Origin of the sequence: Psychrobacter aquaticus CMS 56 (genome assembly GCF_000471625.1) — a bacterium.
GTDB lineage: Bacteria > Pseudomonadota > Gammaproteobacteria > Pseudomonadales > Moraxellaceae > Psychrobacter > Psychrobacter aquaticus.
This window is the reverse complement of the sequence record NZ_AUSW01000016.1, coordinates 1-57671: the sequence shown is the minus strand read 5'-3', so window position 1 is coordinate 57671 and position 57671 is coordinate 1. Positions and strand designations below refer to the sequence as shown.

The 57671-nt window shown below is 42.9% G+C and carries 46 protein-coding genes and 2 pseudogenes; 25 read left to right on the top strand and 23 right to left on the bottom strand.

Features of this window, described 5'->3' with window-relative positions; translation table 11 throughout:
- The first annotated feature begins 50 nt into the window (after window positions 1–50).
- The 4 genes from M917_RS05210 (at window position 51) to minE (ending at window position 3608) form a co-directional block, all read left to right on the top strand.
- Complete coding sequence (locus M917_RS05210; RefSeq protein ID WP_021813734.1) at window positions 51–1145, top strand: hypothetical protein; 1095 nt, start codon at window positions 51–53, stop codon at window positions 1143–1145.
- 97 nt (window positions 1146–1242) lie between these two features.
- Entirely contained in the window at window positions 1243–2097 is an 855-nt protein-coding gene (minC, locus tag M917_RS05205; RefSeq protein WP_021813733.1) for a septum site-determining protein MinC, read from the top strand.
- A 405-nt stretch (window positions 2098–2502) separates the two neighbouring features.
- Window positions 2503–3315: a septum site-determining protein MinD gene (gene minD / locus M917_RS05200; protein WP_021813732.1), complete on the top strand. Its 813-nt coding sequence runs from the start codon at window positions 2503–2505 to the stop codon at window positions 3313–3315.
- A 2-nt stretch (window positions 3316–3317) separates the two neighbouring features.
- Window positions 3318–3608, top strand: coding sequence for a cell division topological specificity factor MinE (gene minE / locus M917_RS05195; RefSeq protein ID WP_040642038.1), 291 nt, complete (start codon window positions 3318–3320; stop codon window positions 3606–3608).
- Between the two features lie 163 nt (window positions 3609–3771).
- Here minE and M917_RS05190 read toward each other — a convergent pair whose 3' ends face one another.
- The 9 genes and pseudogenes from M917_RS05190 to pilG all read right to left on the bottom strand — a co-directional run bounded on the left by M917_RS05190 (window position 3772) and on the right by pilG (window position 17157).
- Window positions 3772–4299 carry a cytochrome b gene (locus tag M917_RS05190; RefSeq protein WP_021813730.1) on the bottom strand — a complete coding sequence of 176 codons (528 nt, stop codon included), beginning with the start codon at window positions 4297–4299 and terminating at the stop codon, window positions 3772–3774.
- 141 nt (window positions 4300–4440) lie between these two features.
- Window positions 4441–4938 carry a hypothetical protein gene (locus M917_RS05185; RefSeq protein WP_021813729.1) on the bottom strand — a complete coding sequence of 166 codons (498 nt, stop codon included), beginning with the start codon at window positions 4936–4938 and terminating at the stop codon, window positions 4441–4443.
- A gap of 17 nt (window positions 4939–4955) precedes the next feature.
- A complete protein-coding gene (locus M917_RS05180; RefSeq protein ID WP_040642029.1) occupies window positions 4956–5960 on the bottom strand; it encodes a chemotaxis protein CheB in 1005 nt (334 codons plus the stop codon).
- Window positions 5950–12879 carry an Hpt domain-containing protein gene (locus M917_RS05175; protein ID WP_021813727.1) on the bottom strand — a complete coding sequence of 2310 codons (6930 nt, stop codon included), beginning with the start codon at window positions 12877–12879 and terminating at the stop codon, window positions 5950–5952. The genes M917_RS05180 and M917_RS05175 overlap by 11 nt, the downstream gene beginning before the upstream one ends.
- A 30-nt stretch (window positions 12880–12909) precedes the next feature.
- On the bottom strand, window positions 12910–13893 hold the full coding sequence (locus M917_RS05170) for a CheR family methyltransferase (protein WP_021813726.1): 984 nt from the start codon (window positions 13891–13893) through the stop codon (window positions 12910–12912).
- Between the two features lie 115 nt (window positions 13894–14008).
- Window positions 14009–15433 (bottom strand): annotated as a pseudogene (locus M917_RS05165) (methyl-accepting chemotaxis protein); the annotation flags it as partial.
- A gap of 169 nt (window positions 15434–15602) precedes the next feature.
- Window positions 15603–16133: a chemotaxis protein CheW gene (locus M917_RS05160; protein ID WP_021813724.1), complete on the bottom strand. Its 531-nt coding sequence runs from the start codon at window positions 16131–16133 to the stop codon at window positions 15603–15605.
- A gap of 3 nt (window positions 16134–16136) precedes the next feature.
- Window positions 16137–16499, bottom strand: coding sequence for a response regulator (locus tag M917_RS05155; RefSeq protein ID WP_021813723.1), 363 nt, complete (start codon window positions 16497–16499; stop codon window positions 16137–16139).
- Between the two features lie 280 nt (window positions 16500–16779).
- Window positions 16780–17157 (bottom strand): twitching motility response regulator PilG, encoded by a 378-nt coding sequence (gene pilG / locus M917_RS05150; protein WP_021813722.1) that lies wholly within the window; start codon window positions 17155–17157, stop codon window positions 16780–16782.
- A gap of 690 nt (window positions 17158–17847) precedes the next feature.
- Between pilG and M917_RS05145 the strand changes: the two genes are divergently transcribed.
- The 7 genes from M917_RS05145 (at window position 17848) to M917_RS05115 (ending at window position 26468) form a co-directional block, all read left to right on the top strand.
- The gene (locus tag M917_RS05145; protein WP_040642036.1) at window positions 17848–19116 is read left to right on the top strand and encodes an efflux RND transporter periplasmic adaptor subunit; all 1269 of its coding nucleotides are present in this window, start codon (window positions 17848–17850) and stop codon (window positions 19114–19116) included.
- 274 nt (window positions 19117–19390) lie between these two features.
- A complete protein-coding gene (locus M917_RS05140) occupies window positions 19391–20113 on the top strand; it encodes a response regulator transcription factor (protein ID WP_021813719.1) in 723 nt (240 codons plus the stop codon).
- A gap of 65 nt (window positions 20114–20178) precedes the next feature.
- On the top strand, window positions 20179–22359 hold the full coding sequence (locus M917_RS05135; protein ID WP_021813718.1) for a sensor histidine kinase: 2181 nt from the start codon (window positions 20179–20181) through the stop codon (window positions 22357–22359).
- 254 nt (window positions 22360–22613) lie between these two features.
- Complete coding sequence (locus M917_RS05130) at window positions 22614–23384, top strand: methionine ABC transporter ATP-binding protein (protein WP_021813717.1); 771 nt, start codon at window positions 22614–22616, stop codon at window positions 23382–23384.
- Window positions 23385–23403: 19 nt separating this feature from the next.
- Complete coding sequence (locus M917_RS05125) at window positions 23404–24090, top strand: methionine ABC transporter permease (RefSeq protein ID WP_021813716.1); 687 nt, start codon at window positions 23404–23406, stop codon at window positions 24088–24090.
- 230 nt (window positions 24091–24320) lie between these two features.
- Window positions 24321–25280, top strand: coding sequence for a MetQ/NlpA family ABC transporter substrate-binding protein (locus M917_RS05120; protein WP_021813715.1), 960 nt, complete (start codon window positions 24321–24323; stop codon window positions 25278–25280).
- A 339-nt stretch (window positions 25281–25619) separates the two neighbouring features.
- Window positions 25620–26468: an aldo/keto reductase gene (locus M917_RS05115; protein ID WP_040642027.1), complete on the top strand. Its 849-nt coding sequence runs from the start codon at window positions 25620–25622 to the stop codon at window positions 26466–26468.
- 98 nt (window positions 26469–26566) lie between these two features.
- On the opposite strand, the gene ccmE is transcribed toward M917_RS05115, so the two are convergent.
- The 5 genes from ccmE to ccmA all read right to left on the bottom strand — a co-directional run bounded on the left by ccmE (window position 26567) and on the right by ccmA (window position 30108).
- Window positions 26567–27067 (bottom strand): cytochrome c maturation protein CcmE, encoded by a 501-nt coding sequence (gene ccmE, locus M917_RS05110; protein ID WP_021813713.1) that lies wholly within the window; start codon window positions 27065–27067, stop codon window positions 26567–26569.
- A 342-nt stretch (window positions 27068–27409) separates the two neighbouring features.
- Window positions 27410–27631 carry a heme exporter protein CcmD gene (gene ccmD / locus M917_RS05105; RefSeq protein ID WP_021813712.1) on the bottom strand — a complete coding sequence of 74 codons (222 nt, stop codon included), beginning with the start codon at window positions 27629–27631 and terminating at the stop codon, window positions 27410–27412.
- A 16-nt stretch (window positions 27632–27647) separates the two neighbouring features.
- Window positions 27648–28436: a heme ABC transporter permease CcmC gene (gene ccmC / locus M917_RS05100; RefSeq protein ID WP_021813711.1), complete on the bottom strand. Its 789-nt coding sequence runs from the start codon at window positions 28434–28436 to the stop codon at window positions 27648–27650.
- 199 nt (window positions 28437–28635) lie between these two features.
- Window positions 28636–29292 carry a heme exporter protein CcmB gene (locus tag M917_RS05095; RefSeq protein ID WP_040642035.1) on the bottom strand — a complete coding sequence of 219 codons (657 nt, stop codon included), beginning with the start codon at window positions 29290–29292 and terminating at the stop codon, window positions 28636–28638.
- A gap of 186 nt (window positions 29293–29478) precedes the next feature.
- A complete protein-coding gene (gene ccmA / locus M917_RS05090; protein ID WP_021813709.1) occupies window positions 29479–30108 on the bottom strand; it encodes a heme ABC exporter ATP-binding protein CcmA in 630 nt (209 codons plus the stop codon).
- Window positions 30109–30241: 133 nt separating this feature from the next.
- On the opposite strand from ccmA, the gene M917_RS05085 reads away from it, so the two are divergent.
- The 4 genes from M917_RS05085 to M917_RS05070 all read left to right on the top strand — a co-directional run bounded on the left by M917_RS05085 (window position 30242) and on the right by M917_RS05070 (window position 33503).
- Window positions 30242–31342 carry a hypothetical protein gene (locus M917_RS05085; protein ID WP_021813708.1) on the top strand — a complete coding sequence of 367 codons (1101 nt, stop codon included), beginning with the start codon at window positions 30242–30244 and terminating at the stop codon, window positions 31340–31342.
- A gap of 72 nt (window positions 31343–31414) precedes the next feature.
- Window positions 31415–32248, top strand: coding sequence for a type III secretion system chaperone family protein (locus tag M917_RS05080; protein ID WP_021813707.1), 834 nt, complete (start codon window positions 31415–31417; stop codon window positions 32246–32248).
- A gap of 74 nt (window positions 32249–32322) precedes the next feature.
- On the top strand, window positions 32323–33240 hold the full coding sequence (locus M917_RS05075) for a histone deacetylase family protein (RefSeq protein ID WP_021813706.1): 918 nt from the start codon (window positions 32323–32325) through the stop codon (window positions 33238–33240).
- Between the two features lie 56 nt (window positions 33241–33296).
- Window positions 33297–33503 carry a DUF2905 domain-containing protein gene (locus M917_RS05070; RefSeq protein ID WP_021813705.1) on the top strand — a complete coding sequence of 69 codons (207 nt, stop codon included), beginning with the start codon at window positions 33297–33299 and terminating at the stop codon, window positions 33501–33503.
- A gap of 11 nt (window positions 33504–33514) precedes the next feature.
- Here M917_RS05070 and M917_RS05065 read toward each other — a convergent pair whose 3' ends face one another.
- Window positions 33515–34297, bottom strand: coding sequence for a sulfite exporter TauE/SafE family protein (locus tag M917_RS05065; RefSeq protein ID WP_021813704.1), 783 nt, complete (start codon window positions 34295–34297; stop codon window positions 33515–33517).
- A gap of 48 nt (window positions 34298–34345) precedes the next feature.
- A pseudogene (gene coaBC, locus M917_RS05060) lies at window positions 34346–35714 on the bottom strand (bifunctional phosphopantothenoylcysteine decarboxylase/phosphopantothenate--cysteine ligase CoaBC).
- 128 nt (window positions 35715–35842) lie between these two features.
- Between coaBC and radC the strand changes: the two are divergent.
- The 3 genes from radC to M917_RS05045 all read left to right on the top strand — a co-directional run bounded on the left by radC (window position 35843) and on the right by M917_RS05045 (window position 41588).
- Window positions 35843–36526 (top strand): RadC family protein, encoded by a 684-nt coding sequence (gene radC, locus M917_RS05055; protein WP_021813701.1) that lies wholly within the window; start codon window positions 35843–35845, stop codon window positions 36524–36526.
- A gap of 367 nt (window positions 36527–36893) precedes the next feature.
- Complete coding sequence (locus M917_RS05050; RefSeq protein WP_021813700.1) at window positions 36894–39857, top strand: acyl-CoA dehydrogenase; 2964 nt, start codon at window positions 36894–36896, stop codon at window positions 39855–39857.
- Window positions 39858–40211: 354 nt separating this feature from the next.
- Complete coding sequence (locus M917_RS05045; protein WP_021813699.1) at window positions 40212–41588, top strand: dicarboxylate/amino acid:cation symporter; 1377 nt, start codon at window positions 40212–40214, stop codon at window positions 41586–41588.
- A 268-nt stretch (window positions 41589–41856) separates the two neighbouring features.
- Here the strand turns inward: M917_RS05045 and M917_RS05040 are convergent, their stop codons facing one another.
- Window positions 41857–42612: a TSUP family transporter gene (locus tag M917_RS05040; protein ID WP_021813697.1), complete on the bottom strand. Its 756-nt coding sequence runs from the start codon at window positions 42610–42612 to the stop codon at window positions 41857–41859.
- Window positions 42613–43205: 593 nt separating this feature from the next.
- Between M917_RS05040 and nhaA the strand changes: the two genes are divergently transcribed.
- Together nhaA and M917_RS05030 are read left to right on the top strand one after the other, a co-directional pair.
- Window positions 43206–44408 (top strand): Na+/H+ antiporter NhaA, encoded by a 1203-nt coding sequence (gene nhaA, locus M917_RS05035; RefSeq protein WP_021813696.1) that lies wholly within the window; start codon window positions 43206–43208, stop codon window positions 44406–44408.
- 112 nt (window positions 44409–44520) lie between these two features.
- Window positions 44521–45870, top strand: coding sequence for an oxygenase MpaB family protein (locus M917_RS05030; protein WP_021813695.1), 1350 nt, complete (start codon window positions 44521–44523; stop codon window positions 45868–45870).
- Window positions 45871–45907: 37 nt separating this feature from the next.
- Here M917_RS05030 and M917_RS05025 read toward each other — a convergent pair whose 3' ends face one another.
- On the bottom strand, window positions 45908–46645 hold the full coding sequence (locus M917_RS05025) for an NUDIX hydrolase (protein WP_021813694.1): 738 nt from the start codon (window positions 46643–46645) through the stop codon (window positions 45908–45910).
- A 337-nt stretch (window positions 46646–46982) separates the two neighbouring features.
- Between M917_RS05025 and M917_RS05020 the strand changes: the two genes are divergently transcribed.
- Complete coding sequence (locus tag M917_RS05020; RefSeq protein ID WP_021813693.1) at window positions 46983–47546, top strand: NUDIX hydrolase; 564 nt, start codon at window positions 46983–46985, stop codon at window positions 47544–47546.
- Between the two features lie 110 nt (window positions 47547–47656).
- Here M917_RS05020 and M917_RS05015 read toward each other — a convergent pair whose 3' ends face one another.
- Window positions 47657–50731 carry an insulinase family protein gene (locus M917_RS05015; RefSeq protein WP_021813692.1) on the bottom strand — a complete coding sequence of 1025 codons (3075 nt, stop codon included), beginning with the start codon at window positions 50729–50731 and terminating at the stop codon, window positions 47657–47659.
- 440 nt (window positions 50732–51171) lie between these two features.
- Here M917_RS05015 and M917_RS05010 point away from each other — a divergent pair, with 440 nt between their 5' ends.
- Window positions 51172–51633, top strand: coding sequence for a universal stress protein (locus M917_RS05010; protein WP_021813691.1), 462 nt, complete (start codon window positions 51172–51174; stop codon window positions 51631–51633).
- Between the two features lie 82 nt (window positions 51634–51715).
- On the opposite strand, the gene M917_RS05005 is transcribed toward M917_RS05010, so the two are convergent.
- On the bottom strand, window positions 51716–52651 hold the full coding sequence (locus M917_RS05005) for a LysR substrate-binding domain-containing protein (RefSeq protein WP_021813690.1): 936 nt from the start codon (window positions 52649–52651) through the stop codon (window positions 51716–51718).
- A gap of 150 nt (window positions 52652–52801) precedes the next feature.
- Here M917_RS05005 and M917_RS05000 point away from each other — a divergent pair, with 150 nt between their 5' ends.
- Window positions 52802–53884: a YeiH family protein gene (locus tag M917_RS05000; protein ID WP_021813689.1), complete on the top strand. Its 1083-nt coding sequence runs from the start codon at window positions 52802–52804 to the stop codon at window positions 53882–53884.
- 185 nt (window positions 53885–54069) lie between these two features.
- Here the strand turns inward: M917_RS05000 and M917_RS04995 are convergent, their stop codons facing one another.
- The gene (locus tag M917_RS04995) at window positions 54070–54279 is read right to left on the bottom strand and encodes a cold-shock protein (RefSeq protein ID WP_010201661.1); all 210 of its coding nucleotides are present in this window, start codon (window positions 54277–54279) and stop codon (window positions 54070–54072) included.
- A gap of 244 nt (window positions 54280–54523) precedes the next feature.
- Complete coding sequence (locus M917_RS04990) at window positions 54524–54946, bottom strand: YbaN family protein (RefSeq protein ID WP_021813688.1); 423 nt, start codon at window positions 54944–54946, stop codon at window positions 54524–54526.
- Between the two features lie 316 nt (window positions 54947–55262).
- Here M917_RS04990 and M917_RS04985 point away from each other — a divergent pair, with 316 nt between their 5' ends.
- Both M917_RS04985 and M917_RS04980 read left to right on the top strand, forming a co-directional pair.
- Window positions 55263–56102 (top strand): hypothetical protein, encoded by an 840-nt coding sequence (locus M917_RS04985; protein WP_021813687.1) that lies wholly within the window; start codon window positions 55263–55265, stop codon window positions 56100–56102.
- A gap of 332 nt (window positions 56103–56434) precedes the next feature.
- Window positions 56435–57331 (top strand): ABC transporter substrate-binding protein, encoded by an 897-nt coding sequence (locus M917_RS04980; RefSeq protein WP_021813686.1) that lies wholly within the window; start codon window positions 56435–56437, stop codon window positions 57329–57331.
- Between the two features lie 114 nt (window positions 57332–57445).
- Here M917_RS04980 and M917_RS14390 read toward each other — a convergent pair.
- On the bottom strand, window positions 57446–57671 hold a 226-nt coding region (locus M917_RS14390), incomplete at its 5' end, for a hypothetical protein (protein WP_040642025.1).

The window sequence follows — 57671 nt, the reverse complement described above, 5'->3', positions numbered from 1 at the left end:
TATCTAAACTGCTTCTTTTTTATGCCATTTATCGTTTATAAGGTTTGACTGTGTCCGCCTCCACTATTACTAGCTCGTCTCTAGACTCAGCACCCGTGCCAAATCAGTCGTCTCATCTATCGGACGATAAGCCGTTACGACCCAACCGTCCAAAGCCAAGTCGCTTAAAACTCACTTACGATATTGTGATGCTTATTGCCATCAGTATTGATCTATTATTGATTAGTATTGATGCTATCTTGATGAGTGACTTTATCCGTCATGTCGCAGGGTGGCTGACCATTAGCGACGCGCTTATCTGGTATCAAAACACCTTACACGATCCTTTACGTACAGCTGGCGGATTTTTTACCATCTTTTTAATTCTTGAACTATTGTTACGTTGGGCAGTTGCGATTAAACAAAAAATCTATTATCGCTGGTTCTTTTTTCCTTTTGTGCATTGGTACGAAGTGTTAGGCTGTTTTCCTCAACTGCGAGCATTGCGTTTGTTTCGAGCAGTTGTTATCGGGCGACGTTTATATCAACTTGGCTACCAAGTGCTGCCACAGCCGTGGATCAATCGGATTAAGTTCTATATTGACTTATTATTAGAAGAGTTATCCGACCGCGTCATACTGACAACCATCCAGAATTTTCGACAGCAGCTAACCAATCCTGCGACGCACAAATCCTTTATCGAATCCACGATTGCACGAAACCGTAATGAGATTGAGGCAGCACTGTTGTCTGTATTGCGTACAGAACTAGCCCCCAAATTACAGGAATTGACGGCATCATCAGGTGGCGGCAGTATATTAGCCAGCGAAATGGGCAATGCTATCGAAGAAGGATTGGCCAACACACCTGAGTTACGTCGATATTTGCGCATGATACCTATTGCTGGTAGCTTGATTGAATCGCAACTACAACACGTGGGACATAATATAGGTGAAAATATCGTTCATGCCTTGAATAAACGACTCCTCGATCCTGAGCGCCTCGACTCATTGATGGTGGCTGTTGCGAGCGGTATTGCAAAAATAGACACGGATAATAGTGCGCTAGACACTCTAATTTCTAGTATCATTGATGACAGTTTGACGGAATTTGAAGCCCAAGTAAAAGTGCAACAATGGAAGCATCAAGACATGCTCAATCTATGACCAATCATCCGACTTAACCATAAAATAAATAGCGCGACTCGATAATAAAAACAGTATCGCGAATACAGCGACAGAATTATCTTTTGAGGATTTATATATGACAGTTTTAGGCAACGACAATCAGGACTCGAGCGCCGTACCAGCATCACCAGCATTGGCGTTTTATGGCAAAATGCTGACCTTTTCACGTTTGCAGTTCAGTACAGATAATCTAGGCGTTATTGAAGCCCAGCTTGCTGAAACGCTAAGTAACAAATCCAGCAATATCCCAGTTCTCATTGATAGTGAAGTTGAGCAAGATCTATCAGCATTGGTAGAGTTATTGTGGTCATGGGGTTTACAGCCCATCGGTGTCGTAACAGGGATGCTCGATGCACAAGCACGCGCACAGCGATTGGCCATATTTCCCGCCGATGGCAAACGCATTGAGCGGATTTTGGCCAATAAAAAAACCGTTACTCAAATTAGCAAAGCTCCAGAGAATACAAGCGAATTACCAGAGGATAAAAGCGCAGACTTGGCTGGCAGTAGCGACACTGCTAGCATTGACAAGTCGGCGGCGGAATCAACAATAGCAGAGCTCACAGCAGAGACTTTATTGAGCGCTGAGCATATTACCAGCTTGATCTATGACCAAATGCTACGCTCAGGACAAAGCCTCAACCACGTCGGCGGCGACTTAATTTTGACTGATAGTGTCAATAGCGGCGCTGAAGCCATCACTGACAACAATCTGCATGTCTATGGTCGCGCCCAAGGTCGATTGGTTGCAGGAGCAACAGGCGACAAAGATGCCCGTATTTTCTGTCAGGTTTTTAATCCTTCACTGGTTTCGGTGGCGGGTACTTATTGTTTGCGAGACAACTTACCCAAACATGTGATCGACAAATCAGTACAAGTGAGGTTTATAGAAGGTGAAGGCTTGGTATTTACCGTTATGGATGATGCCTAATAACATGTTATTGAAAACCATAAACGTTCAAATGGTGGTTAGAAAAATTAAAAACTGAGCTAAGAAATTTTTCATAAAACCTCTGAGATAATTGGATTCATTATTAGCGTAAGTTTATTTAACAAAAATACCCTATGATGAATCTCTGGCTCTGCCACTATCTACCTTAATCGTGAGCGTTTATTCTATCATTCACAAAAGGCTGTAGTGGCTAAAAAACGTTAGGTAACCATGGCGAATGGCTTACTGATACGTTGTTTTGTGGCTTTAGCATTGACTTGCTATAAATTTTTGTTTATTTGTGCTAGGCTAGCTTCGCAGGTAGTGCATGCTTAGTATGTGAATAATATGTAATTGCGCTATTTATATAAAAGATATCCCATTGATTCATAGGAGTGTGCCATTGTGGCGAAGATAGTTGTAATCACTTCAGGTAAAGGCGGTGTGGGCAAAACCACGACAAGTGCCTCTTTTGCCGCCGGCTTAGCATTGCGTGGCTATAAAACAGTCGTTATCGATTTTGATGTGGGTCTACGTAATCTAGACTTGATCATGGGTTGTGAGAACCGGATTGTTTACGATTTTGTTGACGTCATCAACGGTAATGCTCGTTTGTCGCAAGCACTTGTCAAAGACAAACAACTCGAAAATTTGTACATCCTACCCGCCAGTCAAACGCGTGATAAAGACGCACTGACAGATGAAGGGGTGGCAGAGATTATGGCTGAGCTGTCTAAACAGTTTGATTATATTATCTGTGATTCACCTGCGGGTATCGAGCGCGGTGCGCAGTTGGCAATGTACCATGCTGATGAGGCGATTATTGTTACTAATCCTGAGATTTCTTCAGTACGTGACTCAGACCGTATTATTGGTATTTTGCAAAGCCAAACCAAAAAGGTTGAAGAAAACCAAGGTTCTGTACGTGAGCATCTGATTATTACTCGTTATAACGCCGAACGTGCAGCAGCCAACGAGATGATGGATATTGATACGATTTCTAACGATATCTTAAAAGTGCCCTTACTTGGGGTTGTTCCTGAAAGCCATTCGGTTCTTGAAGCATCGAACCATGGTGAGCCAGTTATTCATTATACCGACTCTATTGCTGGTCAATGTTATGATGACATTGTTGCCCGTTTCTTAGGCGAAGAACGTCCATTACGTCATATTGATGTGAAGAAAAAGAGTCTATTACAGCGCTGGTTTGGAGGTTAATGATGACGAAGAAAAAAGGATTTTGGAGTAGCCTATTTGGTACTGATGACAACAATAGTGGCGGTAGTGCTAATTTAGCGACTGAACGCCTTAAGGTCATCGTTGCTAGTGAAAATCGCTTAAACAACCGCCTAACTGTTGATCGTATCGAAAAAATGAAACGTGAGATATTAGAAGTGGTTAATAAGTATGTCAACGGTGTACAGATAGATGATGTCAATATCAATCATCGTTCTGAGGACAGCCTAGATGTACTAGAGATGAATATTAATTTACCTGAGCACAAAAAATAATACTCTTCTCAAAAAGATGATTTGCTGTATCAAACTTATTTAACTTACTAAATATCGTAATTGCACTCACAAAAAACCCTAAGTATTCGTACTTAGGGTTTTTTATATGCGTTTTTTAGGTAGAAAAAAATACTTTCATCGATAAAAAACCGCTTAAAGTCAATTATTTCATACGTGCCATTAAATTGTCTTTTTTCACAAACTGGTGATATAGAGCAGCGGCAATATGAATAAGCGTGAATGCAATAATTGTTGGCCAAATAATATCAGTATGCAAATCGTTGTAAAAACGGGCTAAATCTCGATCTGGAGTCACAAATACGGAAATTTGAAACAAGCCAAAAATATCAACGGGCCGACCACCATAGACAGACATCAATAAACCTGCCATTGGCATGGCAATTAATAGCGCATAAAGTCCAAAATGCGACAATTGTGATAATAACAGCTGCCACTTTGGCATGGATATCGGCGGCGGTGCTTTAGTCACTGCACGGTTAATTACCCGCGCTATCATCCAAAACAATAAGCTGATGCCAAAAGATTTATGCAATCCGATATAAAGGTTACTATCGAGATTGTCGTACAAAAATATCATTACCCATGTGACCAGTAATAAAACTGCACTAATCCAGTGAAAAATACGACTACTGACAGACCACTTTGATAAGTGTGAACTTGTATTACTCATGTGCTATCCCATTGTCCTTACCATTCGTTATTTGCAATCAATGCTATAGACAAAATAGCCACTCATCCAGCGATTAGAAATAAGTAAAACTTCTGGACTAATATCTTGATAGCCAAGATTCACTCAAATATAGACGAGCAATTACCTGTCTAAATCAATTAAGTGATGCGCAATTTTATCCAAATCTGGCACCAAATAAGTTTTGCCATCAATCGTAACAGTTTGAAAAAGGTAGGATAGCACAACGTTTTCATTAACAGGTACTACAGTTTTGTCGATATCTGTATGATTGAGTTGCTCAGGAGTATCGATATCTTTGACTTCAGAAATACGCACTTGTAATTGCTGTAGCTCGCCTGCCGTTTGCAATGCTAAGCGATGATCTGAGGTATTACCCTCTAATACCAGCATTTTCTCTGGTGACTGATCTTGTGGCAGCAGATGAAATACCACTACTGCTTGTTGCTGCCAATCATATGTTGAGACACGTTCCGCATAGTCATCCACACTCAAAATCAAGCTACTTGGAATAAGCCAGTCAGGTTGGTTAAAGGCAGGAACAATCGTAACATCAAGCATACCCTTACTAGTGGTCAGTAAGCTTACCGCTTCAAACGAGTGTTTCAAAATTTGTTTCATACATCGCTCACCATAAGTTAATGTGAAGAGGCTGTCACCGCTCTTTCACCAATATAATCTGTAAGTTTCTGCGCCAGATCCGCAGGACTACCAACAAAGTTGCAATATCCTGAATCGATGATCGCTTGAGGTTGACTTGGACAAGCACTTAAACTTGGATCTTGCGCCCACAACTGACTGTTGTTTTCTTGAATGACATCCAAATACTGCGAGCCATCGTTACCCATACCTGAAAATATGATATTGATAAGCTCACTACCATATACGTCGCTGGTATTTTTGAGGATTTGACCAATGGCAGGCTTATATTCACCACTCCATGCTTCATCTAACAATATCACACGACCTGTCGAGTCACAGACGATCTGCTTATCAATGGGTGCTATAAGGCAATGACCCGCTCGTAAGCGCTGTGAAGATGCAATCACCTGACAATGCCAGTTATTATGACGGTTGAGTATACGCGGCAAGGTGTCAATCATGGTTTTATTAAAATGATGTGCCAGTAAGATAGACACTGGTAGCATGGGTGACAAGTTGTCCAAAAACTCTTTAATCGCACTAGGTCCACCCATAGACGCGCCTAAAAACACCACATAACGCCAATCTGCTTCTGTATTATCCTTCTTATAAACGAAGTCATTTACCAAGACAGGTAACGCAAACATATGCGCAAGCTTACGCTTTAGTTTGCGCTGCCATTTGGCATATTGCGGCGCTTCATTAAGATAAGGTGCTTGACTAAAACCAACCAACACTGCGGCTGGTTTGGAAACAGTCGTGGCCGTCATAACATTGTCATCATAGTCGCTGTCTATCAGCCAAATATCGACTGCTAACTCAGACAGCTCAAAACTCTCTTGCAGTTGCGCCCGTGACATACAGCCAACGAGGATAAAATCACAGCTGCGTATGGTATCCGAAAAAGCCATACGCTGATGATGATCTTCTGCTACGACCATCACCCTAATCTCATTCTTGTTTTTTTTTCTTAGTGCCAAGATACGTGCATTATCCTTCATGAGTCAGGCTGACCTTTTTGCCCAGTATCCCCTGAATTTTATTAAGCAGCTCCTGCTCTTGGAATGGCTTACCCATGTAATCATTTACCCCAACTTCTAACGCACGCTCACGATGCTTCTCACCCGTACGTGATGTAATCATGATAATAGGAATATGCTGTAAACGCTGATTATGTCTGACTTGAGTCGCGACCTCAAAACCATCCATCCGTGGCATTTCGATATCCAGCAATATCATATCTGGCGTGGTGTCTTGTAATATCTCAATTGCATCGATACCATCTTTTGCCACTGCCACATTAAATCCTTGACGCTCCAAGAAGCGTGACGTCACTTTGCGTACGGTAACTGAATCATCAACGACTAAGATAGTAGACTTAAACGCTATACTTTTGCGTTTAGAGTCAGCAGATTTCGACATATTTTTAACCAGCTGTGCATTACGCATCAAAGCAATCAGATCCAAGATAAGCATGACCGAGCCGTCGCCCATAATCGTCGCTGCTGAAATCCCTGATAGATTTGACAACTGTTTTCCTAATGGTTTTACCACTACTTCAATACGTGACCCTGCAATTTGATCAACCTGCAAAGCAATATTGTGTCCAGTGCGGTTTTTAATAATGATGAGTGGCAGACTGGTATTGGTATTGACGACCAGTTCATTCAATTTATTACCTGATAAAATCTCATTTAAATAGCGAACCCGATAATCAACATCTTCGAAGTTTAGCGTGGCAGCATTTGACTGATAATAATCGTAAAGTTTTTCTGGATTGACACGAACCACGCGCTCAATTTGCACCAGTGGTATCGCATAATAACGATCTGCTGCTCTAACCACTAAGGCATCAGACACTGCCACAGTCAGAGGTAAACGCATCGTAAAGCGCGATCCCTGACCCAGCTCTGAAACCACCGAGACCGCACCGCCCAATTGGCGAATCTCACTAATAACCACGTCCATACCAACGCCGCGCCCAGAAATCTGCGTCACTTGCTTACTGGTACTCAGTCCAGCATTAAAAATGTATTGCATGATATCAAGGTCAGTTAAACTATAATCGTCTGCATCAATGAGGCCTTGAGAGATGGCTTTGTTACGTACGGCTTCTACATCGATGCCACGACCATCATCTGACAACTCGATGACAATCTCACTGCCTTCGCGATGTACTTCAAGCGTAATACGCCCACTACGTTCTTTACCTGCTCTTAGACGCGTCGATGTATTTTCGATACCATGATCGACGGCGTTGCGTAGCATATGTTCAAGCGGCGAGGTAATACGCTCTAGGATGGTTCTGTCCATTTCGTCGTCAGCATTGATAATCGTCAACTCAACAGACTTGTTCAGCTCATTGGCAGTCTGACGAACGATACGCTCAAGACGTGGCGTCAAACGCGTAAATGGCACCATACGCGAGTTCATAAGACCATCTTGCAGCTCAGTTTGCGTTCGCGACAGCTGTAATAAAAGGCTTTCGCTATCACGTGTTTTTTCTAACAATGTATGATTGATATCAACCAAATCTGATGCTGATTCTGTCAAGGATTTTGATAACTGATTTAAAGAAGAGTATTGATCCATTTCGAGAGGATCAAAATCTTCATTCTGAATCAACTCATCGTCGATTTGCGATAGAATCTGTGCCTCAAGCTCGATTTCCATTCGGCGTAACTGATCCGCCAAACGCTGTACCGTAGTTCCCATATCCTCAATACTGTTGGTCAAGCTGGTTATGCCCATATCAATACGAGCACGGTTAATAGCTGATTCTCCAGACAGGTTAATCATATGCTCAATTAACCCCCCTGAAATGCGAATCATCTCATTGTTATTAGTAGCTTGATCGTCTTCACTGACACTGCTGAGCATAGACGGCATTTCACTAATATCTTTTGCAAGGTACTGTGAATCCTGCTTTTCTTTAGCAATAAAGATGGCTTCACGCTGTACTTGTAGAGACTCTTTGGGTATTTGTTTTAAGCTATCAGGGTTTTTACCAAACTGTTGCAATGCTTCAATTAATAGCGCAGGCGTCGGTGGATTGACCTGCTGTCTAAGAATAAACACTGCATCAGCAAGCCAGTCATGACTGGCTACCAGTAGCTCTAATACTTTCTTGGTAGCAGGACGGCGATTATCCACAAAATCTTTATAAACCGACTCCATTTCATGCGCCAGATCAGCGATACCAGTCGCAGTGACCATTCGCGCACCACCTTTGATGGTATGCAAATCACGCTGAAGCGCTTGTAACGCAGTGGTATTATTGGTATCTTTTAAGAATAAATGCAGATATTTATTGCGATTGGTAAGTTCTTCTGCTTCTTCTAAAAACACTGCCAATATATCAGGGTCAGGTAAGCCATTCGCCCATGACTGCTGAATCATTCTATCCAAACTTAAAGTATCTGCTTCGTCACTACTATAAGTATTTTCAGCGTCCTTACTTTGTGTCTCAGGTTCAAAATTATTTTTCGGTACGGGTATGATGAGCTCTACCGTTTCTGGCAATGTTTTTGCTTTTTCAAACTGTTGTAGCTGCTCAATAAGATCTGATGCAAAAAACGATTGTTTATAATTCACGATATGCATCACTTGCAACGACATCGTATCTTGTACCATTTGCATAATCTCGAGCCATTGCTCTGTTGGAGCTCTTCTGCTCTCTACAAATGACTCATAAACACTCTCAGCTTCGTGCGTTAGATCGCCAATACTACGAATACCCGCCATCCGTGCGCCACCTTTGATAGTGTGAAGATGACGTTGCAAAACTTTTAATGAGTTAATATTGGTTATATCAGTGCGCCATTTATTAAAACTCTCGTCTAGCGCAGCATCAAGCTCTTGCGCTTCTTCTAAAAAGATTTCTAATAGCTCAGCATCCGTATCAATAAACTCAAGCTCTAGCTCAGGCGCTGAAACACTTCGAACGATAAAGGCACCGTCATCATTGTTGGCATCATCCTGATAAATACTATGTAGATCCTCAAGCACTTGATTGCTCATTTTCAATGACGTACTACCTGCCAATGCATCAAATAAACCGACTAACTGAGCGTGGCCAGCATGTAGTATGGCTTGAACGTTTGTATCCCTTGCTTTATCAAGGTTGTTGTTCAAGTAAACATATGCATTGCCTAGCTCATTAAGGATTAAGGCAAATTTTGGAAACGCTTGTGCTTTATCGGTCAAATGGTGTATTTGCGATATTTGGCGCTTCATATATCCCTGAACCTGTTCTATTTCAGAATTATTGAGAGCGGCATCTAGTTCCCATTCCGCATCTAATAGTTCATCAATATTATTATCTAGTAGCTGCTCTATCGTCGGTTTTTTATCGGATACAGCCTTAGTATCGCTAGTGATATGTTGCTCATCAAGCATGGCCTGTAACGATACGATGTCTTGTTGGCTATGCATCTCTTCTGCTGCTACGTTTTGCGGCTGAACGTTTTGTTTATAATGGGTCAAATAGCCATCCATCAGTGTGGCAGATCTGGCTAATGCTTCTAGGTGCTGAGCATTCATGGCGGTATCTTGTTGTTGTAACAACTCCAAGCTATGTTCTATGGTCGCGCTCACTTCGCTGATGGCCGCTAGCGCACTTGAGCCAGAAGCCCCTCTCAAAGTATGAAAGGCGCGTACGATCTCATCCGTGACTTCAACATAAGGCTCATCTTTATGGTCATCAACAAATTGATCAATATCTTGTAATAAGCCTTCCGCTTCGTCGATAAAAATCTCACAAAATACTTTTTCTTTTTCACTTTGAGGTGCTAAGACAATGGGCGCTTCTGCTATCATTTCGTTGACGTAATTGAACGTCTGCAACGTGATATCTATCGCTTCATTGGTATTATCATGGATGAGGTACGTGCTATCTGAACCAGATAGCTCAAATCCGACTGAGCTTTGGTTTACCTCATACTCAGAGCCATTCCCTTCTGGCTCATGCTGCTGAGCAAATAAAGCAGCATAGCTAAACTCATCATGTTGCTGCTTACTATAAAATTTCGCGCAGGCGATCCACAAGGGCATCATTACTGGATAGTCTTGGCTGTCGTTTTCAAACACCGTCAACATCGTAGGATAAGCTGCTAATACGTCTGCAATAAGCTGACACATATCCTCTGAGACAACAACGCTACGATCCAAGATGCGATTAAGCATATCTTCTATAGCCCATGCCAGCTCAGCCGTATAGTGAGCCCCTACCATACGACCTGAACCTTTTAAGGTATGAAAGCCGCGGCGGATGTCTGCCAGTCCGCTCAAATCAGTTGTTGATAGTCGCCAACCTTCAAACAAAGGGGTGATATCAACCAATACTTCATTGGCTTCTTCTAGAAATATCTCTTTAATATCAGGGTCTGCATCACTAGCATCCGCTGGTAATTGCTCGGTTTTTTGCATAAAAGGGACAAGTACTGCTGGAATCTCTAAAGTAGCCAATGATGCAGCTGTCTTTTTATTTTCACTGTCATTACTGGTCTTGTCAGAATCGTAAACTGTATCAAGAAGCATTGACGCCTCAATGTCGTCAATGCTTCTTGATATGTCCAATTCTGAGCTGTTTGCTAAAACAGATTGATTGTTGTCAGATTCGGTTTCATTGTCAGTAAGTTCAGGCACAGGTAGACCAGTATTGATAGGCTGCTGCGCCATCAAATTATGGCTTTGCAAAATAATGAGAGCAGGGTCAAAGCTTGGTGATTGCTGCGCTTCAAAATCAGCGACCAATGCTGGTAGGTGTGTCGTTGTCTCTATTACCAGATTTACCACTTCATCTGTGACAGATAGCGTCTTATCCAAAAGGCGATTTAGCAGGTTTTCGATTGACCATGCCATTTCACTGATACTAAAAGCACCGACCATACGGCCTGAGCCTTTTAAAGTATGGAAACCTCGACGCACCTCAGTTAATGGGGTTAAATCCTGCGAATCCTGCTGCCAAATCGGCAGGAAGTCTTCTAAGTCAGAGACTACCTCTGTCACCTCTTCAATAAAGATGTCACGAATATCCTCGTCTATTTCGAAGTTGTCGGGTTTAATTTGCTCACGAACGCGTGTTAATGCTTCACTCTCTACAATGTTGTTAACGGTATTGCTATTAACAGTATGGTCGCTAATATTATTAGTATCTTCATTATCTACGTCTGAAATGATAACAGGGGCAATCTCGCCACTATCATCATAACGAAGTACATTCATCGCGGCTGGCTTTTGCGTAAGAAAAGTATCGTTGATCGTCTCTGGTGCTTCAATATAAACATTGAGTAGCTGTATGGCTTTGGTCGTATGCTCACTTGCTTGGGTCAATAACTGCTGATCAAAGACCTGTTGTGCAAGATAATCAAGCAACAATTCAATAGAGATTAAAGCCTCAGCCAATGCTTGAATCACATCCCAGCTGAGCACTGCAATTTTATGACTTGCCAATTGCGCAAATATACTGGCCATCTCATCCATGGTTTGACGAATTGCTGGCAAACCCATATCAGCGAAAGCATCTCCAATAGCAATAAAATCAGCAGCATCTGGCAACAGATGGATATTTTGGCGCTGTACATATTCATCGAAATTTTGTTTTACTTCTTCTACTGCGATGCGCAACTCACGCAAATCTGCATCAGCAGAAGCAATGTCATGACTATCCTCCACCTGATTATCAACACTATCAAGTGCTTCAGACCCTGTGACAAAAGAGGCTGCGCCCCCTATCTTAATAGATATCGTTTGTTCGGTATTATAGATAGCACTATATAACTCTTGCAGCTTGCGCTCAATCTGCCATTGCTCTTGTGCAAAACCATTCTCTGATGATAAAGCGTGCTCGATATCCGTGAGGATTGACTCGACTTGCGACACATAATATGTCCAGCCTCGTCCCTCAAGTTGACTTTTCACTTTTTGTAAAGGCGTTAAAAGCGTATCTGGTTTATCTAAATTAAAAATAAGTGTCTCAAGCTCACCAAGTATCCGTGATAGAAAACGTGGAGCGGTTGGCGTACTCTGCGATAGACCGTTTAATATAGATTGAGTGATCTTACTACTTTGGCCAAGACCACTTAATTCGATATAAATTTTTAGAATCAAGCTTCTGATCACACTTGAGGGTAACTCAGCTTGATTGGCACAAGGCTCTATCATTTGCTCAAGTTGACTTAATAGTGGCGCATAGTGCTCAGGTAGAGGTGTGTCATTGTGCGTAAGATCAGTTAGCCACCGTTCAGTCAAATACCAAAGGCGTTGTAAATCGCCATTTTGCGTGGTTTGCCACAAGTACTGGCTAACTCTTTCTAGTATAGCCAGTAAAGAAGACTCATTAGTATTAACAACCAGTAACGCTTGTACTTGCTGACGCCAAGCCAGTAATAACTGCTGATAATGATGATCTTCCAAGTGCGTCAGCATTCGACTTGTAGGTACTATCACCTCAATATTATCGATAATATTGTTATCGACATCATTGTATGAATGCTGATACTGATTATCAGTAAGGCCTACTAACGAGTCTGTCGCTATACCCAGTTTTGACAATGCTTGCGTCAATTCATCAACGGCTTTATGAATTAAAGCAATATGATGACTGCTCGTATGTGCATACTGATTCAACTCACGATGCAACAGCTCATGAGAAAACTGGCCAATCCGGTGGTGGTAAGTAGAGAGACCATCATGACGGCTTGCTTCTGCCAGTAAATTCAGTTTGTTGGCAAGGTTTGCTAGCAAAGGAAGGCGAATCATAGTCAACGCCCCACCAATCTGACGGTAAGGCTCTATCATCCGCTCATAGTCAGTGCTATCCGCACCTAATTGCCAGCCATCAGATACCCGTGATAATTGCTGATTAAATAGTGGTAATAACCACTCAAGCGTCACTATGTCGTTGGGCTGGTTTTTCATAGGGTTATCCTAACTCGTCTAGGCACTAATTTAGGCATTGATTTTTTGCCACACATTGACCTGTGGGTGCGCAATACGGCGCATATTCGAAGGACGCCAAAACAACGCCTCACCTGGAGCCAATATAATATACCCACCTAACGCACACTGCTTTGATAGGCGAGCCAAAATATCACGCTGATCAAACTTACGGAAATATAGCAGCATATTTTGACAAATAATCACATGCTGAAGATGCGTGGTGGGTGGTTCTTGCTCAAAAATATTATGTAAAGCGAAACGAACATACTGCTGCAAGATAGGCGCAACTTGCCAGTGCATCTGAGTGCTTGCTCGCGTCTCTTTAAAAGAAGACGAGTCAAGAGTATCTGATTCGTTTATCGCATTCGCATTTTGCAATGGCTGAACAAATTGTTGACAGTGTTGGGGAATTAAGGACTGCTGGCGCTGCTCATACTGCCCTAACCGCGCTTTTAAAACCGCCTGTTGGCTGACATCAGTACCCAATATCGCATAGTTTGTCAATTGCTCCGCTGCCAAGCTCATCGCCAGCGACCACGTTTCCTGTCCTCTAGCACAACCAACGCTCCAAATGCGAAACAATTCATCAGCACCATGTTCATTAATACTGTCATTATTACTATCAGTATCGGCAATAGCAGTTGGTTGCTGATGCTGTAACGCACACTGTGTGGCAAAATCTATAGAAGGTATGTGACGAAAGAAACGACTTTCATGAATCAATACTTTATCTAACAATTTCTGACGAATCTCATCATTGTTTGGTAATTGATACCACAATTTTTGAGCGGTCAGTCCATACGATAATGCCGTATGGTCAATTGCATTTATCAACCATTGCAGTTGGATATCTGGTAGAACAAAACCAATCTCTTGCTCTATATACCGTTGCCATTGCTGCACATCAAAATCGCCCGACCGCATCAAAGTTTTGACTGATGCAGGCTTGGTTGTCTGAATATGTTCGCTGTTTGGTTGAATAAGATTATTCACGTCACCTGCTATGATTATTGCGGCACGTCATCACCACTCATGCCGCATTTTGGTTAACACACCAGTATGGAAGATGACCAATCACCTAGTAATGATTTAAAATCAAAATTTATTATCAAGCACTTTTTGACAAGGTTTTTTCTGTGTTCAGCATGTCATTATCTAACAATACATCATCATTTGTTACTTTAAAGCCCGTCACTGACTCTTGTAGTGCTGCTGCCATTTCGCTCAGCTCACCAATAGAGCGCGCGGTTGCCATCGTACCAGATGAGGTTTGTGAGGTAATGTCTTGAATAATATTCATAGTGTGAGAGATGTGTCCAGCAGATTCAGCCTGCTGCAATGCAGCATTGGAGATGTTTTGAATCAAGTCCGCCAACGTGTTAGAAACGCTCTGCACTTCTTCTAGTGCTTCACCTGCATCCTTTGCCAAACGAGCGCCGCGGACAACTTCGGAGGTCGTTGACTCCATCGACATAACCGCTTCGTTGGTATCTGCCTGAATGGTTTTCACCAATGTTTCGATCTGTTTGGTGGCGTTTGCTGAGCGCTCAGCAAGACGTTGAACCTCATCAGCAACCACCGCAAAGCCTCGACCAGCTTCCCCAGCCATCGATGCCTGAATCGCAGCATTCAATGCCAAAACGTTGGTCTGATCCGCAATATCATTAATCAAACCAACGATATCACCAATTTCTTGCGACGACTCACCTAGACGTTTGATACGTTTTGAGGTTTCTTGAATCTGATCTCGAATAACGTTCATACCTTCAATAGAACGTTGTACAACCGCTGCCCCATTATGAGCGATGGCAACTGAACGCTGGGCAACTGTCGCAGATTCTGATGCGTTGTTTGATACTTGGTCAATAGACACGGTCATTTCATTAATAGCCGCTGACACACCCGCAATTTCTTGTGCTTGATGTTCAGATGCTTCAGCAAGCTCAACCGCATTCATCTGTGTTTGCTCTGAAGATTGCGAAACACGATCTGCTGTATTGTTAATAACCAATACTAACTGACGTAATTGGTCAATCGCAAAGTTCACTGAGTCAGCAATCGCGCCAGTAAAGTCCTCTGATACGGTCGCATTAACCGTCAAATCCCCTTCTGCCAAATCACCCAATTCATCAAGTAAACGTAGAATGGCTATCTGGTTTCGTTCGTTTTCTTCTTGAATTTGACGCGCGCGCTCAGACTCTGCCTCTGATTCTTGACGGCGACGCAGTGTTTCTTTTTCAATAAGTACCCGTTCTGACCCACCATGCTGCTTAAGCAATTGGTATAAAGCAAACAGAATGCCTAATGCCCCGATTACAAATATTATTACTGGCAAAACAACAGCTTGATTAAAATCAGCTAAATGCTGACTCACTGACGATAACGAATTGACCAGCCAAATCAGACAAGCTCCACTTAATAAAACAAAAAACCCCAATAACAATTTCCATAAGTTATTGGAATTATCACTATCAGCCATTGTCTTAGTCGTACCAGTCACAGGTTTTTTTATAGCATCACTCATCGTACGTATTCCTTTCAAACAATCGTCAAAGTCTTATCGTGACTGACTTTGACAATCGTACTGTTATAAAAACAACAGTGATTAACAAAGCCTGTATGAATGCTGATATCCAACTGTATCATGTCATTCGCCATTATTTCATTATCGTTCTAACAACCAAATATCTTATTATCGACAGCTATATAGCAGCATTAGCATACTGTGAATCTTGGGCGAGCAAGCTTGGCATAAAAACGTACCAATCCTGTTCATTTTTCAAAAATTTGCCATGATTATAAGGCGCAAACGGCGAACCGGGCTCGATTGCTTCTGCACGGTATTGGTCACGAGTAAATTGCTCAATACCAATAACTTGATCGACTACCAGTCCTGAAAAGAAATTATCATGGTCGATAACAATGACTTTGCGTTGACTCATTTGCGTCAAGCGACTAGGAACCTGTAAAAACTGAGACAAATCTGTTATTGGCAACAGACGTCCGCGTATATTAGCCATGCCCAGCATCCAAGGCTTTACTAAAGGCAAGCTCGTATACTCTGGCATGGCCAATACTTCTGATATCTGACCCATCGGAGCAACCAATCGCTGTCCACCAATCTCAAATACCACACCTTGCCAGTCATACTCTTGCCCACCGCGGCGACCACTCTTGCGCGCGCGGGCCAAATCTGCTAAACGCAGAAGCTCAATAAATCCTCTGGATGCCACAATCTACTCCATTACTTTGCGAATGATATTGACCAATCCACTTTCATCAACTGGCTTGGCCATATACTCTTTAGCACCTTGACGCTTACCCCAGACTCTGTCTGTTTCCTGATTTTTAGTACTAATCATAATCACAGGAATATGAGCAGTGGTTTTACCACGAGTGATTTTTCGAGTAGCCTGAAAGCCATTCATCTCAGGCATGACCACATCCATCAAGATAACATCTGGCAGATGATCCATTGCCATTTGACAGCCTTGCTCACCATTTGTCGCCTCTAATACTTTAAAATTATTTTTAGCAAGCAGGTCACGAAATTTCGCCATTTCAGATGGTGAGTCGTCAATGACTAAGACGGTAGTCATAGTAATTTCCTTTCTTTTTCGAAGATATCATTAAGGATATATTAATATATTATTGAGACAAACTGATTAAAAATAACCTGCCAAAATAAATGGCAAAATGACTTTTCTCACAGTTGTGATTAAATATTGCGCCATTATCAGTTATGATAACCAGTACTAAATATATTCACTGTAAAGCCAACCTATACATATACATAAATATATGTGCATCAATCATGCCAATCTGTAAGGCTGAATTCAGCTTTAGCTGTATATTTATAGATATACCTATCCATTCATACTAGCGATACTGATTGATTGCCTCAAACAATTCATCTTTACTAAATGGCTTCGTCAAGTACTCATCAGATCCAACGATACGACCTCTTGCTTTATCAAATAAGCCATCTTTAGACGACAACATAATCACAGGCTTATTGGCATAATCAGGATTATTTTTTATCAACGCACAAGTCTGATAACCATCTAAACGCGGCATCATAATGTCTACAAAGATAATATCTGGGTTGTTATCAACAATTTTTGCTAAAGCATCAAAACCGTCAATCGCGGTCACTACTTCACAACCAGCTTTTTGTAACAAGGTTTCTGCGGTACGGCGAATGGTTTTTGAGTCATCAATTACCATCACTTTTAAGCCATCAAAATTATTTTCCATTATCATTGTCCTATAAACGACTATTTATGCGTAACGCTCTTTATTGATACAAATGATTAACTGTTATCTCAAATTATCCTACCATTTATGATGGGATTGATAAGAACGGCTAAATTTGCATTGCTATTTTTATGACAGTGAAACTTTCATCTATCAGTATCTGCCTCTCAAACACAGCGTCAACATGGGTTACTATACGCACTTTCTTATTAATAAGCTTACTAAATTGAGCGTGTTTTTTATCTTTTTTGAATGAATTATTTCGCTTTTATACTCGTGCATTAAAACCGTATTTGGTTCAGGCGTCATTTAAAGCGTCTCATAACAGCTTGATAACTATTGTTGGAAATAAAAAGCCCAAATCAGAAAAACCCTCAGCTTTATGATGTTTTTGTATTATATAGAAGCGATAATCACATTGCTGGATAATTTTGTTTTGTAATAAAAATGTATCAGTCTATTTCGTTATGTTTGTTTTATCACAGTTATCGACCTTTTTCCAGTCATTAGTGAATCAATGTTCGCACTGATCAGTAATATTCTCGACCGATTTACCTTATTAGACGCTATAGTTTGACTGTCTGTATGGATTAATAGCCTTATTTCTCTAAGTGTCATCCACATTGGGCAATTGTTTCACCTCATTGCAATTCACTATATAATAAAACCATGATTATTCTGGTGACTGCTATGACAGCTTCTAAATTTTTAAAAAACAGCATCTATTTGCTCAGTGCTTTATCGCTTGCTGCCTGTCAGCCATCATCGCCGACTGATGAACCAGTCACGTCCGAAAACAGTGAAACCGTAGACGCTCCTGTTGTCATTACTGCTGATAGCGTTACCATGACACCCGATCATATATTAAGCATAAAACCTTCGCGTTATCAGCCAAGTTTGGGGTTGCAAGGCCGTATCGAACCCATCAAACAGACCAAGCTTATTGCAGCACATCCACTCGTTGTCGAAAAAGTACTGGTCACTAAGGGTCAATGGGTAGAAGAAGGTATGCCTTTAATGATTGTGCGACGTTTGGCTACCACAGCCATTACCCCTTCGCCAACCGAACAGTCCGATCGAGAGAATACATTGGCTAGCGATGCAAATGATACCCAGTCAGAAGATAAACAAGAAAAAAACACCACGCTCAATCTCGAATCTGCTCAGCCTACAACTGAAGACAGTACGGCGACCATAAACAATACGGCAACCACAAAAAGCATCTCATCTGATAAGAAAGAGCCATTAAAAGCAGAGTCTGCCACAAATAATATAAATGACAATTCTAGTGCAAATACGGTAAATACCACTGACAGTGCAACGAATTCGACATCACCGTATACTTTAGTCACTGTCCGTGCCAGCTTTTCGGGGCGCGTAGAAGACTTATATATCAAAACAGACCAAACACTAACGGCGCGCACACCACTATTACAACTGAGGGATGAGACGCAATTACATTTTATCGCCACCCTACCTATTCAAGCAAAACCGCAGCTCTCGGTTGGTCAGACCGTTAACTTTACTGCTGAAGGAATGTCAGACAAATTTACTGGTCAGGTCAGTAAGCTGACAGCGACCAGCCAGCCTAAAAAACTTTTCGTTTATGTGGAAGTGGTCGAAAATAAGACCAGTCGTGACATACTGATGCCAGACATGAAGGTCACAGGACGCGTTGATTACGGTCAAATAGACGTGGGTACAATTGTGCCTAAGCGCGCACTTCATGATGTTGACTTGACAGAATTACAAAAGCCACCATATAAACCGCTTAGCCCTTTGACCGCTAACGTGTGGATTATTGGACAAGATCAGCGTTTGATTCGCCGGCCTATTGAGGTAGTTGAGTACAGCCCCATTACAGACCAATATTTAATTGCGGGTATTAGTAACGACAGCTTAATTTGCTTAGCTGATTTACCGGTTGATTCTAAAGGCAAAAAAGTCATTGTTTCATAGCCATTCATGCTGACAGTTACATTGTGTAGAAACATTAACAAAGGCTCTCTTGTTTTGTAACTGCATAATTAGGCAATATGACCGTATTATATATCATTAACCGAGTATTTAACCGCCTGTGTCTCACTAGCCAAACACAACAGGTTAAGAGTTTATTAGAAAATTTAGAGCGTTGATCGTTTAAATGCTTGAGAAGCTGATGTACTTATCATGATATAAAACAGTAGAGCACGTTAAGTTTTGACAAACCATAACAACAACTAGAGGATAAACCATGAGCAAGCAAATTTTATTAATTGAAGATGATCCCGATTTAGCTGAATTAATCAGCGACTACCTGACAATGAACTATTATGATGTGCATCATGCAGGACTCGGTCAGGAAGGGCTTGATTTATTGGACGCCAAAGAGCGGGATATCGATTTGGTCGTGCTTGACTTAATGCTACCTGATATGGACGGCATGCAAGTATGTCAAAAAATCCGTGGCAATAAAAACAATATGACCAATAAAGTACCAATTATCATGCTGACCGCAAAAGGTGATACGACAGATCGCGTACTAGGTCTTGAGATGGGTGCGGATGATTACATCGCTAAGCCATTTGAGCCACGTGAGCTTCTGGCGCGTATTCGTGCTGTCATTCGTAGGCATGAACAGCCCAATCAAGCAGACAGCCAATCAGACAGCTTAACTTTTGGTCGTTTGAGTGTATTCCCTGACAGTCATGAAGTGACTATCGATGATGAACCTGTCCGCCTGACAACGCATCAATTCCAATTATTGCATTACTTTGCCACCCATTCTGGTAAAGTCTTAAATCGCGAGCAGCTTTGGCAAGCCATGCCAAATGATGACAGCTCAGACAACATTGATCGCGCGATTGACGTGCATATCTCACGTCTGCGTGCTTTAATTGAAGACAATCCGCGCCAGCCAAAACGTATTATTACCGTACGCGGTGTTGGTTATCAATTTGCCACTGATCAAGTTTGATCATGGGAAACGGCTGCCTTATAACAGTAAAATCGATATAAACGCCTAATAATAGAGATGGTTTAATGCAGCAGTTGGGATTCCGTTCGGTATTTGCTAAGCTATTTGCCAGCGTGATGCTGGCACTTATTTTGTTTGCCGTAGCCATGGTGCTATTGACACAGCTTGTGCACGACAAAGATGCAGGTATCCGCTCAGAAGTCTTGGCCACACAGATTCTGGGACAAATAGACCCATTTTTGCACGAGCTGAACATCTCCGTTAGTAAGGACAACCGTTTACAGTCACGCTTTATGCTAGCTGTGGTCAAAAAAAGCTTTGATATTTTTGATGAGTCATTACAAGCAAAGATGGGCTTGTATGACAGCGAAGGTCGGTTGCTGATGCAAACAGACAATAGCGATTTACCGCTAGAGCTGCCAGAGCCTCCTTCTCTACTATCACGCGTTTTCCCTTCATTTACAGACACGCCTCCTACCAAACAAGCCCAAGTGTATAGCAGTACAGGCTATACGCTTTTGTACGAGTCACGCTTGCCACCCAAAAAGCCGGTACTCTCTGCCGCCTTAAATTTATTCACTGGTACGCTACTACTGCTAATGATTATGGCAGGCGTACTGTGGTGGATTGCCCGTACCATCACATGGCGTATCAATCAGATGAGTCAGCAGATGACACAATTGGGTGATGGCGACTTTACGGTGCGCGTTAATGCTCGCGGTAATGATGAGATTGCCTCATTGGCACGCGGATTTAACCAAGCGGCGCAAAAGATCGAACACCTTATCGATGCCAATAACTTATTATTAGCACATGCCTCTCATGAACTGCGCACCCCCATCACTCGCATTCGCTTACAAATCGAGATGATGGATATGCTGACGGGCGCGCTACCCGCAGACACCAAGGCAAAATTCGATAAACGCGCGCAAGCGATTAATCGTGATTTATCTGGACTCAATGATCTGGTAGAGAGCATTTTATTGGTTAGTCGTTTAGATGCTGGCCATGCCTTGCAACAAGTTGAAAGCTTAGACTTATATCACTTAGTGAACCAAGAGCGGCAACATTATCCTGAAGCCACGTTGATTGGTGAGCACATCGTCATTGATGGTCAGTCGTCAATGTTGACCCATTTGATTCGCAATTTATTAACCAATGCCATGCTACATGGCAAACCTCCAGTGACGGTATTGCTGTATGGGGTTCAGACTGTTGATGAAGCTAATACTGTTCCCGATTATTTATTGCAAACGGTGCTTTGCCATAGTTTCGCTGATTATAATAGTTCAGATTTTATATATGATGAACAGAGTAATATCAACGAAGATGTGTCGCAACACCTATTGAGTTTAGACGAATCCGCTACTTCTAATACGATTGATAATGTTAAATTTGAGAAAACAGATTCGACCCCTTTATTGCCAGCACCACCTATTTATAAAAATGGGGAAAGTATGGCGACTAATGGTGACAATGAGGGAGATGCTAGGCTAGATAGTGATACTCGTACTGATGCTGAGAGCCCTACCAGTGTGATATCACCAATATCTACCTCTCCTAATACTCCAAAAGATTTGGACGCTGTACAAAAATCAGAAAAAAGTAGCGCCATATATGAAACCACCAGCCATGAAGCCACGGGCACCTCATCATTGCTCGCTAACTATTATAGCTTTACCACTGATTTGACTGACAGAATAAAAAAGGTCATGTGGAAAGCCGTTCCTGACTCTGAAGCGAGTAACCACTCTGAAAGTGCGGTCACTGGTGATATGACGCCTAAGCCTAAAACCAGAATGATAAGTGGAAATATCAGTGCACGCAAAAATGATGAGGCTCATATAACAGACAAAACTATGGTGGATTCAACTGTCATTAAAAATGAGTCAAAGGCTAACGTTCAAAATGAAATTGAGACAGCGAGTACACCACGCAAAGAAAGTTTATTTGCCAAGCATATAAAGAAAGCCAAAGCCGAACCTGTACGCCCATTACCAAAATATGCAGTATTGGCAGTTATTGATGAAGGCACAGGCATTCCTGAAGACAAACGCGAAGAGGTATTTAGCCCATTCGTACGCTTGCAGCAAAAAAATAAAGGTTCTGGTTTGGGCTTATCTTTGGTTTCACAAATCGTCACTGCCCATCAAGGGCGTATTCTCACCGACACTCTGAATGGTCATACTAGATTTTTGGTTGTCATACCAGTCAAACACGATCCTCATTACCACCAGCATGATTAGTAAATTTCCATGCTAAATAAGTATTTCCCTTCAGATTAGCAACGAAACCTACCTTCTTCAAAAGCCTTATGATTAATAGCTATTAATCATAAGCGGTTCACGGATGCGAATATCCAAAGCGCTCGATAATATGCTATATTAGCGCCCCTTGTTATAGGGTTATTGACTGTTGTTTTTTAATTGGCTGCTTATATTGTAAAAAAGGCTGATGACACGTTTATAACTATTAAAAATTATTGAATTTTGAGCCCTCCATGAATGACATGATTGTCTTAAACGATGTGACCAAAAGTTTTTTAAGCGACCGCTCAATCAAAGATAAAGACGGCAAACCGCATTGGTTTACTGCTGTTGAGCCAACCTCTCTGTCTATTCAGCAAGGTGAAATCTTTGGCCTCATGGGCTATTCAGGTGCAGGCAAATCTACTTTGCTACGCCTGATTAATATGCTTGAGCGCCCAGATTCTGGTCAAGTCATTATCGATGGTACCGATTTAACCACATTGTCTGCCAGTGAGTTGCGTATCGCTCGGCATAATATTGGCATGATTTTTCAGCAATTTAACCTGATGTCAAATCGTACCGTCTTTGACAATGTCGCTTTTAACTTAACCGTTTCGGGCTATCCGAGTCGTGATATTCACAAGCGAGTCATGGACTGTCTTGAGATTGTAGATTTGACGGATCGTGCTGGTCATTATCCTGCGCAGCTATCAGGTGGACAAAAACAGCGGGTTGGTATTGCGCGAGCGATTGCCCCAAGTCCAAAAGTATTGTTGGCTGATGAGCCGACCAGTGCTCTTGATCCTGCCACGACCCGCAGCTTGCTGACTTGTCTACGTGATATTAATGAGCAGCTGGGCGTGACCATTGTGATCGTCACTCATGAGATGAGTGTGATTCGTCGGCTTTGTGATCGTGCAGCGTTATTGCATCAAGGGCAACTATTAGAAGTGGCTGAGGTAAGAGACGGTCTGATTCAGGCAAATACTCCGATTGGCAAAGGTTTGGTCGTTGAGGACTAATGAGGCAGGAGAAATAGATATGTTAACTGGTACTGAATTATCCGCCTCGATAGACAAGCTGTTTGCACTGCGCAAAGAGATTGTGGATGCGTTTATCGATACATTTATCATGCTTGGCATTTCGACGACCGTCGCTATAGTCATCGGCGGACTGTTTGGCGTGTTTTTGTTTTTATCCAGTGACCGCCAGTTCTTACAGAATAAGACACTTTATGGCGTACTTGGTGGTATCACCAATTTTATGCGTGCTTTTCCTTTCGTCATTTTGATGATTGCTATGAGTCCTTTTACCAAAGCCATTGTTGGCACTGGTATCGGCCCTATTGCTGCCTCGTTAGTATTAGCAATCGCTGGTTCGTTTTATTTTGCCCGTTTGGTCGAGCAAAATTTACGCGAAGTGCCGCGCGGTATAATTGAAGCCACTGAATCTATGGGCGCACGTCCTTTTACGATTATCAAAGTCTTACTCAATGAGGCACGTTCAGGCCTGATATTGTCAGTGACCATTCTCTGTATCAGTCTGCTATCTTATTCAGCAGCGGCTGGTATGATTGGTGGTGGCGGTTTGGGTGATTTGGCCATTCGTTACGGCTATTATCGTTATCAAACTGAAGTGATGATTTTTATCGTCATTGTACTATCCATCATGGTCATCGCGATTCAAGCCTCTGGTAATTGGTTAGCCACTCGCTTGGATAAACGTTAAAAGCCGTATCAAGATAAAAGATTAAGAGTGCACAAGCAGTGCTTATTATGAATAATACTCAAGGTTTAATGCCGATTCATCCTAAGCAAAATACTTGACTTTGTTACTGAGACCCTTTAATTTTGTCACTAATTTAATACTCATTCATTTAGCAGCATTACTATCCCTAATGTTGCTTTTTTTAATGGCACATTTTGCCTACTATATATCCCTCTTATTAAGGAAATCCCATGAAATTAACAGATATCAGCCGCCAATTGGCGACTGCATTTGCTGCTGTTGGCGTATCAGGCTTAGTGTTGGTTGGTTGCAACAATTCATCAGCACCAGAAGCGACTAAACAGCCCGTTACCGAAGGCGCAACGGCAGAAACTGCCGCTAGCGATATCGATCCTGAGCATACAAAAATCGTTATTGGTACCACCGAAGGTGACTTTGCTGATATGGTACGCAACCAAGTGAAGAGCTCACTTGAAGCGCAGGGCTATGAAGTAGAACTGGTTGCCTTTACGGATTATGTTCGCCCGAACCTTGCGTTGGCTGAAGGTGATTTGGACATCAATATTTTTCAGCACAAACCGTACCTTGATAACTTCAAGAAAGAAAATAACCTTGATTTGGTTGAAGCATTCCAAGTACCAACCGCACCACTTGGCATTTATTCTGGCAAAAAGACCAGTCTAGACGCAGCTTATAAAGGTATGAGTGTTTCTGCCCCAAATGACCCAAGTAACTTTGCTCGTGCTCTTGTGATGATGAATGATCTAGGCTGGATCAAACTAAAAGACAACATCGATCCATTGACTGCTTCAAAAGCCGATATCGCTGATAACAGCAAATACGATATTGAAATCGTTGAGTTGGAAGCTGCTCAACTACCACGTGCCCGTGATGAAGTTGACTTTGCGGTCATTAATGGCAATTATGCCACGGATTCTGGTATCAAATTGACTGAAGCATTATTCCAAGAGCCAAGCTTTGCTTATGTCAACTGGTCGGCCATTAAATCTGCTGACGCTGGCAAAAAGTGGGTCGAAGATGTGACAAACGCTTATAATTCAGAAGCTTTCAAAAAGTATGCTCATGAAACCTTTCCCGGTTATAAATATCCAAAAATCTGGGGAACCGATCACAGTGCGAACACAGACACTGCTGCGAACACAGCACCAGTAGAAGCTGCTGCTCAATAAAGTTTTGAACCACAAAATGCCGTAAATTTATAAGTATTATAGTGATTACCAACGTCCATGGCTTAACAGCGATGGACGTTTTTTATGGCATCAATTTTGTGCTTATGTCTCTTTTAAAAATGCGCTAATAACTCTCTGATTACTAAAAATGACGTTACAGCCTGTTTGTCCTTTGTAGGAAACCGTCACCTACCCTTTCGTTTTGCCTCGCTTTTTTCTATAGTAGACGAGCTAAAGAGCACTCAGTCAAATCGAGTATGACTGTTGCTCTATTTCAATCGGTCTTATGAATCAGAGTATATGAAACATCATAAAATCATTAACGATAAGGATAATAATATGAGTACAAAAAATTATAATATGCGTACAGCTGGACAAGCAAGTATTCCAGTACTAGGACTGGGCACTTGGCAATCAACAGGCCAAGACTGTATCGACGTTGTCAAAAAAGCCTTGGAGATGGGTTATGAGCATATTGATACTGCTCAAGCGTATGACAATGAAAAAGAGGTAGGTCAAGGCATCAAACAATCAGGCGTGGCTCGTGACAAGTTCTTCTTGACTACGAAGATTTTTCCTGATGACATGAAGTTTCAACCAGAAAAGTTGGTCGAAGCAGCCAAACGTTCTTTAGAAAACTTAGAGACCGATTATGTCGATCTCTTGTTGTTACACTGGCCTGATGATCGCGTGCCATTATCTGAAACCATCCCTGCTTTGTGCGAGTTGCAAAAACAAGGATTGACCAAACATATCGGTGTATCTAACTTTAATATTGCTAATATTATTGAAGCAAAAGAGTATGCCGATGTACCGATTACGGTCAACCAAGTTGAGTTTCATCCATTTATCAAACAACACACCTTGCAGACTTTTTTGAATAACCATCATATCCTCCTCGAAGCCTACTCTCCATTGGCACGTGGTGATGTATTTGATAATGACACCATCAAAGAAATTGCTGATGCACACAATGTCACGCCAGCACAGATATCATTGGCTTGGATTTTGTCAGACAAACATCGCGTAGCTATTCCAAAAACGTCTAATCCTGATCATTTGCAAGGAAACTTGGATGCTATCAATGTGGTACTAAGTGCAGAAGAGTTAGAAAAAATTGGTAGTTTAGCGCGCGCCGATGGTCGCAAAATCAAACATCCTGATTATAGCCCTGTATGGGATGATTAGTAGCTGATAGTCATTTATAAGAAAGCATTAAAAAGCCACCGATACTCTCGGTGGCTTTTTATCAATCTATTTTAGGATGGGACAGCTAAACAAACTTACTATTGTTGCAGCGTCTGAGTCTCATGAAGTTTTTGGGCAGGATTGTACTGCTCAGAAGAAGGCACAACCCCGTTACGATTGTTCTCCTTCATAGACTTAGCGACTTCAGGCGGCATATAGTTTTCATCGTGTTTGGCCAATACTTCCCCAGCGACAAACGTATCACCTTGCATTTTACCAGTGGCGACGACGCCTGAGTTTTCAGCAAACAAATCTGGCAAGATGCCTTGATAGGTCACCGGCACTGTCGACTGAAAGTCAGTAATAGCAAACTCAACATTCAGTGGATTGTCTGCTGCTCGTTGGACACTACCCGCAACCACCATACCGCCTGCGCGAATACGTTTGTCTTGGGGCGCTTCACCTTGCGCAATAGCCGTAGCGTCAAAGTAGTAATCGGTCTGTTGCCCAATGGCATAAAGCACCAACACCACGGCTATCGCCGCTCCTGCAAGCGTAAACATAACCCACATCAGTTTTTTGCGACGAACTGCGTTCATACCACTACCTCATTGATGAGTCACTGTTTTACAAACTACCGTCAAAGCCTTTATAAATGGTTACGGCATTCACTTTGCTGACTGTACTCAGCGTACAATTTGCGCACGCTTGCCCCGTACTCATATTAAATGGCTTTGATAATATTAATCGATAAAACAGAAAATATTGAAGACACTACGATTAGAAAAACTTTTTAAGAATGTCTTTCTAGTCGTACGCTTCTAATAACTATATGGTAGCATTTTTTCTATAAATCAATAAGCCCCATCACAACTTATGCGGTCACATATTGATGATTGTATTATAAAAAAATTCTATAAAACCATGGTGTTAAGCGTTTTTTAATCGGTGCGCTTGTCTGTTGGCGACTGTGTTTTAGCCGTACGTTGTGCTTGACGTGCTTGCTGGATAGTGAGCTGTTTGATCAGTGCTTTTCTTTGCCTACGGCTATACAGAATAAAAACCAGCATCATGCCAACGGTAATAGCCCAGCATGACCAGACAAAAACCCCATGCTTACCCATGGCAATAAATTCAGAAAAGCTATAAAAATAGGGCTGCATAATAATTTCCTAGCCGTTATTTGTGTTGACCACGGATATATTCTTTGACCCACGCTTTACCTTGATCACGGTATAAAATGAGTGTATTGGTTCGATAAATCGCCAATGTCCCCACCAGTAAATAACTACCAATAGTCGTAAGTAGCAACGGCATCCACATATCTGCTGACATTTTTGGTGCTGCCGTTAAGGTAAACGTTGCGCCTTGATGCAAGGTATTCCACCACTCTACTGAATACTTGATGATAGGCAGGTTCACCGCGCCAACAATCGACAGAATGGCCGCTGCTTTACCACGGTTAGCGGTATGTTCAAAAGCGGCAAACATCGCCATAACACCTGCATATAAAAACGCCAAAATCAGCATAGATGTCAGACGCGCATCCCAAACCCAATAAGTGCCCCACGTTGGTTTTGCCCAAATAGAACCTGTCAACAAACTAATCACACATAGCAAAAAGCCTATCGGTGCAAGTGCTTGCGCGACCAAACTGGCAGTCTTAATCTTCCACACCAAATAAATCACGCCTAATACAGCAAGAGCAAAATAGATAGAGATGGCAAGACTGGCCGCTGGAACGTGGATAAAGATAATGCGGTAACTGTTGCCCTGCAGATAATCAGGCGGCGCAAAAGCAAGACCCCAGACACTACCGATCAGCAGACAGATACTGGCTAATATGGCTAACCACTTAACCCAAGGTGCAAAAATGCGAAAAAACTGCTTGGTGCCCACAGTGGTCAAAAAGCCTTGCCAAATGCGTTGCCACAGGCTAGGAGATGAGACGTTATTCAGGTTGGGCATGGGAATAAACCTATTGCGTAGCTTATGGTGACAGGTATAACACGTTATGGGCGCTACTACCTGCTAACCTGCTGGCGTTAAACACTGGATAGAATCTATAAGGGAGTGTTTACTTATTTAATGGACTATTATAGCAAAATTGCCAGTTTTCACCATGCTGTTAGTAAAAAGGGTTTTGATAAAATAATTGATCTACTGTTTAATTGAGCCACGCCATTTTTAAGGTCAACGCAATCACCCACGGCATGATCAGGACTGAAACGATACTACCTGCCAATAACAAAGCCAATATAGGCAATCCATTAAGACCAGTGGCAAACAAATCGACCGCTCCCGTTGCAAAAATCAACACTGGCAATTGCATTGGCAAGGCAATCAAAGGAACGAGCACCGCGCCATTTTTCAATGACAGCGTCAAACTACTAGCGACCGCCGAGAGCATTAATAGCATTGGACTGCCTGCAACAATAGAGGCCAGCAATATCCACGCCTCAAACCAACTCAGCTGAAATAAAGGAACAGCAAGTAAGCTAAGCACCGCCACGATACCACTGCTAAACACCCAATGAATGATTAAGCGTATCAGTACCCACAACGGCAACGAAGCATTGGCGACGACTAACTGTGCCAGTGTGCCATTATCAAGGGCTGGCTTAAACAAACCGTCTACGCCCATCACCAGCGAGAGTAAAGCAGCAATCCACACCGCTGACACCCCAAGTCGCTGCAACAGCGCAGGTTCGCTACCGACGGCCAGTGGAAACAGCGTAATAATCACCAAAAACAAGACCAAAGGATACAACCATTGCACCGCCCCTTGCTGCTTTACTTGCCATTCGCGCCGCCACAACTGCATGAAACCAATAACACGCGATGGCGCTGCGACCGTACTTGAGCTTTTATTCGTGGCTTGCATAGGACTGTCTGTCTGTGTCATTTATTTGCTCTTCTACTCATCGCACTTATATTATAGTTGGTACGAAATAAGATCGATACATTAGTATCAGCGTGCTACTGATATGGCAGATGTTTAACAAGTTATCTAAACCATATATTCTGTCAAGTCGAGCACTTGATTGGCAACGCCGACTGATTGATGACTGGTCATTAAGATTGCCCCGCCCGCATTGGCAAAATCGCGCAATCGGTCCTCCATTCGTGCCACCATATCGACATCAAGTGCCGTAAAAGGCTCGTCAAGTAGCCAAAGTGGCGTCACATCAGGCGTCAATAAATATAGCCGCGCAAGGGTGATACGGCGGGTTTGCCCAGCAGATAAATGGCTTGAGCTGATGGTCTCAAATCCTTGTAACCCCACCCAAGTGAGGGCTTCATCGATATCAGCAGCACTTGGTGTCATACCATATAAATTCAATAAAAAGGTCAGATTTTGTGCGACAGTGAGACTGGGATGAATACCAAGTTGATGCGACACATATAAAGGCTGACTGGGCAAACATGCCTTTCCTTGATAAACAACCTCACCCGTCAGTACTGGCAACAATCCAGCCAGCTGCATCAGTAGCGTCGTCTTACCCGTACCATTTGCACCAACGAGATGGCAAATGCTACCAGCTGATAAATGCAGCGTGACCACTTCACATAGCGGGATTTCACCGCGTTGAACCGTCAATTCCTCAAGCAAAAGTAAGGGGGTATTTAAAGCCGTCATCAAAACCTCTCGTTATTTATCAAGTGGCAATTAATATTCATCACAAACAAGTACGATGTTCGTGGCATAATACTTTATGCTTACTACAAACACACAGTATAACAAATTGTCGATTACTATGACCTCAAAACCTATGCAGACTTCAAAAGATAGCCAAAACCAAACGCCCCCAGTAGATACTGAACATAAGGCAGATACTGAAAACAGCCACTTTCAGACGAACTTGGTAGGCACAAGCTTAACTATAGATAGCTTAATCGACGCCCAAGTTGATTTTATGCAGCAGTGGTTACGCAAGCAATCCGAGCCGTTAGCCATCGAAGCTTGGCAATGGTTTGGTGAGCAACCCCTAAATAAATATATTAGACGCGAGCATTTGCAGCACTTGGTAAATGACTGGCTCCTCAATCAGCCGATAAGTGAGGCGATGCGTACCGATATTCGCGATATCTTGCATACCGTTATTTATCATCCAGTCAATGACAACGTGCCGTTATCTGAACTGGTAGATGACACGCAAGTTGAAACCCTTGCCAATTATGTAGGCAGTCATGATGAGCAGCGCAATGTCTTGATTCATACGCTGATCGGCAATGAAACCTTTGCAGACTTGCTGACGCAAACGCTATACCACGCCATCAACGACTTTATGGAAACCACATTAGATAAAGCGGGCGGCGTTGGTAAGCTGATGAAACTTGGGCGCAGCTCTTTTGAAAAGGCCACCAACAGAAATCTTGACGAAAAATTGCAGGCGTATTTGCACCGTAATATTAGAGATTTGGCACGCCGAGCAGAAACCAATGCACAAGAGCACTTATCCAATGAAGAAGTCGCGCGCTTGTTGGTCACTGGTTGGGCACGCATCAAGGATCAGCCTGTCAGCCATTTACAAACCTACTTGCGCGATGAGCCTGATAACAGCAGTATCGACCATATTGAAGCCAGTATCCAGCAAAGCTATAACCGCCTACGTATGTCACCTTATTTGCACAGTCTCGTGGCAGCCAGCATCGATACTTGGTACGACAATCATCAAGCAGACACCATAGCAAGCATCGCTGCGAGCTTATATATTGACGAGCAGGCCATGACGCAATTTAGTACCGTGTTACTGCCAATTATATATGATGCTCTTGAAAGCCCTTGGTTTACCGCACATATCCGTGACATGTTACAAGCATTTTATAATCAGCCAAACATCAAAGAGAGTTTGGTACTTAATAACGAGTAATTTGCTGTTTTGACGTGTTTATCCATATTCACTATCACTTATGTGTCAGCCCAATATTATGAGTCCAATATTATGAGCCCACGTAATAAACTCAGCTTGTGGCAAAAAATCAAACGGTTGCTGACAACTTCAGCACCGTCATCTATTATTAATGGCACAAATAAGCCATCGCATGTGTCGTCAGATAAAAGTAAAGTGACCCAATCAGCAACTGATAGCAATCAACGTAACGATACTGACAGTGAAGATACTGGCATTGATGATAAAAATGACTCAAACGGTAAACTCAAAACTGGCTCTGAATCTGAAGCCAAAAATCACCACGAGCATTCACCAATCACCCCTTCTGAATTGCGTGTAGGACAACAAGAGCGAAACGACACCCCCATTGTCAGTGTGCTAAAACAATACTTCAATAGCAAACAGTGGCACTACACTTATTATCGACCCAAAACCAATGACAGCCAAAAATCACATCATTTGTCATTAAGGATGCGGCATAAACAGCTCAACTGCGGCTATCTGTTTCGGGTTCAAGAACATAATAAGCTATTGGCAGTCTATGGCATTTTGCCGTTTTTGATACCGGAGAGTCATCAAAGTGCCGCGATGCTCCTCATCACTCAACTGAATTATGACATGTTGATCGGTAATCTAGAAATGGATGTCAATGATGGCGAGATACGCTACAAAAACGCCATCGATGTCGAAGCAGTTGGTATTAATGATGAAATTATCGAACATTTACTACAAGGCGTGATTGCCATGACCACGGTCGCTCATGAATTGTTGAGTAATTTGCTCAACGATCAAGATCCTACAGAAGACTTAGAAAAATTGCTGATAGCACTACGCCAACAGACAGATTCACGAACATTCTTTTTGCCAACGCAGTTTGTGCAGTGAGCTGCTCATTAAAATAAAAGTGATGCACTTTAAATACTCCCCAAACACGCTACCAAAAGAACCCATTTAACATTATGCTAAAAATTGCTTACTCTGATATTTTTCGTTATTCAGTACCTGAAAAACACCGCTTCCCCATGCAAAAATACACCATGATTCCTGAGCGGTTATTGGCGGAAGGCACGATCAGTACCGACAACTTCTTTGCGCCTAAGCAATTAAGCGAAGACGAGATTTTGACCACGCATACGCCCGACTATTGGCATCAGCTTAAAACCCAAACGCTGCCACGAAAAGAAGCACGCGCCATTGGCTTTGAGATGACACCACTGCTGGTCGAGCGTGGTCGTTATATTGCCCATGCGACTTATGAATGTGCATTGTATGCTCAGCAATATGGTGTGGCAATGAATGTCGCGGGCGGCACGCACCATGCGTTTGCCGATCATGGTGAAGGGTTTTGTGTCTTCAATGATGTGTGTATCGCTAGCAACTTGTTGCTCAATCTTGGACAAGCGCAAAAGATTTTGATTGTTGATTTGGATGTTCATCAAGGTAATGGCAACGCCAGTATCATGGCGGATGAGTCACGTGTTTTCGTCTTTAGTATGCATGGTGCCAAGAACTACCCATTCCGCAAGCAAAAATCAGATTTGGACATTGAGTTGGACAATGACACTGGTGATAAGGAATATTTACAGATTTTGGCTGATACGTTACCTCGCTTGATTACTGATGTTGCGCCAGACCTGATATTTTATCAATCCGCAGTCGATGTGCTCGCGACGGATAAGTTAGGAAAGCTGGGACTGACAATAGAGGGTTGCAAAGCGCGTGATGCATATGTATTACGTCAAGCGAAATCTGCCAACATTCCTGTCGCTATTGTGATGGGCGGCGGTTATTCCGAAGACATCGAAGATGTGGTGGAAGCGCACTGTAATACCTTTCGTTTGGCGCAGCAGATTTATTTTGGTGAGATGACTGGTTAGTGCGGTGAAATACATTATAAAAACGCTTAACTGATAACGTCAAGAGGCAATATCACATGGCAAAGATACTGATAGGTTTGGGCATTGTGCTGGTGATTATCGGCGTTATTTGGCTGCTATTTCCAAGTGCATTTTCGTGGATAGGCAATTTGCCAGGTGACATCAAACACACTTCAGGCAACACGCGGATGTATTTTCCTGTCGTCACCATGATAGTGATCAGTATCGTCGCGACTATCGTATTGAATTTATTTAATCGTTAACTGTATTTTTATTACAAAATCGCCGCAATTCCCTGCCAGCCGACACGGATACCAAGCACGGTTAAAATCACTAAAATAAGCTGACGAAAGCGTGCTTGCGGTAAGTAACGACGTAGACGAATACCGACTAAAAGAGCGACGATAGACAAAACACTCAACAATACAATGATTTGCCACTCACCACTGCTCAGCGCCATAATCGGCTCGCGTAAGACGATAATTTGGGCGATTTTACCCAAGAAATAACACATGTTACCGACCTTGGCGACCGTATTTTTATCGTCACTTGCAGACAATAAGTACATCATCAGTATGGTCGACATAGCATTGGTCGCGCCACCAATAAGGCCTGCGCTAAAGCCAACAGCGATCAGCACAGGCTTAGTATCCGGCAAGCGAATCTGCTTACCAAGAAGGCTGCTTATCACATAAAAACCAATAACAGCGGCCAATACCAACAAGATATAGGCACTATCTACCCATAACAATAGCTTTGCGCCCAAAATACTGCCAAGCAAACTGGTCAACGCCAGTAACCAATAACGTCTGCCGTAATAAATAAAGTTTTGCCAAATAGTGCGACCGCCACCCGCCAGCCAAGTCATCGCATTGAGCAATAAAGAGGGAAGGATAGTTAACACAATGGCATAGGGCAACGGGTACATACTGGCAAGCGCCGTAGTCGTCACCAACGTCACACCCAATCCGCTGATACCGTGTAGCAATGAGGCCAGCGCAAAGACTGCCACCAGCAATAACGTCTGTGCGCTATCGTCACCAATTATTTCAGTCATATTTGTCGCACCATTCAAGGCTAAGCGCCCATACTTATAACGACATGGCTAGCCATTTTGACGTTGCCAAATAGACTCACCGATGATGCTTGCTAATTGCTCAGCAATCTTATCTTTGCTTGCTTTTTCAAGTGTTAGCGCCTCTTTCTCGTATCGATCTGAGAAGAACACCTGCATCGCATTGTCATCACTAGCAAAACCAATATCTGCTCGTGAGACATCATTACAAGCAATTAAATCGAGATTTTTAGAGACGAGCTTACCACGCGCATAACGCTCCACGTCTTGCGTTTCTGCCGCAAAGCCAACGACAAACAACTCTGGATGAGTAAGCGAAATAGTTGCCAAAATATCAGGATTTTTGACCAAGCTCAGCATCATAGCATCTTGCGTTTTTTTGATTTTTTTGCGGAGCTGCTTCTTCGGTGCGATAATCAGCCACCGCCGCAGTCGCAATAAAGATATCCGCCACTCTCACGCTATCATCGACGCTAGACGTATTTTCCTCATCTTGCTCCTCATCGCAATCACAGTCATGAGAGTGATGATGGTCATGACTATGATCGTGTGAATGGTCGTGATCATCTTCAAAAATATATTGTAGCTCGCTATGCGTGCCATCCACACATTGCTGTGATGCAAGCAACATTTCTTGGGCAGACAACACATTAATACGTGTGACATTAAGTGGTGTGGGCAATGCCACCTTACCACCAGCGATTAAGATAACTTCTGCCCCAGCCGCCACACAAGCGCGTGCTAACGCAAAGCCCATTTTGCCCGTAGAGTGATTGGACAAATAGCGTACCGGATCGATGGCTTCAACTGTCGCGCCTGCGGTAATTACGACCCTTTTGCCTGCCAATAGCTGCGGCGTTGTTTGCATCGCATTAAATAGCAATATCTCAGCCAATAGCTGCTCAGGTTCAGGTAAACGTCCTGCCCCCACATCCCCGCAAGCTTGCTCGCCACTTGCAGGCTGGATAATGCGATAATTCATATCCAGCAATGTTTGCACGTTTAGATTCACCGCTGGGTGTGCCCACATTTGCTGATTCATTGCAGGCGCTATAATGACAGGCGCTGTCGTTGCCAGACATACGGTAGTCAACAAATCATCCGCCATACCCATCGCCAGACGGGCAAGTGTATTGGCAGAGGCTGGTGCAATGACGATTAAATCTGCCCATTTGGCCAGCTCAATATGTCCCATTCCTGCCTCAGCTCGCTCATCAAGTAACGAGATATGAACCTCATTACCCGTCAAAGCCTGCAACGTCAAAGGGGTGATAAATGCTTGTGCGCCTGTGGTCATAATGACACGCACATCAAAGCCCGCCTTGATTAAAAGACGAGCAAATATAGCAGATTTATAAGCGGCGATACCGCCAGTGATAGCAAGCACAATATTTGACATAAGCATGGCATCAATAAAAAAGTTGAAAGATAAAATTGCGCTTATAGTAACAATTATGAGATAAATTGGGTAAGATTTTCCGCATTTAACTGAGGTATTTGTTATCAGCCTCTACTCAAGGAGAGATAATGGCCATTAAAGACTGGCATGAAGACGATAGACCCCGCGAAAAGCTATTGAAATTTGGCGCAGTACATCTTACTGATGCAGAGATTTTGGCGATATTTTTACGTACAGGCACACAGTCACAATCAGCCATTGAGCTTGCCCGCCATCTCATTACGCAATTTGGTAGCTTGGCAGAGCTGTTGGCAGCGCCTCAAGACATTGTCCTTGCGTGTCATGGCATCGGGCCTGCTAAGTACTCGCAGATATTAGCTTCACTTGAAATGGGAACACGATATTTAGACAGTCAGCTCAAAACAGGCCAAGCGCTTGGACGCTCACAAGCGGTCAAAGATTATATCAGTACGCAGTTGCGCGGTGAGCATCGAGAGGTTTTTGCCGTGCTTTGCTTGGACAATGCGCTTAACCTTTTAAACTTTGAGATACTGTTTACTGGTGGCATCTCCTCTTGTTCCGTCTGTATCAAACACGTACTACGTCATGCTTTGAGTCACGCAGCCAGCCAGCTAATCGTTGCACACAATCACCCGCATACCAATGCGACGCCATCTACCGCAGATAATTTATTAACTTATGAGCTAAAAAAAGCCTGTGATTTGTTAGATATAGCGCTCGTCGATCACATCATCGTTGGCCGTAACGAAACCTTATCTTATGCCGAAAGCTGCTTAGCACCTTTTGGCTAATAGACGCTCTTAATCACTTAACATCCATTCATTAATTCTATGAATCATCGAAATGCGATACATATTATCGACACAGCGTAGCATTTTAGCTATTGATAGTTATCAACAACTGTTACATATTGTTAGCTAACTTTATTTTTTCTTTGTCTTTTATTGTTTAAGCCTACTCAACATAGTAGTTGATAAAATTTAGCCATTTAACATTGTTGTTGTAAGGTTGGCCTTAAAAAATTGTCTCCATAAAATAATGCGATTTCAATATGGCTATGAAAAAGTAAACCACTTGTTAAAACAACAATTATATTAATTCAGAATTTTATTCATATATCTTTACGCTTTTAGTTCGGCGTCATAAAAGGAGACAGTCATGGCCATTGGCTTATTTATTTTGGCAGTCATCATTCAGTTAGCCGTGGTCTTGGCCATCTTTTTGTTGTCTTTATCTCGTGTTACTGGCAGTATGGTTGCCCTTGTAACCATCATCGTAACAGCCATCATCAGTCCATGGTCACTCCTTTTAGGCATACCCATTGCGCTACTTTGTTTGGTGCTGCTCGTCACTTCTATTCGTCAATCCCTGATTACCAAACCTGTTTATAAAGCGTTGGGCGGTGCAATGCCTAGTATGAGCGATACCGAGCGTGAAGCGCTTGATGCTGGCACCAGTTGGTGGGAAAAAGAGCTATTCATGGGTGCGCCCAATTGGGATACGTTTGCTAGCTATCCTTATCCAAAGCTATCAGAGGAAGAACAAAACTTCATTGACAATGAAGTAGAAATGCTTTGTGCCATGCTTGATGAATGGAAAATCCAGCATGAAGATAAAGATCTATCCCCTGAAGCGTGGCAATTTATCAAGAGTAATGGCTTTTTGGGTCTGATTATTCCAAAAGAATTTGGTGGTTTAGAATTTAGTTCTTATGCCCAAAGCCGTGTCATGAGTAAAATCGCCTCGCGCTCCCCAACCGCCGCCGTCACCTGTATGGTACCGAACTCACTCGGTCCTGGTGAGCTTTTGATGCATTATGGTACAGATGAACAAAAACAACGTTGGCTACCGGGGCTTGCCAAAGGTGATGAAGTGCCTTGCTTTGGTTTAACAGGGCCTGAGGCCGGTTCCGATGCAGGGGCGATTCCTGATACAGGTGTGGTTTGCTACGGCATGCACGAAGGTGAGCAAGTACTTGGCCTACGCATGAATTTCTCCAAGCGCTGGATTACGTTGGCGCCTATCGCTACTGTTGTGGGCTTAGCATTCAAGATGCACGATCCAGAAGGGTTGCTCGGCAATCCTCAAAAAACGGATTACGGTATCACTTGTGCGCTCGTGCCAGCCAGCCATACAGGCGTTATTATCGGGCCACGTCACAACCCAATCGGCTCGCCATTTATGAATGGTACAGTCGATGGTAAAGATGTCTTTATCCCATTAGATTACATCATCGGTGGTGTTGAAAATGCAGGTCGCGGTTGGCGTATGCTTATGGAGTGCTTAGGCGTTGGCCGTGGTATCTCCTTACCTGCCCTATCAACTTCAGCCAGTGAAATGACGTATTTGTCCGTTGGTGCTTTTGCCAAAGTGCGCGAACAGTTCAAAATTTCGGTCGGTAAGTTTGAAGGCGTACAGGATGCCACCAGTCGTATGGCGAGCAATACTTATATGTTAGAGGCGTTCCGTCATCTGGTGACGTGTGGACTGAATCAAGGTGGTACGCCATCAGTCATGACGGCAATGGCAAAATATTATGCGACTGAAACCATGCGTAGTGTGGTCAATGATGGTATGGATGTCGTTGGTGGTCGTGCGGTACAGATGGGACCTCGCAATTTTTTGGCAACACCTTATCAAGCGATTCCAGTTTCTATTACTGTTGAGGGTGCCAATATCTTGACACGCTCACTGATGATCTTTGGTCAAGGCGCAATGCGCTGCCATCCTTATCTGTTTGATGAGCTGCAACTACTACAAAGTGAAGATAAAGAAGGCGCACTTAAGCAGTTCGACATCCTTTTCTTTAAACATTTGGGCTATACCTTTAATCGCGGGGCAAAAGCCTTTGTCGCAGGCTATGTCGGTGGCAGCAATCATGCGCCAAGCTTCGCTGATGCCTTTACTCGTCCCTACTATAAACATATCAATCGCTTGAGTGCAGGCTTTGCTTTGACTGCCGATATGGCATTAGGATTGCTCGCTGGTGATCTAAAACGTAAAGAGATGCTCTCTGGTCGCTTGGCCGATATTTACGGGCATTTATTTATTGCGACGGCTATTTTGCAGTTTTATGAGAATGGTACAAAGTCAGAATCTGAACGCTTGCATGCGGAAGTGGCACTAAAAAACAGCTTTTACACAATTCAAGAAGCGTTTTTGTCATTCTTTGCCAACTTCCCAAATCGCATGGCAGCGAGTGTGGTAAGTTTTGTGACTTTCCCAAGTGGTCGTATTTTCACCCCACCGAGTGACGAGCTGAAACGTCAATTGGGTGATACCTTTATGGATGATTTTGAGGCCAATCCATTCCGCGATTATCTTAAAACTATGGTTTATTACAATACTGATGCAGACGATGTTACTGGGCGTATGGAAAATGCCTATCAGACGCTAATTGGTATAGAACCTTTATGGCAGAAATTCAAAAAGGCCGAACATAAAGACAGTTTTGAAGGTCTTACTTTTGAGGATCATGTGGTTGATGCCAGCCAAAAAGGTGACATTACTGAAGAAGAAGCAGAAGTGCTCATTCAATACAATGCTCTTCGTTTTGATTCGCTGCTGACAGATGTATTCGATAAGCATTTACTAAAAGCGCAAGAACGTAGTAATCCTCACAGCCTTGAGAATGCCGTACAACAGCTGACAGACTACGCACAATTGAAAAATGAGGCGCAAGCCAAACACGGTATCGTGCCTGATAGTGACGTTTCATCTGATAACTTGGCTGCACCCAACAGCGCCGATCAAAAGATTGGTGATGCCAATCCCAATCACGGTTATGAGAGTGATGGTGATGTAGAAATGGTCTCTGAACAAGACACTGCGCAAGAAGTACAGGCTCAGACCGACTTTGGTGACTCTAGTCCTGAAATAGAAGCGCTTGATGATCGCCATCGTGACGCCGCGACACATTTAAATGAGCGCATGAGTAGCAACCATAGTCTGAATAAATATAGCACTGAGGCTACTGAGCATGTAGACAACTCTGAAAAACATGATCACTCAGACATTACGAAAGAGTCTACTAGCAAACCTTCTATAGACGAAACTTCTACCACTGATACCAAGTGGCAAGACGGTCTACGTCGTGACGAAGACGAAAGTGACAAAGTCTAAAAGTAGAAAACTTACATAATATACTCCTATCGTCTGATGTAAAAAGGCCGTCCGAATTGGACGGCCTTTTTATTTATGAATGAGACATTTAATGATTATTAAAGATAAAATCTTATAGTATCTACCTTTTTTGACCGCAAAAACCCTGCGTATATGGCCGAAATCTTACGATTTTTTTGGTAAATTATAAAAAAACGTTGCAGTATCCTTAACAATTATTTTATATTGTGCGGGAAATTGGCACAAAATGCCTGAAAAAATTCATAAACGCAACAAAATCAAGGATAGAAGCAGCAATTATCGATATGTTGCGTCAGTCTGATACTTGGCATTGCGTACAAAAGGATATAGTTTATGTGGAAAAACATGGGACTGACAGGCAAGATCATTGTTGCCATGGTGATCGGTATCATACTCGGTTTATTTATAAACTATTCAGGACTAAACGCTGAAGGTGGTTTTGTTCATACGTATATTACCAACGGTTTTCTCGCTATTGTTGGCAAGTTGTTTGTTAACTCACTAAAAATGTTAGTGGTTCCCTTAGTACTTATCTCGTTGATTTGCGGGGTTTGCGGTATTGGTGATATTCGCTTGCTTGGTCGTATTGGGAGCAAGACGTTTTTTATCTACATGATGACAACCGCATTAGCCATTGCTACCGCGATTGGGCTTGGTATTGTATTTGGTATCGGTAAAGGCATGGATATCGAAACGGAAGCGGCATTTGAAGCTGAATCTGCACCGCCGCTACTGGATGTATTCTCTAATATCATTCCCTCAAATCCCATCAGCGCGATGGCGAACGGCGACATGCTGTCGATTATTTTCTTTGCTATCTTAATCGGTATCAGTATTTTGATGGTGGGTAAGCCTGCCAAAGGCTTGGTACAAAGTTTAGAGCTGATTAATGAAGTCATCCTAAAAATGGTGACCATCATTATGAACCTTGCACCATACGGTGTTTTTGCCCTTTTGACCAAAGCCATGGCTGAGCTTGGCTTAGACCTTATCTGGTCATTACTTGGTTATGTTGCTGTGTTGGTTGGCTCACTGGCTTTCCACTTTTTCATTACCATGATGATTGTACTCAAGCTTTTTTCAGGCTTATCTATCAAGACTTTTTTGGTAAAAATGCGCGAAGTACAAATTTTTGCGTTTAGTACGTCAAGCTCGAATGCGACGATTCCTATTACCTTGCGTACCGTCACCAAGCGCATGGGCGTTGATAACTCAGTTGCTTCGTTTACGGTTCCTTTTGGCGCAACCATCAACATGGATGGTACGGCTATCATGCAAGGAACAGCGACCATTTTCATTGCCAATATTTATGGCATCGATTTGAGCGTGACCGACTATCTGGTCGTTATTCTTATGTCAGTGTTGGCCTCTATCGGCACCGCTGGTGTCCCTGGCGTTGGTTTGATTATGTTGTCCATGGTGTTTGCCCAAGTCGGCTTACCTATCGAAGGTATTGGTTTAATATTGGGTGTGGATCGTATCCTTGATATGTTACGTACTGCAGTGAACGTCGGTGGCGATGCAGCAGTAACTGCGATTGTGGCAAAATCAGAAAATAAAATGGATATCGCTATTTATAACGATCCTGATGCGGGCACTAAAGACGTATTCGATGGTCATATCGATGAAAACAATGAGCGTGAGTTTTCTGAAGTCTTCAGTGATGGTGTAATGGGTAGTGAGTACGATGATGTCGATCGTCGGCGCTAATAATTTATATTAAATACCTATCGATAAAAAAACCTCAGTCACATAATTTCATGGGCTGAGGTTTTTTTGTCGATAAGATGAACATATCGTCGCTCATTGCTATCGCTTAACGCCACTTTATATAGTTGAACTACTTTAAAGTCGCTACAGTATTGCTGGTGTAAATTTTTTGCAGCCTCTGTCTGCGCAGGCACAGCAAGCAAGAAAAATTTGCACCAGCAATACGTGTTGTATCGATATTACTTTTCATCGAATATAATTAACGGCATTACCCCATAACGTACTTGGTTATCATCGCCAAGCATACCAGTACAATCAATGGTCGAATCAGTTTGCTACCGCCTTTAACCACCATATGGGAACCAAAATACGCCCCTATCGCTTGTCCAACCATCATTGCTAGCCCTACTTTCCACAAGACATTGCCACCTAGGATAAAAAATATCAACGAACCAATATTGGTAGACAAGTTCAGTACCTTGGCAGCGCCTGTCGCTTCAACAATTTGCCGACCGCGTAACGCCACATTGCCAAGCGCAAAGAACATTCCGGTTCCGGGACCAATATAGCCATCATAAAAACCAATTAATGGTGAAGCCACTTTTTGCCATGTCCCTTCTGAAATACGCGGCGCGGCTTCTACTTCGCCAAGTTTGGGTGCAAACAACGTATAAATACCAATGGCTGCAATCAAAAATGGAATCAGTTTTTCGAGCAGATCTGGCGGTGACATCTGTACGGCGATTGTTCCGATTACCGAGCCGATAAAAGCGGTAATAATAGCGACTTTAATACGCTGAGGCTTGATAACGCCTTTTCTAATCATGGTAATCGACGCAGCAAGCGCACCTGAGGCTGCTTGTAACTTATTGGTGCCTAGCGTCAAGACGGGCGGCACATTGGCAAGCAGCAGTGCTGGTATGGTTAATAAACCGCCGCCACCGGCAATGGCATCAATAAAACCAGCCAGCGCTGCCACAACGGTAAGCATTAAAATAACTTCTAAAGAGAGGGATAAGTCCATAACGCTGACCTACAAAATTTATGATAGAAAAAGATAAGCCTGAAAGAGGCAGACTAAAGTAGTCATTATTGGTCAAGCTTTGAGATTTTTGACACATGCTATAGTCGGTGAAAAGTAATATCGATACAACACGTACTGCTGGTGCAAATTTTTCTTGCTTGCTGTGCCTGTGCAGACAGAGGCTGCAAAAAATTTACACCAGCAGTACGGTAGCGACTTTAAAGTATTTCAACTATAGAAAGATAATCGAGCATTACGTAACATGAGCCATTATAAAGACAAAAACCTAAAAAAAGCCGAAAACGTAAAAAAGTCTGCTAAATTTGGTTAATAACTCAATTAATTCTTCAAAATAAACAGGGCTTGCATAGGTAGACTTAACGACTTGTAACTACGTTAGCTCTTATATTACCTTTATAATATCGTTGCTATTCATACGACAAGCTAGGCTCATGACTTTGAGTTGACGTATTTTCTTGTCTATAGTAATAAGAGTATGAGAAACTGTTCCTGTCTATTTGCTGTATTGTTATCGGCAATAACATAGATATTTGAGGTTATTTAATACATTGTACTTAGTAAATGAGGATGATATGGCAATACGAAGGATTAAGGCATTTTTTGAATTTGAGGCAGCAGGCGGTATCGTCTTAGCATTGGCTGCCGTTGCTGCGATGATTATTGCTAACTCCCCTCTTAATGTTTGGTACGAAGGATTTATCCACGCACCCGTTGCCGTTCAGATCGGTGACTTCGCGATTGCTAAAGATGCACACCACTGGATCAACGATGGTCTGATGGCAATATTCTTTTTCTTAGTTGGGCTTGAGCTTAAGCGTGAGGTGTTGATCGGCGAGCTGTCTAACGTCAAACAAATCATACTACCAGCTGGCGCGGCAGTAGGTGGCATGATTATGCCGGCAGCTGTCTATCTACTTTTTAACTATAATGAGCCTGAGTTTTGGAAAGGCTGGGCCATTCCAGCGGCGACTGATATTGCGTTTGCACTCGGTATCTTGAGCTTGCTCGGTAACCGTGTTCCCAACTCCTTAAAAGTGTTTTTGGTATCCATTGCCATTTTTGATGATATTGGCGCCATTTTAATCATCGCGCTGTTTTATACCAGCGAGTTGTCATTAGAATCGTTAGCGATAGCAGGTCTATGTCTGCCAGCTTTATATCTTCTGAATCGTCGTAACGTCACCAGCATCACGCCTTATCTGCTCATTGGTTTGATTATGTGGATTGCGGTACTAAAATCCGGTATCCATGCAACGTTAGCCGGGGTAGTCTTAGCACTGTTTATCCCCATGTTTGACCGTACTGACCCTGAGCACTCTCCAGTTGAAGAGCTGGAGCATGATTTACACAATACCGTAGCCTTTGGTATTTTGCCGTTATTCGCTTTCGCAAACTCTGGTATATCGCTCGAAGGCGCAGGTGTGGCTGAATTATTCCATTCAGTACCGCTTGGTATTGCCGCAGGTTTGTTTATCGGAAAACAATTGGGCATCATGTTTATGTGTTGGTTGATCTTTAAACTTGGCATCTCGACCATGCCAAGAGGTATGAATTATAAGCAAATATACGGCGCCGCTTTATTGTGCGGTGTGGGCTTCACGATGAGCTTATTCATCGGTGGCTTGGCATTTGCGGGTGATAACACCCTGTTCGATGAGCGTCTAGGTATCATCATGGGTTCAATCGTCTCTGGTATAGCAGGTTACATCATGCTGAAACTTAGCCTAAAAGATGATGCTAGCGGTACATCAGTGGACTTAACTCGCCCGCATTGATGATATGATGAGCGACTTATAAGCGCTTCAGCCAATAAGTCGCTCATGATTATAAGATACCCAACAGCAAAGGCATTAATCTAAATTTAGCGTCTAATCATGAGAGTACTTGATGAATATGGATAAGAACAATACCAATCTCACAAGTATCTTAACTGACCATCAGCACCATCAAGCGACAGACGCTTGTCAGCGTCATGGACGCACTACCGCTATTGACGATCATAGCGATCTACAAGTGTTAAAACGGATCAAACGGTATTTATTGCCAAAAGACTTTGTCATCTCGCAAGATTTGTTAAATGAGATGGTCGCAGGTTATGATATTGGTGATCCGCTTGCAGATACGTTGGCCACTGAAGGCATTCGTTTTGCAAAGCCTTTACAGCAGATTATTATCAGCAGCAATGTCGATAATGTCCTTCAAAACAATCCAGATTTTAGTGCATTAATTGAGCAATTCAGTCGGCAACCGACTTGGTTCGATCCCAAGCTGGCACAAATTGGCGCGATCGCTTATCGACGTTATCCACTGATGCTGATTTGGCTACTACGTAACGTCGCTCTAATGGCAGGCTATAGCATCCCAGCCTTATCGCTGCCACTCATTCAGACAGGCGCGCTGATGCACGATGCCTTGCCGCGGCTGATGCGTACTTATGCTTATATTTTAGCCGTCTCTGAGCACCCACAGTCAAATATGAGCGTGCGCAATAATCACCAACCTATTGATCAAGTATTGGCCATTGGCTCTGAAGGCTGGCGACAATCTATCAAGGTACGTCAAATTCATACCTTGGTACGACAAAATCTTCTCAAAGGAAAAGGCAATGCTGCTACAAGCGTCATAGGAGATATTGATCAACACCACAATGCTGATGGCAGCTGGAATACGGCCTATTGGGGCGTACCCATTAATCAAACTGATATGATTGCCACGCATTTGCAGTTTTCATTGTTAATTATGCGCGGGTTAAGACTGCTTGGAGCACGCATTAGTACAGAAGAAGCAGAAGGTATTCTGCACCTTTGGAATCTTGCCAGTTATTGGATGGGCGTTGATTTGCAGCGCTTACCAAAAGATGAAGCGGCGTGTTGGGAGTGGCTCTATACATATTTGTCCATTCAGCAGCTTGATTTTAAAATGGGACAGCCATTGGCAAAAGCTTTGCACGATTTACCGCGTCAGCTCATGGGTGAGGACAATCGCCGTGGACGTTTCGTTGAGATGGTCAACGCTAGTGTGACGCGTACGCTAGTCGGTGATGATATTGGCGACGGACTGGATTTACCAAAATCTAAAATACGCTTTGGTGTGTTGTCCTCAGTGCCGATCTTGTTTGCGCTTGATACCGCGCGGCAGCACAATCAAATCGTTGACAGAAAATTAGAAGCGTTCCGTGCTAAGCGCCAAGACAACATGAACTGGTGGCTAAAGAAAAATGATGACTATTATCAATAGATGCAAATACTCAAACAGGATATACCTAAAAAATAATCTACAATCGGGTATTTTGTATGCGGTAATACCATTCAAGCTGCCGATCAAAGCCCGTTTCTAGTAAGCTGGCAATAACTCGCCCTGTCAGACCCCATACTGTCTCACCATCAACTTGCCAGCTGGGGGTGAGCAAGGTCGCGGTCTGGTCTTGCATTGTATATTCTACCTCATACTCTACGGTAGGCTGAGTGAGCAACGACTCAAAGTCTGCCCAAAATATGCGCGATATCTCTCCCAGTTCGGGCACCAATATCAAGTCTGGCGCAATGAGCGCAACAATGGGGCGCACACTCATGCCACTTTTGGACATTTGTATGGGTAGTTGACCGAGCAATTGAACTTTATTGGGTGGCAGCGCTGTCTCTTCACAGGCTTCACGCAAGGCAGTAATGACATTATTGCCATCGCTTATGTCATATTTACCACCGACACAGGAGACCTCACCAGCATGGCTATTCATATGCGCAGCACGGCGCGTCAGTAATAGTTTAGGATGGCGCTCATGAGTAATAGCCACTAGGACTGACGCATCTGCAATCGGCGTCTGATAGAGACTGTCTAAGATACGGGCACTACGAGAAGTGTGGTCTGTGTCATATAATGCTGGACTGGTAATAGCATTTAATGTCTCATGCTGTACCTGTTCAGCCAACTTTCTGAGCGTAGGATAACGAATAAACGTGGGCACAGCGACTGAAAATTCATCAAAACTGATAGATTGCGGGGGAAGTAGCATTATAGTTACCTTGTGTTTTTATCAATGTTCAACACGCCCTAATTGATGACAAGCACTAGCATAGCGCAATCTGGCTACAACTGTATAGACTTTGTGGGACTGATACGTACTGTCTGGTTTGCTTACTCGTATAAGAAAAAACATCAGCCCTTAATCTTGTAAACTTGTGCTGTTTTTATCATCATTATCAGTGCGATGATGATTTGTGTTATCTTAAACTTAAGACCTATCACCCGATAAAACAGGCGTTGGTCACCGCCATGCTATCCTCATAGCATCAGAACGATAATTTTTAAAATACTTTTATTTTCCTTTATCATTATATAAGGCAGTTGATATGCGCTATTGTCTAGAATGCGGGCACGAAGCAGAGTATAAAATACCAGCCACGGATAATATGCCGCGTTTGGTTTGTCCAAATTGCCACTACATTCATTATGAAAACCCAAAAGTGATTTGTGGCTCGCTCGTTATTCATGAAAACAGAGTGCTGCTCTGTCGCCGTGCCATCGAGCCGCAGTACGGACTTTGGACGCTGCCAGCAGGTTTTATGGAAAATGGCGAAACCATGGCGGAGGGTGCGGCGCGTGAGTGCTATGAAGAAGCCGAAGCGGTCGTTCTCAATCCCCATTTATACTGCTTATATGACATTCCTGATATTGGCCAAATCTACAGTATCTATATAACTGAGCTAAAAGACGGTGCTTATGGTATTGGCGCTGAGAGCCTTGACTCGGCTTTATTTAAAGAAGAAGACATTCCGTGGGATGAGATTGCCTTTGAAGCGGTACGTCGTACCTTAAAAAGCTATTTTGAAGACCGCAAACAGTTCGATAGTCACGATCAGTTCCCAGTTCATCAAGACTACATCGGCAAAGACCAAAGTATTAAGCGTTACTGATACCTTTTACACAATGAGTAAACCCAAGGATAAAACATAAAAACCGCCGCTTCCATTGAAAGCGGCGGTTTTTTTATATCTAAGTTAAATGGGTAAACCGTCTTTAACCTTTAGCTTTTAATTTTGCAAATACTAAAGCCAAGGGCTGTTACATCCGCTTCTTTATCATACGGTGCTAAGACGGCACGCACATGATTTTGCCCTTGCAAGTACTGCTTAGCAACGCGCTGTAAATCTGCAACCGTCACTGCTAAGATTGCCGCGCGCATTTTACGCTGCCAGTCCGCACCGCGATGATGCAAGTCAGCAAAGCACGCTTTGATCGCCTCACCTGCTGGCGAACCTGGTTTGTCCATACCCGAGATAATACCTAAGATGGCTTCTTCTAACTGTTCATCCGTTTGCGGATCATTTAACAACCATTCGATACTGGCATCAAAGTGGGCAAAGGTCTCTGTACACTGCGGATCACGGTAGCTAAAGAACTTAAAGGCACACGCATTGGCATCGTAACCTGCACCGCCGCCATAAGCACCGCCGCGCTCACGAATGGCACTGTGCAAATAGCCATTACGTAGATAAGGCGCTAATACCATCAGTGCTGCGGTATCAGGATGGTCAGCCGCCGGTACAGTATAAGCACTGGCGTTATGATAGACATTGGTTGGCACCAACCATGCTAAATCCTCGACCTCTACTGCCCCACCTTCTTCGGTTTGAGCTGTTTCTTTTTCACCATTCAGAGACAAATCTAACAATAAATCTGCAAACTCACTGGGGATATTTGCGTCAATATCTGTATCTGTGTTGCTTAATTTTTCAGCAAGCTCTAAAGCACGACTGTCTTGCCAGCTATCCACAATCAAATTGCTCAAACGTTCAGTTTGTTCCGCTTCACAAATAATAACGGCGTGTTTAGGCAAACTAATCAGGCGTTGATGTAAATCCATCAAACCCGTCGCTAGTTGATCCCACTGCGCATCAGCCGTACTGGCATGCGTTAAAAAATCTTTTAGCGCGTTCAATGCAGGCAGACCACTGCGCACATATTCTAGCTGCGCTTGACGACTCATGCCGCGACTGGCCGTTTGCATGGCGTAGGAATGCCCAGAACCCGCAAGGTTTGATTGCCAACTGGCTTGACGCTGCTGCAAAATCTCTTTGATACGATCATGCTCACTAAAGACGCTATGCTCCATGACTTCTTTGAGCAAATCAATCGCTTCAGGCTTACGGTTCAGCGCCCGCGTGGCCACCACAAAGTAACTGCTAATAGACTGGCTGTCATCAACATTGGTACGTTGACTGATACGCGCCGTCACCCCTGAAGAATGCGCTGCTTGCTTGGCTTGCATCTCATGAGCACTGAGCGAATCTGTACCCAATTCTGATAATAAACTCAGATAAATAGGTAATAAAGGATGATTAATCACCTCATTAACTGGTAGTTGGTCACTTACATTTTTACCAATTGCATCAGTCAACGGTACAATTACTTGATAATAGTAGATACCATTGGTGCCTGCTTCATACTCAAATAAGATGCTGTCCTGTCCGCTTAAACGCACCGTTTTTTGCGTGCCTTGTTTAAAGCTAATATCCGTCGGTACATCTTCTAAACCTACTTTTGGTAATAAGCTTAAATCATCTGGCGCCGCTTGGCGTGCCTCCAAATCCAACGCTTGCTTATGAAGGATATCTTTATCGTCAGCCGTCAAGTCCATGGCAATGGTATCTAAACGTGTCTGCTCAGCAGCGGCAAGACGAGCGGTTTTTTCACTGTCTGGTGTCAAAGTAACACGCACACGGTGGTTGTTTTCAAGCAAGTGGGTCTTGATTAAATTGGGCAGCCATTGTTCGTCAACGACTTGTTCGCGAAGCCATTGCAAATGCTCATCGACTTCCCAAACATCAATCGGATTGCCATCATGAATAGCCGTGCTAAAGCCCTCTAACATCAAGTTCAAACCATAGGGAATACTATCGCCGCCAATATGACGCTGATCAATTTCTATCTGATGCAAAATGGTTTCGATGGTTTCATCATCGACTGGTGAACTTGCAACATCAGTGAGCAAATCTATAATGCCTTGCTCTACTGCTTCAGCATGTTCAGGATTGGAGCCACGCAATCCGGTATAAAAGACCATTTCATAATGACTGTCATCCAGTCCAAGCAGCGGACTTGGCGCTTTGCCTAGCGGATGGCTGTCCAAATAAGCCCGCAACGGCGAGCCCGCATGCTCAATCAATACGCCTTCGAGCAAACGCAGTGCCAAACGCTGCTTTGGATCGGTAATAGTAGGCAACAACCAGGCCACTACATGATGAGTTTGGTCTGGACCCGCTTCGTCAGCGGTATAAGTGTCAGTGGCGCTAATAGGCGCAGACAGACGCTGCTCTGGGCGCGATACGTGTTTTTTGCCCGCCTCAAACTGAATCAAGGCATCGTCATGTATTTTCGCCTGCGTCTCAGCGACTGGAATATTACCAAAGCTCATAATCACGCTGTTGGACGGATGATAATGGCTTTGATGAAACTCAACCAATTCATGATGTGTCAAATCTGGAATATCAGCAGGATCACCACCAGAATTATAATGATAAGTGGTCGTTGGGAATAAATGATGAGCAACAGCATGATACAGCTGGTCAATCTCACCGCTCATCGCGCCTTTCATCTCATTAAAGACGATTCCTTTAAACTGCGGCTTGTCGTCGCTGTCCAGCTCTACACGGATGCCTTCTTGGGCAAAGTCGAGCGGATGGATATTGGGGAAAAATGAGGCGTCAAGATACACTGCCAATAAATTAAAGTAATCGTTTTTGTTTTGCGTGGCATACGGATATGCCGTCCAATCAGCGGCGGTCATCGCATTCATAAAGGTATTGAGCGAGCGCTTAATCATCGAAAAAAACGGGTCACGGACGGGGAATTTTTTAGAACCACACAAAGCCACGTGCTCTAAAATGTGCGCCTCACCCTTTGAATCCATAGGTTGGGTACGAAAGCCCACCAAAAAAGCATTTTCATCACTTGGATGTGCCAAATGATAATGCATTGCGCCTGTCTTAACATGCTGACTGATCAACACGTCCATTGACAGCGCCTCAATATGGCGATGTTCAATCAGCTCAAACGCTGGATGTAGGGTTAAGTCGGCAGTAAATAGCGTGTCAGTCATAGTGTTCCTTATAAAGCGTTTTTGACCCAGTAAAGATAAGCGTAATGCTTCATTAAAATCACATATCATCTGATTTACTTGGATAAAAACCAATAGTGTATAAAGTAGTGGATACAAAATAAGTCGTTTTATCAGTCATCGATATCAATCAATGTACAAAGACTTTTTGGATAATTTTGGGTAATATTCTTATTTAATAGCTACATATTTCATGGCAATGCTCAATCAATCAATAGGAATTTGCCTAACGGTAGTAGATGGGGCTAAGCGTTCGATAAGTCAAGGCAAACCATAGAAGATAAGCAAGAAAGCCTGATCCTTAAATGAGTCAAACCTTTGTGCCAGCAAATCTTCATTCATTTACAATGGTTTAATGATGTTACTTAACAGTGGCTATCAGTAGTGCTATAGTTAGAATCATCTGTCATCAGGAGCAGCTCATGAGTTACCAACATATTTTATTGGTCACCGATTTAATGTCCGATGCTGATTTGGTCGCCCAAAAAGCCAAACGTATCGTCGAAAATCGTCCTAACGCCAAATTATCGGTATTACATATTGTGAAAGACACCATGGTTGGCTTCGGCTATGAGCTGGTGCCAGCGTCAAGTTTATACGATCAAATAGATGACGAGCGTTGCCAAGAAGCGCGTGCCAAGTTAGCGCAGTTTTTGGAGCGCAACGACTTACACGCGGTCAATTCTGAAGTGACCACCGCCATCTCTAATAGCGAAGGTATCGTCAACTACTGCCACAAGCATGACGTTGATTTACTGGTTATCGGTCGTCACGAACGTCATGGCCTTGTTGCATGGTTAAGCGGTGCTACAGCAGATAATATTTTGCCAAACGTACCTTGCGACAGCTTGGTGGTGAGACTCGATAAACCCGTCACCAAGTAGCTTAAATAAGATATATGATTTTACCAAACGTCCCATAGCACATCTGCTCATGGGACGTTTTTTATTGCAGTTTTTTTGGTGCTTATACTTTTGCCAAAATATCAATAAACATCTGCCATATGGGAGTTTGATGACGCGCTTTGTGCCAAATTAACCACCATGTCCGTGACAGATCAATACCGGCCACTTTGACTTGTACTAATTTCCCTGCCGCAAGCTCCATCTCAATAACATGCTGCGAGAGGCAACCAAGACCAATATCGGCACTGACCATATGTTTGATCGCCTCCGACTGTTGTATCGCTTTAATCACTTCCGCATTGGGTAAATGCTTGAGCAACTGCTCATCGATAATTTGCCGTGTGCCCGACCCCGCTTCACGCACCAATAATGGTAACCGTGCCAGTTGGTTCACGCTCAGCTCGTAACAGTTATCCAACTCGTTATACACTGCCATATCTGCCAACCACTGACTGTCACGCTTGGCAAAAATCATCAACGTATCTGTGCGCCAAGCACGCTGCTCAATGGCTTTTATATCTATCGGACGCGGCGTGCCTTCTACCAAAGCAATATCGATATTTAATTGCTCAACCTCGCTCACCACCTCTTGCGTATTGGCAATATACAGATCGACATTTGCATCTGGTAGCGCTTCATACAGTCTTGCCAGTAAGGAAGGCAATACATAGTTACCAATGGTCGTACTTGCACCAATACGAATTTGCCCTACTTGATATTGATGATAATGCTCCAATGTCAGTGCTTGCCCCAAAATCGCTTGCGCTTGTACATAGATGGGATGCGCATTGGGATGTTGATTGAGCCGACGTCCGACCCGCTCAAACAATGGCATCTGTAGCCTTGATTCTAATTCAGTCAAGGCGCTACTGACCGCTGATTGTGACAGATGCAGCGCTTCACTGGCTCGACTGGTGCTGCCCGTCTGGTAGATACTGACAAAAACAGACAACTGTTTGAGTGTGATCTTCGGTAGCATCGGCATGGCTTTTTTCATGATGTTTTTAACACTCTATAATAATCAGTTAACCCAAAAAATCGATAATTTCTATCTTATTAATCTGTTTTTATTATAACCAATGGTGTCTTATACTGTCCAATCATAAGCTTATGCTTATCTCGATTATAAATGATAGGACAACCAGTCATGCAAGCCTTGAGCCAAACCATTCATGATTACTGCCCGAGTAATCGCCATTTAGCAGGGTTAATGGTGGTATTTATCGGCAGCTTGTTTTGTTTGTGGCTTGACGTGAGCTTAGATACTTGGACCGATGGACGCATTGTCGGCCTGTCTTCTCTGACTTTGGCGATTTTGCTCGGTATGATATTGGGCAACACGGCTTATCCTACTTTCGCTCACCGCTTAGATATGGGTGTGTCATTTGCCAAAGGTCAAATACTGCGCCTCGCCATTATGTTTTATGGCTTTAAACTGACATTGACGCAAGTATCGAGCGTGGGTATGCCTGCGATTATGACGGATGCACTGGTACTGACCTCGACTTTTTTACTGACTTATTGGTTGGGTACAAAGTGGTTAAAAGTCGATAAGCAAACAACATTGCTCATTGGTTCAGGCGCGAGTATTTGCGGGGCAGCAGCAGTAATCGCCGCAGAACCAGTAATCAAAGCAGAAGCGCACAAAGTGACTATCGCTGTAGCAACGGTGGTGGTCTTTGGCACAGTTGCGATGCTGCTCTATCCTTTCTTATATCATCTAGGCTGGCTGCAACCTTGGCTAAATGCGCAGCAGTACGGTATTTATACGGGTTCAACAATTCATGAAGTGGCGCAAGTGGTGGTAGCTGGTAATGCTATCAATGCCGACGTTGGTAATACTGCCGTAGTCACCAAGATGATACGGGTGATGATGCTTGCACCCTTTTTACTGGTGCTGTCTTTTGCTTTAACCACAGGCAATGACAATGAGGGTAATAAACCTTCGATCATGACGCGTATTCAACAGGTCCAAGTACCTTGGTTTGCTTTTATCTTTATTGCTATCGTGCTTCTGCACACTTGGGTGCCGATGACACAAAGCTTTGAGCGGAGTATGGTCATGCTTGATGACGTTTTGCTGACGATGGCCATGTTTGCACTTGGCCTCACCACCCATCTAAGCGCTATTAAACAAGCAGGAATCAAGCCCCTTATCTTAGGTGCCATTATGTTTGCTTGGCTTATTCTTGGTGGTGGTTTGATTAATATCGGAATTGGCTCGATCTAGCAGATTGGGTGATTGCAAATGACTAAAAGAAATCAATCGCAATGCCCTGCTTATTGTTATTTATTGGAAGGATTACCTATTGATCTGACTATATTCGATGGCTCGTATCAAATTTTAGACGAAAAAAAACGAACCCTTAGGTTCGTTCCTTTATTCATCTTGCTCTAATTGTCTATAAAGACAAATTAGATAGCAACGATGTTATGAGCTTGTGGGCCTTTTTGACCTTGAGTTACAGTGAACTCAACTTCTTGGCCTTCAGCCAAAGTTTTGAAACCTGAACCAGTGATTTCGCTGTAATGAGCAAAAACGTCTGCGCCAGTTTCTGGAGCGATAAAACCAAAGCCTTTAGCTTCGTTGAACCACTTAACTGTACCTTTTTGAGTATCTGACATATTGATAATCCTACTTTTTAATTTATTAATGGTCTAGTGACCGGTAACGCTTGCAAATAGCTACTGAACGATAAATATTAAAACGAAGGATTATAACTAATACTACGAGGTAATGATTTGGTGCAGAACTGCTCTTAAGCTTGGGTGTATTATAGGGAGCTAATTCCAATATCGCAAGTATTATCTTATATTTCGTGTAACTGAAGCCCATTTTTTACTGTTTTTTGTTTGAATTGCAGGATTTTTAGGCATTTGGCAGACGAAACAAATAGATGGCTACCCCACTACATACCAGGGCTACCAGCCATGCCACCCATATCATATCGGTTGGTAGACGATAAAATAACATGGCTGTCGATATAGTCATCATTATTGTTGCCAAACACTTGGCATAAAGGGGCACTGCATGATTGTTTTCCCAATCGCGCACAAACTTCCCAAAATATTTATGGTTGATCAGCCAAAAATGAAAGCGCCGTGAGCTACGCGCCCAGCAACCAGCTGCGAGTAGTATAAAAGGTGCGGTCGGCATGACTGGCAACAACACGCCAATGATGCCCAATACAAAAAATACCCAGCCAAGTATCACGAACATCCAACGTACCGTCGGACTCTTTGATTGATTGGTCTTCGGGCGATAATAAAATGCTTTTTTGTTTGAGCTCATAACAATGGTGTCGCTTGGTGAGTTAGATAATAGAAGTTTAGTCACTACATTTTTTTATAAAGAAGGCTGCTTATATAGATAAATAAGAATGCAATACCGATGAAAACGGCACAAGACTATTTTTGCTCTTTTCTGTCTCTTATTTAACATAAAGCCATTTTTCACAGGTGAAACGTTAGCGTTACGATACTGAATGTTTATTTAGACAAACTTTTAGTAGGTGTATTGTAAAAACTGATGCATAATCTACAGTCTGCCAAACTATTGTGCTGAACCATTTATCACTTTTATTTTTCTGCTGTTTCTAAGGACATTTATGACCTCATTGTTCAATATTTTATCAGCCAAAACTCTAACGTTACCTTTAGCACTGGCTGCCATGACTGTGTTTAGTGGTTGTGCGACTACTACCAGTCCTGAGGCGCGCTCTGCTTATGATAAGACACAGCAAAACCTAAAGTCTCAACCTGTGAGCATCATTAGTGATGGTTGCCTCATTAGAGTAGAAATGGGTAAAAATGACGTCTTGTATGAACAATCTAATCTTACCTCGCTTGCTATGATGGCAACCGTAGAAGAAGCTCTGAGCGAAAAATCGCTGAAAGTGTCTCGTACTACGGCACCGTTTGTGTGTGGTGCACTCTCCAAAGAAGCATTGACCAAGATGGATATATTGGCGACTGCCGATGCAAAAGACGAGCTCAATGCAGCTTATCCTTTGCTGAGCTCTACGAACAACCTCAATCAGGCAACCAACCAGACTTATTTAACACTGCTAAAAGCGTTTGCTCAAGATAAAAGAAAAGAAATCGACCAAGCAAAGGGCAATAGTGTTGACTTGGGTTTGGATAAAACCACATTAGAGACGCTCAAAGAAATCGAAGGCACTGATAAAGTATTTGTTTCAATGGTTACCGGTAGTAAGCCGTCATTTGGCTACTCTATGGCAATGGGTGTCACCACAGCAGTCGCGACTGGCGGCACTGGCTTTGTAACACCGCAGCAAGGGCAGTTTCATCACCTTTACTTGGTTGATCTGACGACCAATACCGTTGATTGGGCTAAATCTACTCCCTTTACCGGTCAAGTGTTTAAAATGCCTGTAAACGAGAGGTTGGCTTATAAAGGTATCCTTTCTCCTTTATACGCTGAGTAATTATTTTTAATTGGCTGATATTTAAAAAAACCGCTCACAGTCATTGCTGGAGCGGTTTTTCTTTTAGTAACAATAAATTTGGCATATTTATATCTTTATCAATCCTATCTCGCGTGCTTCTTTTAGCTATTTATCGTCAATTTACTGACTCATCCAAAACCTTGCATTACCTCTCGCAGGTCGTCTATGATGACGCAGTAGCAATCAAATATAATGCAACACCACTCAAACTTGTCGGGGTACTTTGCTTTTGACTATTTAAAACCGTCAAAAACCATTGCTGAGAAACACCCGTGAACCTGAAGCAGTTAGCACTGACGTAGGAAACAACCATGCAGCCGACCACCACCCTTACTTTGACCCTCGAATGGTTTTTGAACCCTGATCACCTGCCCTTTATTGCTGGTGTGACCACGGGCGCGTATGAGCAAGCAGGGCTTGATATAACCATTATCGAACCAGATGACCATTATGATGGATTTGCTGAATTGCAGAACCAAACGATTGATCTACATGTGAATGAGCCGATTCATCTGTTTGAACATTACGCGCCTAATTTGCGTGCGCTGGGATGCTTTTTTGAGACAGATGGAGGCATACTGATGCAACGCGCCAGTATGGACAAGCTAAAAAACAATCAACCGATTCGCATTTGTACCCCTGCCGCTGAGGAAAAAACCAATCGTATTGGCTTTGAGATTTTGGCTCGCTATGCGAAGAAAAACGGCTTTAGTATCAATCGCGAACATGTGACCTTTGTGCAAAAAGGCTTTTATCATATAAAAAACCTACAACAAGACCCCAGCCTAGATGGCGCATGGCTATGCTTTTATAATTTTGAAGGCGTGGAAGCGACCCATGAAGGCATGGATTTTGAGTTTATCGATCAGCATCTGTCACCCTACCCCAACTTTTCCGCGTTAGAAATCCTAACGACCGATGATATCTATAGCGCGAAAAAAGACGCGATAGATACCTTTATCCAAGTGACCAACCAGATGACTGAGCTGTGCAAAAATGAGCCAGACAAGGCTCAGCGTATGTATTACGACTACAGTAAAACCGAGGCGGATGCGTTGATGGATGCCATTATCGATAATACGCTTGGCAGGTTGATCACACCCATCAAGCCTGATGCAGATAAGTGGCAAGAACTGCGCGAGATGCTGGCAGAGATCGATATCGTGACGTTGACTGATGAGCAGTATCAATCGCTGTGGGCGCTATAGAAGTTAAAATATTTTGAACAATAAAAAACCGCCATAGTTTTGCTGTGGCGGTTTTTTATTTTAAGAGTCAAAGAAAATCAATTTATTACTCAAGATTAAAATGATCTAATCTTTTTAAATACTATCTATTATCACATCAAATTTTCTATGTTTTTTATTGTAGCCTAATATTTCGACTGTAATCAGGTCTCCATTTTCCATAACATCATCAATATAACTATTAAAATCTAGACATTTTTTTCTTTGAATATAGCCAGTGAATACGTCAAATTCAACGAAAAGACAATGGGGTTGAATTCCAGTGACTGTAGCAAGCTCCACACTCCCTGATTTATACTTA

Coding starts and splice junctions, on each gene's coding strand:
- minC (WP_021813733.1), top strand. CDS start 1,243: ATGACAGTTTTAGGCAACGACAATCAGGACTCGAGCGCCGTACCAGCA.
- minE (WP_040642038.1), top strand. CDS start 3,318: ATGACGAAGAAAAAAGGATTTTGGAGTAGCCTATTTGGTACTGATGAC.
- M917_RS05190 (WP_021813730.1), bottom strand. CDS start 4,299: ATGAGTAATACAAGTTCACACTTATCAAAGTGGTCTGTCAGTAGTCGT.
- M917_RS05185 (WP_021813729.1), bottom strand. CDS start 4,938: ATGAAACAAATTTTGAAACACTCGTTTGAAGCGGTAAGCTTACTGACC.
- M917_RS05180 (WP_040642029.1), bottom strand. CDS start 5,960: ATGAAGGATAATGCACGTATCTTGGCACTAAGAAAAAAAAACAAGAAT.
- M917_RS05175 (WP_021813727.1), bottom strand. CDS start 12,879: ATGAAAAACCAGCCCAACGACATAGTGACGCTTGAGTGGTTATTACCA.
- M917_RS05155 (WP_021813723.1), bottom strand. CDS start 16,499: ATGACTACCGTCTTAGTCATTGACGACTCACCATCTGAAATGGCGAAA.
- pilG (WP_021813722.1), bottom strand. CDS start 17,157: ATGGAAAATAATTTTGATGGCTTAAAAGTGATGGTAATTGATGACTCA.
- M917_RS05145 (WP_040642036.1), top strand. CDS start 17,848: ATGACAGCTTCTAAATTTTTAAAAAACAGCATCTATTTGCTCAGTGCT.
- M917_RS05140 (WP_021813719.1), top strand. CDS start 19,391: ATGAGCAAGCAAATTTTATTAATTGAAGATGATCCCGATTTAGCTGAA.
- M917_RS05135 (WP_021813718.1), top strand. CDS start 20,179: ATGCAGCAGTTGGGATTCCGTTCGGTATTTGCTAAGCTATTTGCCAGC.
- M917_RS05130 (WP_021813717.1), top strand. CDS start 22,614: ATGAATGACATGATTGTCTTAAACGATGTGACCAAAAGTTTTTTAAGC.
- M917_RS05125 (WP_021813716.1), top strand. CDS start 23,404: ATGTTAACTGGTACTGAATTATCCGCCTCGATAGACAAGCTGTTTGCA.
- M917_RS05120 (WP_021813715.1), top strand. CDS start 24,321: ATGAAATTAACAGATATCAGCCGCCAATTGGCGACTGCATTTGCTGCT.
- M917_RS05115 (WP_040642027.1), top strand. CDS start 25,620: ATGAGTACAAAAAATTATAATATGCGTACAGCTGGACAAGCAAGTATT.
- ccmE (WP_021813713.1), bottom strand. CDS start 27,067: ATGAACGCAGTTCGTCGCAAAAAACTGATGTGGGTTATGTTTACGCTT.
- ccmD (WP_021813712.1), bottom strand. CDS start 27,631: ATGCAGCCCTATTTTTATAGCTTTTCTGAATTTATTGCCATGGGTAAG.
- ccmC (WP_021813711.1), bottom strand. CDS start 28,436: ATGCCCAACCTGAATAACGTCTCATCTCCTAGCCTGTGGCAACGCATT.
- M917_RS05095 (WP_040642035.1), bottom strand. CDS start 29,292: ATGCAGTTGTGGCGGCGCGAATGGCAAGTAAAGCAGCAAGGGGCGGTG.
- ccmA (WP_021813709.1), bottom strand. CDS start 30,108: ATGACGGCTTTAAATACCCCCTTACTTTTGCTTGAGGAATTGACGGTT.
- M917_RS05085 (WP_021813708.1), top strand. CDS start 30,242: ATGCAGACTTCAAAAGATAGCCAAAACCAAACGCCCCCAGTAGATACT.
- M917_RS05080 (WP_021813707.1), top strand. CDS start 31,415: ATGAGCCCACGTAATAAACTCAGCTTGTGGCAAAAAATCAAACGGTTG.
- M917_RS05075 (WP_021813706.1), top strand. CDS start 32,323: ATGCTAAAAATTGCTTACTCTGATATTTTTCGTTATTCAGTACCTGAA.
- M917_RS05070 (WP_021813705.1), top strand. CDS start 33,297: ATGGCAAAGATACTGATAGGTTTGGGCATTGTGCTGGTGATTATCGGC.
- M917_RS05065 (WP_021813704.1), bottom strand. CDS start 34,297: ATGACTGAAATAATTGGTGACGATAGCGCACAGACGTTATTGCTGGTG.
- radC (WP_021813701.1), top strand. CDS start 35,843: ATGGCCATTAAAGACTGGCATGAAGACGATAGACCCCGCGAAAAGCTA.
- M917_RS05050 (WP_021813700.1), top strand. CDS start 36,894: ATGGCCATTGGCTTATTTATTTTGGCAGTCATCATTCAGTTAGCCGTG.
- M917_RS05045 (WP_021813699.1), top strand. CDS start 40,212: ATGTGGAAAAACATGGGACTGACAGGCAAGATCATTGTTGCCATGGTG.
- M917_RS05040 (WP_021813697.1), bottom strand. CDS start 42,612: ATGGACTTATCCCTCTCTTTAGAAGTTATTTTAATGCTTACCGTTGTG.
- nhaA (WP_021813696.1), top strand. CDS start 43,206: ATGGCAATACGAAGGATTAAGGCATTTTTTGAATTTGAGGCAGCAGGC.
- M917_RS05030 (WP_021813695.1), top strand. CDS start 44,521: ATGAATATGGATAAGAACAATACCAATCTCACAAGTATCTTAACTGAC.
- M917_RS05025 (WP_021813694.1), bottom strand. CDS start 46,645: ATGCTACTTCCCCCGCAATCTATCAGTTTTGATGAATTTTCAGTCGCT.
- M917_RS05020 (WP_021813693.1), top strand. CDS start 46,983: ATGCGCTATTGTCTAGAATGCGGGCACGAAGCAGAGTATAAAATACCA.
- M917_RS05015 (WP_021813692.1), bottom strand. CDS start 50,731: ATGACTGACACGCTATTTACTGCCGACTTAACCCTACATCCAGCGTTT.
- M917_RS05010 (WP_021813691.1), top strand. CDS start 51,172: ATGAGTTACCAACATATTTTATTGGTCACCGATTTAATGTCCGATGCT.
- M917_RS05005 (WP_021813690.1), bottom strand. CDS start 52,651: ATGAAAAAAGCCATGCCGATGCTACCGAAGATCACACTCAAACAGTTG.
- M917_RS05000 (WP_021813689.1), top strand. CDS start 52,802: ATGCAAGCCTTGAGCCAAACCATTCATGATTACTGCCCGAGTAATCGC.
- M917_RS04995 (WP_010201661.1), bottom strand. CDS start 54,279: ATGTCAGATACTCAAAAAGGTACAGTTAAGTGGTTCAACGAAGCTAAA.
- M917_RS04990 (WP_021813688.1), bottom strand. CDS start 54,946: ATGAGCTCAAACAAAAAAGCATTTTATTATCGCCCGAAGACCAATCAA.
- M917_RS04985 (WP_021813687.1), top strand. CDS start 55,263: ATGACCTCATTGTTCAATATTTTATCAGCCAAAACTCTAACGTTACCT.
- M917_RS04980 (WP_021813686.1), top strand. CDS start 56,435: ATGCAGCCGACCACCACCCTTACTTTGACCCTCGAATGGTTTTTGAAC.